The following is a 57,671-nucleotide window of genomic DNA, read 5'->3' on the forward strand; positions in this document are numbered from 1 at the left end:
TTTTGCCGAATCATGTTCGGTATCAATTTTCAAAATTCCTAGAAAAACCGTTGCCTTTTCCAAATTCGGAGAAAACCTTTCTCAGTAGAACGACTGTTCTACTCAAATAAAAAGAAAGGCGGACTGTGAATGTCTTCTTTAGATATTTCCCCAATCTTTCGCCCGATAGAGATCGGAGCCGAAACAATTCCAAATCGCATTATCATGGGATCCATGCACTTGGGTTTAGAAGGAATGCCCAAAACTGCAGATAGAATGGCTGCATTCTACGGTAAAAGATTCGAAGGAGGAGTTGGTCTTATTACTACCGGAGGTATTTCGGTTAATGCGGAAGGAAAAGGTTCTAATATATTTTTCGATTTCCAGAAGGAAGAAGACTGCCAAGAACTCGAGAAAGTCGCGTCCGTTCTCAAACCAATGGGTATTTTTTGTGCACAATTATTCCATGCTGGAAGATATGCCTACCATAGAGAACTCGTGGGACCATCGGCATTACGCGCACCTATCAATCGTTTTATACCAAAAGAACTTTCTACGGAAGATGCTTGGAGGACTATCCGAGATTTCGGGTCTTCCGCATTACGTGCTAAACAAGTAGGTTTTAGAGCAGTAGAAGTGATGGCTTCCGAGGGATATTTGGTAAACCAGTTCTTCTCAGAAGTTACAAACAAAAGATCGGACGAATTCGGCGGCTCACCTGAAAACCGCAGAAGATTTGCGATCGAAACAATGAAAGAAGTCCGCAAACAAGTAGGGCCAGGTTACCCTGTAATCGTTAGAATGTCGGGGATAGATTTGATTCCGGGCAACCCAACCTTCGAAGAAGTGATCTCTCTGGCTAAAGAATTAAAAGAAGCAGGAGCAGATGCACTCAATATCGGAATTGGTTGGCATGAGTCTCGCATTCCCACCATCTCACAGTTAGTTCCAAGAGGCGCCTGGGCAAAGATCGCAGGTAGAATAAAATCTTCCGTTCCTGGAATTCCGATCATCGCTTCTAACAGGATCAATATGCCGGAAACAATCATCCAAGTATTGAATGCAGGAGAAGCGGACATCGTGAGTATGGCAAGACCATTCTTAGCGGATGCAGAAATCGTAAATAAGATCAAAGAAAACCAAACAGAAAGAGTGAATACATGTGTGGCCTGTAACCAAGCTTGTTTAGATCATACTTTTAAAGAAGAAATGGTTTCTTGTTTAGTAAACCCTTCTGCGAACAGAGAGCTTGAATGGAAATCTTTGCCTCAGGCAAAAAGACAGAGAGTGGTAGTAGTAGGTTCTGGTCCCGGAGGACTGGAATCTGCAAGAGTTGCTGCTTTACGCGGTCATGAAGTAATTTTATTAGAAGCGTCTGGAAAATTAGGAGGCCAATTAAATCTGGCTGCCGCTATTCCTGGTAAATTCGAATTTTTTGAAACAATTCGCTATTTCAAAAACGAGCTTCCTCGTTTAAAAGTAGATATTCGACTGAACACAAAAGCGGATCTCAAACTATTAGATGAACTAAAACCGGATGCAGTGATCTTTGCAACAGGAGTTCTTCCTAGAAACCCGAATCTTCCAGGTTTAGAGAAAAAACCGCATGCAAGTTATGTGGAGTTTCTAAATGGAACATTCAAACCTGGTTCCAATGTTGCCATAATCGGCGGCGGTGGGATTGGCGTTGATGTAGCTCATAAGCTTACAGAAGAGAAGGATCCAGATATCCCAACCTACTTCGAAAAGTACAATGTAAACTCTTATACACAAGCTGTGATCCAACCTGAAACTGCTCATCGAAAAGTTTCTATACTCAGAAGAAATGGAAAAGTAGGAGCAGGTCTTGGAGCCACAACATCATGGGCGCTTCTGCAAGAATTACAATCGAAAGGAGTGGATTTCCTATCTTCTCTCACATATAAAGAAGTAACGGATAAAGGCCTTGTGATAGAGACCAAAAAGGAAGGAGCAAAAACATTAGAATGTGATTCTATTATTCTTTGCGCCGGACAAACAAGTGATTCTGCTTTATATGAGACTTTTAGTAAAGAAAGAAGTAATATTCCTTCTTATCTAATTGGTGGAGCAAAAGATGCTTCCGGTATAGACGCTAAACGAGCTATGTTAGAGGGTTATTTAGCCGCTTCTAAAATCGGAATAGAACAAAACTAAAAAAATACAATCAATCTAATAGATTTCATACCCGTCTTTTTGGAGGCAGGTATGAAATCAAAATTGGGAATCTGCATATTTTCCGTTCTGCTCAGCATCGGAACGAATACATTCTTTCATTCTCTGGAATATGGAGAATGGATTTATTCAAATTTATTTCCCTCAAATAAACAAAATGATCCATGTAAATCTTCTATCTTCTTAGAATCTGGGTGGGAAGTTACTGAACTATCAGGGAAGAAGATCGGCATCTTTTCTTTGCCTAAAAATCTTTCCGACTTAGGCCATTCTACTCTTTTACTTTCTAAGTCCATTTCCTTTTCGAAAATTCCCGATTGTGAACTTTCACTTCTACTTGGAAAAACTTCAGAAGTAGCGAATGTATTTTGGAATGGTATACGTATTTCAGAAAGAGCTGAATCAAATGATCGATTTGATCTCAACTATGATAAGAAAAAGATTTACAATGCAATTCCTGTCTTAACGGAAAACAAGATCGAAATCTTAGTTTCTGAATATTTCGAAAATGAATTAGGAATTTTAGAAGGGATAATCAGTCTCGGAAATTCTAAGAACATTTTACAAAAACATTATCAATTTCAGATTTATTCCTTAATATTGATCTCCGTATTCCTGTTGCTTGGGCTCTATTTAGTGTTCCTTTCTTTTCAGGAAAGGAAATTAGAAAGTCACTTTTATTTTGGAATATTTCTCATTTCATTCTTTATATTTTCCTTTTTTAGCTCCGAATGGAAATACGAATTGGATTTAGACTTTCTGATTTGCAAAAAATTAGAGTATATTTCGCTCAGCCTTCTATTTCCATTTTTCACATTTTTCTTTTCAAAATTTTGTAGAGATAGACATCATCCACTTGAACTTCCTCTCTTTATATGGGCTGGTTTCGTATCCTTCTTATTTATTTATTCCGCAAACCCGTTAGAACTTGATAAACTAAATCGAACTTTTCTACAACCGTCCTGGATTGTATATCTTTGGATTATAATCAAATGTATTATAGCACGGTTCCCCGAACAAGATGGGGCCGGGTTTTTAGGATCCGTATGTTTTTTAATGTTTTCTATCCTATTGGACATTGCTTCCGCTCGAGCATGGATCGTATTCCCAAGAAGTTCTGAATATTCCGTACTAGGATTTATATTATTCTGCTCTTTTAGAATTTCGGGCAGATTTGTGGAGATGAAAAATGAACTAAAAGTATGGAATCAAAAACTACAGGATGAAGTTACTCTCAAAACGAAAGAGCTCACAGATAGCTTGGCAAATGTGCGCAGCTTAAAGGAAAAGCAAGACGGGGATTATTTTTTAATGAGTATTCTGCAATCTTGCTTTCAAAATAGGATCCCAACATTTGGGGATTTTAAAATTGAAACCTTGGTCTCTCAATTTAAGAAATTTGAATTTAATTCCAAACAAGGAGAAATTGGAGGAGACTTATTATGTTCAGAAGAGATCCGGGTTGGAGGAAAAAAATTCCTAGCCATTCTAAACGCAGATGCAATGGGAAAATCTCTTCAGGGTGCCACAGGAGCCCTACTCGCCTCCTCCATGTTTAAGTCTCATATAGATTCTTCCGTTTCCGAATTAAATACACCTGAGACTTGGATTGTCTCCTTATATAGAAAAATTCACGGGTTATTCCAAAGTTTTGATGGAAATCTGTTCGCGACCGGAATCTTAGCAGTTTTAGATCCGGAAAATTCATGTATATTCTTTTTGAATGCCGGACATCCACCGTCCATTCTTCTTAGAAATAATATTTCAGGGTTTATAGAAAATGAAACTTCTTACAAGATGGGGATTCCTTTCTTAAGAGAATTTCCGAAAGTATATTGTATTTCCCTGAACGAGAATGATTCAATCATTTTCGGTTCGGATGGCAGAGAAGATTTAAGAACAAAAACAGAAACCCGTGAGATTAACTCATTCTCTGATTCATTTTTGTTAGAAGTATCCGATACAAAGGCAGATCTTTCTCTTCTAAAAAACAAAATGAATAGATACGGGGATTACATAGATGATCTAAGTTTACTTCGAATTTTTAGAAATGTAAATCCTCAGAAAAAAGCCAGGGATACTTGGAGAGAAACATCTAAAACGAAAAATCTTCAGAAAGGAATTCTCCTCTGGAAGAAGGGAGATAAAAAAATTGCATGCTCCTTTTTCTCCAAACTTTGTATAGAAGATCCAAAAGATAAGGATCTAGCTTATATCACCGCTTGGGCATTTTGGAAAACTGGAGAATTGGAAAAGGCTAAAACATATTCCGAAAAACTGTTGTATAGAGATCCTAAAAACCATCAGAATCTCATACTATTAGCAAAAATTTATTTTCAACTAGGGATTAAGGATGTTATACTTTTAGGTTTGCTCGAGAGTAGCGGATTGGACGTGCAAAGAATGTTCCGTCCAACAGATAATTTTAGAAAGGTTTCCTAAAACATTCTCTAAACTAAGGTTTGTTTTGTGGCGAAGAAATGCCAAAACTATTCTTTCCCGTTGACTTTTTGCGGGTATGTTTCTTAATGGAAACCACATTTTCCTCTGGTTTCTAGAGGAGTTATCCATAATGAAAGTATACTCAGCCGACAGAGTGCCGAACTCAGCAGATTATAATTTGTACGTAACCGAAGGGAGCGCAAAGACTAGGCTCAGTTTATTCGAGCCTGATCTTCCTGGGTACTTAGAATTAGCTGAAAATGATAAAGTTCTAAAGTCTTTGGCATATACAGTTCTTCTAAACTACACCCAGGATAGGGAATTTGCTCTTAGGAATACAAATCGATTCCTGAATTTTCTAAGTGATATTGTTCATCGTGATTCTTGGTTCTTTTTAGCCAATCGAGTTGAACAGTTTATTAAGGATGTAGAGAATTTCGGAGTCGAAATTTCCTACGACTTTTGACTTAGTCTCAAAAATCTGATTGTCCTAGGATCTTCCAAGAATATACTAACTTAAATCACGTGCCGGAACTTCCCTCCCTTACCCGTCAAGGGCCTTCCCGGTTGGAGCAATAAATGAACCCTAGAGTAGTGACTTTTCACTATAAATTAACAGATAAAGAAGGAAACGAAATCGATTCTTCTCAAGGAAGCCACCCTCTTTCTTATCTGGAAGGAACCGGGCAGATCATTGCCGGTCTTGAAGACGAAATTAAAAGTATGATTGCTGGAGACAAAAAAGTAATCTCCGTAAATGCAGATAAGGCTTATGGCCAAAAAAATCCTGAATTAGTTTTTGATGTGCCTAAAAGCCAATTCCCTGAAGGGGAAGAATTAAGTGTTGGAATGATGTTCCAGACTGACGAGCCGGATACTGTTTATACGATTACCGATATCAAGGGAGAATCAGTGATTGTAGACGGAAACCATCCTTTAGCGGGAGTAGATCTGATTTTTGATGTTCAAATCGTTAATATCAGAATAGCAACCGACGAGGAAGTGAGTCATGGACATGTTCATGGTGAGGGGGGACATCACCACCACTAATCTCACTAATGGCGTCCTTAGAGTCACTTAACGAAAAACAAAAGGAAGCTATCGAGACCCTAAACGGCCCGGTTTTAGTAATCGCCGGTGCCGGAACGGGGAAAACAAAAACGATCGTCCACAGACTTTCTAATCTAGTCGAATCTGGCATCCCTGCCGAAAACATCCTACTTCTAACATTTACCAGAAAAGCTTCCAAAGAAATGCTCTCAAGAGCCGTTTCCCTCTTGGACAAACGTTGCGCCCGAGTTCATGGAGGAACATTTCACTCTTTCGGCAGCCATATTCTCAGAAAATATGCACCTGTGCTTGGATTCTCTTCTCAATTTTCTGTTTTAGATGAATCAGATACTTCTGATATATTTCAACTTTTAAGAACAGAAGGAGAATATGCAAAGCAGAAGTCCAGGTTCCCTTCCAATGATACATTAATTTCTCTACATTCATCTATTATCAATCGAGGAAAATCTTTAGAAGAATTACTTGAAGCAGAATATCCAAAGTTTTTGGACCAAGAATCTGCTATTCGTAAAATTTTCCAAGAGTATGCAGAGTATAAGAAGCGGAGATCCTTATTAGATTATGATGATCTGCTGACCTATACAAGAGACCTTCTAAACAAAAATGAGACCGTCCGTAAAAAAGTCTCAGAACAATATAAATACATCATGGTGGACGAGTTCCAGGATACAAATCAGATCCAAGCTCATATCGCTTGCCTGCTCGCTTTAGACCATGAAAATATTTTAGTCGTTGGAGACGATGCACAGAGTGTATACTCCTTCCGAGGGGCCGATGTAAACGGAATATTCAATTTTCCGAAACTATTTCCTAAAACCAAAACGATTTATCTAGAAAGAAATTATAGAAGTACTCCATCTATCTTAAATTTAGCAAACGTAGTTCTGGCTAATTTCAGGGAAAAATACGAAAAGTATTTATATACGAAAAATGATGACTTCCAAAAACCTGCATTGATTGGTTTTGCCGATGAATTAGAAGAGGCAGAAGGAATCGCCGACCTGATCTTAGAAAGGAGAGAAGACGGAGTTCCCTTAAAGGACATCGCGGTTCTTTTTAGATCTGGATGGAATTCAAATCAGTTAGAATTAGTATTGTCTCAGAGAAATATCCCTTTTTTAAAATTTGGAGGCAAAAAATTCGTAGAAAGTGCGCATGCAAAGGACTATCTTTCTCTTCTAAAAATTAAGGAGAATAAAACAGATTCGGTCTCCTGGTTGAGAGTATTGCTACTTCTTCCTGGAATTGGAGCCGCAAAAGCAAGATCCATTTTGACTGATCTCGAAAGATCCGGTGGAAATCTGGAAAGGATCGTTTCAGAATCCAAAGGTTCTACTGCTTCCCACTTAAAAGATTTAAATCATCTAATTAACGATTCTGAAAAAGACTTAAAAAAACTTTTAGGAAACTTCATAGACTACTATTCTCCGCTACTTGAAAAGAAGTATGATGATTTTAAAAGAAGATTAGAAGATCTGAATGCGTTTTTGACTCTTTCCCAAAAATATGAAACATTACACGAATTTTTAGTCGATATGAGTTTAGAAGGTCCTAACAGAAGCCTAGATAAAATTTCTCCGGAGGAAGAAGACGAAAGATTAGTTCTATCTACGGTTCATTCTTCCAAAGGATTAGAATTTGATACTGTTATTCTATTAAATGTATCTGAAGGTTCTTTTCCTTCCGGAAGAGGAGAAAAGAACATAGAGGAAGAAAGAAGATTATTCTATGTGGGAGTTACAAGAGCAAAAAAGAAATTGGTGCTCACCTACCCTCAAATTTCCCAGCAGAAAAATTCTCAATACTTTAATCGGGTTTCCAGATTCATAGAAGAGATCAGGGAACCTGAAAAAGTATTAGATAAAAGTTTTATTAATAAAAAGGAAGAAGCTTCCAATCCTTCTTCTTCCCAAAACATTCAAAGCCAGAATGATTCAGATGCCAGAAAGAGAATTAGAGAGTTTTTCGGTTCCTGAGCCTATTCTAGATAGAAACTGGGAAGAATATCTGGTTTCTATTTGGGATACTTTAAAGATTAGATCTAGGCGTTTTAAAGAAAGCCAAGTCCGATCCGTGGAGCTCAAATTCTATCCTTACAGAAATGGAAATCATTCTATTTCCTTTTATAATGGGGTTCTATCTGCAAAGTTTCACACATCCTTAACCGAGGCAAGAGAAGAGATCATCTTCTCCTTTATTTCGTTACTCATTTCTAAATTGTTAGGACTAAAACCAAAGCAGGTATGGAAAGAAGAAGTTGCAGAATTCCTAAATTCACTTCCAGAATCGAGAACGGCAAATTCTAAAAAATTAAAAGAAACCGGTGTCACTTACGATTTAAAGGTAATTTTGGAAGAAATATCTTCTTTCTATTTTCCTAAAATGGATACAAAACTACTATCCATCGGCTGGGCGGATCGCCTCGGAAAGAGGAGATTGGGTAGTTACGAAAAACGGAATATGAATATACGTATAAGCCCTATACTCGACCATAATGAAGTCCCACTTTACGTTCTGGAACATGTGGTTCATCACGAAATTCTACATCATATTCTCCCAACCAGGATCAAAAACGGCCATAACTCGATCCATAGCCCTGAATTCAAACGTAAGGAAAAAGAATACGTTAGATACAGAGAGGCAATAAATTGGTTGAAAATGGAATATCCTAAGTTTCTAATAAAACACCAAAGAGAAATCGGCCATAGGCTTAGATCAGAATTTTACGGATAAACTTTATGCATCCGAACCATTTCGAAACAGTATATATTCGCAAAAATATTATAGAAGAAGAACTTTCCAAACTTCTAAAAGAATTCTCCGGGTTAAATTATAAGTCTATGTCTGATTATGACAAAGGTGTCTTTGATGGATATACCCAAGCAGTTACAGAAGTATTAAGGAAAGTGCAAAACAAAAGATAATACAGATCCGCATTCTCAAAATCTTTGGATAATTAATTTGGATTTTGGATCTTTTGCTTATTACTAAATCCAAGGAGTTCATTGCTTTTTGTCATTTCCCTTAAATAATGATTTCCTTTTCTAGGATCTGTTTTATAGATCGGATATGCCTTTCGCAAAGAAAGTATTCGCGATTCTATTTTTTCTTTTCTGCACAACCGGAATGCTCCATTCTTCCCCCTACGTTTATAATGATTTTTCTGGATGGTCAGAAGTAAATCCTCTCACTCCCGATTACTCCAGATACTCACCCAGATTTTATAACCAGATTAGTACTCCAATAACTGGTGGTGAATCAAAGGATTTGCAAAAAGAACGGGAAAGAGTGGAACTACGTCGTTCTCTTTTAGACTGGCACCAAGGTTTAGGTCTTTTGACCTGGGGTTTTTGGTTAGCCACGAACATAGTCGGAGAACAAGCACTCTCTAATCTTAAAAGAGAATATGAACCCTACGCAAATTATTTACTCATCTCTGACCCTCAAAAGAATTTACCTTTATATACAGCACTCATGAAATCTTCTCCTTGGGATTCAGAATCTTCAGGTAGTTCTCATGCGGCACTTGCAGGGACAACTTTTACTCTTTATGCAATTACTGCTGGTCTCGCTTTCTTCTCCCCTTCTAAAAGTTTAGAAAGAGAACCGGGACTTAACACAATATTCACGCATAAAGCGATGATATGGATCCATTTACCAGCTATGCTGGCGCTTCCATTTATAGGAGAAAGGATTTCTAAAGAAGGCCCAAGTGCAGCAAATGAAATGAGAGCAGTCGGCTGGGCGGGTTTCAGTGCATTTAGTGTTTCTATCGCAGTTTTTTATTTTTAAGGAGTAGCTACGTGTCTCATATTTTTCGTTTTTTAATCTTGTTATTATTAAGTGTTTCTTCGGTTTTTTCGGAAGAATTAAAACTACAAGAATCCAATATCAATTTTATTGCCATCCACCCATTTAAAACAGTGAATGGAAAATGTTTCGGAACTACAGTCAGTCCAATGACATTGACGCTGGGTCAAAACGGTTTACAAATACCAAAACTCATAAAAATTGAGATCCCAATTTCACAAATAAAATCTGGGGATGAGAACAGAGACGAACATATTATAGAATCTCTGGGCTATCCTACAATAACCAATATTAGTTTTATAAGCACCTCCATTACTGCAAAAGATAATGAATGGACAATTTCAGGAAACTTGACTGTAAAAGGAAAAACGAAAACAGTTAAATCCGTGGCGACTATTCAAAAAGAAGGACAAGAAACCATTCTTTCCGGAAAATTCCAAGTTTTAATGAGTGATTTTGATGTGGAAAGACCAAGTCTATTATTTGCGACCGCAAAGGACGAGGTAAGTATAGAATATAAATTTATAGTCCGGCCTTAAAAATCTGAGTTAACTATAAATGATCGATCCCGGGCTTCAGGAGCGAAGCGACTATTCTAAAACCTTAATTATCTTTTTCCAAGGAGTTCTCGGATTCCGTCTTCTAATCCATCTACACTCAGAAAAAACATTGGAAATACTTTTTTGATTTCGTAGATGGTAGGAGCATCCCAATATCTTTTTGGTTCAGGATTCATCCAGATTGTGTCAGCAAAATGAGATTTGATCCTTTTAAAGCTGTCTAGTCCAGATTCAGGATGTTCCGGGAGTTTGGATTCTTGTCTGAATCTGGAATGATAAAATCCGTAAGCAGGATCTAAAAGTTCATAAGGAGCCATATATGCGTCTCCTACAATGATTAACTTGGTATCATCCTTGTGCTTTCTAAAAAGATTTTTTAAGGGTATTGGATATCTAAGATCTCCCTTGGGATATACAGAATCATAAATAGAGTTATGAAAATAATAATGTCCGAATTCCTTAAAATGATTCATTTGGTGAGCAGCAGAAAATAGTTTACTCACCCTTTCCGCATAAGGAGTCATACTCCCACCTGTATCCATTAAAAGTAATACTTTAATCCCATTCTTTCGAGTACGATCAAATACAAGTTCAGGATCTCCCGCGTTTTTGCAAGTGGCGTCTACTGTTTTAGGAAGATGGAATTCCGGGATACCTTCCTTTCTTAGATTCCTAAGTTTTTTAAGCGCTATCTTAATCTGTCGAACATCTAACTGTTCGTCTGTTCTATAATCCTTATACTTTCTTTCCATCGCTTGGAAGATCGCGGATTTTCCCCCACCTTCTCCACCAATTCGGACTCCTCCCGGATTTACTCCAGAATGACCAAAAGGAGAACTGCCACCTGTGCCGATCCATTTGTTCCCACCGTGATGTTCCCCTTTTTGGTTTTGTAACCTGTCCAAGAACTCTTTCCAAAGTTCTTCTGGTGAGATCATGCCTGGGGGAAGTTTATTCGGATTTTCGAATATTGTAGAAAGCCAATCCATCATTTCCTTGCGGAAAGATTCTTTGAGCACTCCTCTTTCTCCGAATAGCTCGGTAAATACAAGATCGAATGCGTCGTAATATTTAACATCTTTAACTAAGCAAAGCCTGGAAATTCTATAAAATTCATTTAAAGTTAGGAATGTTTTGTCTTTTGTAAGTGCATCAGTTGCTTTCAAAAAATCCAAAAGTTCCACAGTGGAGATTGGAACCCCAGATGACTTCAGCCTGTAGAAAAAGGGAAAAAACAAATTTTTTATCTGAACAATTTCAGATCCTCTTCATTTTTCACAAGTGCACCTATATAAGGGATTTTAGCATCCTCGGTGAGTTTAGCTCCCATATGGATTAGAATTTGGATCCAATCCAGTAGTTCGCTAGTGCCCGGCTTTTTTTTCATATCATCCATGGTTCGGATCACATAGAAAGACTCGAGTGCTCTTTTCAAAAGTGAAGATTCAATCTTAGGAAAATGAGAAGATACAATGTCCGCCATAAATGCCGGTTCAGGAAAATCTATATAATGAAAAATACATCTTCTTAAAAATGCAGCAGGAAGTTCTTTTTCGTTATTGGACGTAATTAAAGTCAAAGGCCTATTGATTGCTTTTATCTTACGGCCAGTTTCTTGGATCACAAATTCCATTCGATCTAACTCTAAAAGTAGATCATTCGGAAATTCTATATCCGCCTTGTCGATCTCATCTATTAATACTACAGAAGGTTCCGTAGCAGAAAATGCTTCTCCAAGAGCGCCCAATCGGATATAATTTTCGATATTACGGACCTTCTCCTTATCTTCCGTAAATCTGGAATCGTTTAGCCTGGAAACAGCATCATAAAAATATAAACCTTCCTTTGCAAGAGAGGTGGACTTTACGTGCCATGAATATAATTTCTTCTTGGTTTTGAAGGAAAGATAATCTGCTAAAAGTGATTTTCCAGTACCTGGTTCCCCCTTAAGCAGCAAAGGTCTTGCTGTAATCTCAGCAACTTGGACTGCTTCTTCTAATTCTTTGGAGAGTAAGTATGTTTCGGGCTTATTTCTTTCTTCCGACATGATCAACCTGCTACGTGAATTTCTGAGATCAAAATATCAGGGACCTTGATAGAAGAATAACTGTCAGAATATTCGTTGGAAATACCTTGGATCTTATGGAGTAGATCGAAATAGTTCGTATTCATAGTAATACGATCCACTGCATGTTCCGGCTTTCCATTTTTATAATAAATCCCTTGGACCCCAATGGAAATTTCTCCGGAAACTGCACTACAACCTGCTCCACCTTCCAACTTAGTCACAAAAATACAATGAGTGTCTGATGATAATAATTCGTCTTTGGTTTTAGTACCAAGTGGAACTATCATATTAGAAAAAGAAGTACCAGCTCTTCCTGAATAAGAACGAACCCCATGGCCAGTCGGCAATACATTGTCCTTTTTGGCGGATTCTAAATTGTAAAGATAGGATTTAAGAACTCCATTCTCTAATACCTTGGTGCGTGCAGATGTAGGAATTCCTTCAGCGTCTACTAAGCGGGAACCTGGATAATCGGGAGTATGCGCTTCACAATAAATACTTAATATAGGAGAAGCAACCTCGTTCCCCATTTTTCCAACTAAACGAGAAGAACCTTTTTGGACCGCATCCGCAAAATAGGGAGATGAGAACATGCCAAATATTTGAGGACTGATACGATTTCCTAAAACGATCGTATACACCCCGCTCGGCAGAGGTTTGGCTCCTAAAAGTTCTGTTCCTCTGTAAGCTGCTTCCTTAGCAATATAAGATGGGTCAAATTGGGAAATATCTCTGCCTGATCGGTAATAACTTCCCATTTTCTTAATATCACCGTCAGCTACGACAAGACCTGTACCTAGATAGGCAACATTGGATTCTTTTTTAACAAATACACCTTTTGAATTTGCGATTAAACTCTGGGTGGAACTTTTTCCCACACCCACATGAGGAACATTCTCGACTCTTTTATCGGATTCCCAGGAAGCTTGATCCAAAGCAAGACCTAGCTCTCTCATCCATGCAAAATCCAATTTGTCCAAAGCAGGATTATAATGTTTTAAATCCACTTCTGCTAATGGTTTTGGCTCAGGAAGTTCCATGTCCAAAGGATCTGTGATCTCTGTTTGGTCCATTGCATCTCTTACCATTTGAGAAAGAGCTTCTTTACTAAAACGTTCGCTATAAGAATATCCAGGACGAGAATTGTTCAGAACTCGAATACCTACTCCTCTAGAGCGAGAAGTTTCTGTGGAAACAATCCTTCCTTTAAATACTTCGATCCCAATATCTTCAGAGTCAGTGGCAATCAGATCGAAAGAATCGATCCCATAACGTTTTCCTTCTTCTAATACGAATCCGGCAGCTTGCTCCAAATCCATTATCTTCCCCCCACTAGGATCTCATCCACTTTAAGGGAAGGTTGTCCTACAGTTACTGGAATAGATCCGGAAGAAGCACCGCAAGTCCCTGCAGCCAATTCCAAGTCTTTTCCAACCATAGATATTTTAGGAAGAATCTCATGACCTTTCCCTATCAGAGTCGCTCCTCTTACAGGTTCCGCAATCTTTCCGTTACGGATCACATAACCTTCTTCGACCGCAAAATTGAATTCCCCAGTTGCTGGGTTCACTGAACCACCACCCATTCTTTTTGCATAAAGTCCAAAATCCACAGAAGCAAACATCTCATCTAAAGAATCATTCCCTGCTTCTATATAGGTGTTTCTCATTCTAGAAACCGGCGCGTATTGATAGGATTCTCTTCTACCACTTCCAGTTCTAGCAGATCCTGTTTCCATAGATCCGATTCTATCAGCAAGATAAGCTTTTAAAATTCCGTTTTCTATCAGGAGAGTTTTTTGTGTAGGCATTCCCTCATCGTCTATCTTTAAAGAACCGTATTGTTCTTCGATGGTTCCGTCGTCATAAGCAGTGAGACAGGATTGCGCGATTGCTTCTCCCATTTTGCCAACAAATGGAGAAGATTTTTTGCGAATTGCTTCAGTTTCCAAAGGATGGCCACAAGCTTCGTGGAAAATCACTCCACCAAAACCGTTTCCCATGACCACAGGCATTTTTTTACCTTCTATATATCCTGCATCCAGCATGAAAAGAGCCCTTTCTCCTGCTTTTCTTGCGATATCTTCCACAGCTAATCCTTCAAAAAACTCGAACCCTTTTAGAGCTCCGGGAGACTCACTCGCCACGAATCTTTCTCCCTTATTCTCTGCGGTTACAGAAAGAAAAAATCTACTTCTGACTCGAAGATCTTCTACCCAGAGTCCTTCCGAGTTTGCGATTAAAACATTTGTTACGATGTCGGATGCGCTTACACCTACTTGTATGATCTTAGAAGATACTTTTCTTGCGATATGATCCGCTGTTTGTAGGAGTTCCAATCTTCTAAATGGAGGAACTTTTCTAGGGTCATGTATATTTTTAGAGAAAGAATATTTAGATACGTCTCCAGGAAGAGTAAATGTTCCGGAATTATTTGTCACTTCTCCGCGCGAATCTGCTAAGAGTTGTATTAAAGAAAGTAAATGTTCTTGGTCATCATTACTTGTATAAGCATATAATACATCGGTTCCGTAGACCAATCGGATACCAATCCCATAATCAGTTGCAGCAAGCGATTGTTCTATTTTTTGGTCTCTGAGTGAGATAGAAGAATTTCTGGATTCTTCTTCATAAATTTCTACAAAGTCCGCTTTTCTTTTTTTACCCGCGTGGATCAGGGTTTCTATATTGGATTGATTCATAACCTTTTACTTTAGACAGAAATTTTTTGATAATAATGGAAGGAAAAAGGATCATTCGAATTTAGGGAATGATATCCCGACCGGAGCCGAGGCCAAACCTTCTAATGCTAATCGAATGTAATCCGGTCCTTTGATCTCTTCGTATCTAGGAACCAAATGAAAATGCATATGAGCTACTTTTTCTGCTACCAAGACTGTATAGATTTTTGGTGGAGAATATTTTTTCTCTATCCAATCAGTTGCAAATTTAAGTGTCTCTCCTAAGTCCTTGAATTCTTTAGGGTCCCAGTCTGAATATTTTTCTCTATGGGAAATTGGTTCTATATACAGATAACCTGGGATTTTTTTATCCTCAGGTGCATGTCGAATGATAAAAGAAGAGTTTTGGTGAATTAAACCCGGTATCTTTGCACCGCGCAACACTGCACAAATAGGGCAATCTGGAGATACTACTAATGTTTTTTGGGCCATTACACCCCGCTGCCCTGAGAAAGATAAGATTTATATTTTTCGTAAACCCTAAAGATATAGTCCTTATCAGAACAAAAACGAATAATACATCGATAGAAATGATACCTTTCCAGTTCCTTTCTTTCTCCGTTCTCATCTACCTTATGTTCTTTTAGCAAAGACTTTAACATCCCCAAAAATAGGGAGCGTTCCTTTTGATTATACCCTTCTTGCGAATAGCGCACACCTTCTAAGATATTCACAAACTTTTCGGCAGATGCCTGGAAAGCATCCGGAGAAGAGAGGAACTCTGATTTTTCCTCAGGAGAAAAAGTAGATAAATAATCATGGAATAGTGTGAGTTGTATTGCCACCACCAAGGATTGGGTTTTGGCCTTCGTTTCGGTATAAAAAGGAGTTTGGATACTATATTCCACGAAGTCTTGCCAGGAAGATTTGGTTGTTTGTATTTTATGCAGTTCTAACAGGCTCATATATTTTTAAAGCTTTTCAGTTTGGGGTTTTCGATTATGGTTTGAGTATTACAGGATAAAAGCCGCCTATGTCAAAGGTTTTCCGATTCTTCTTTTTGCTTTTCTTTCTCTCCTATCCCTTAAGCCTTAGCGCTTCCGAAAAGTCGCCGGAGGAGTTATTCAATTCATTTTTAGAATGGTCCGGACATCCAATTTTAGTGGAAGAAAGGATAGTCCGCAATATAAGTACAGAATATATTACAGAGTTAAAAAAGGACTCCGAACAAAGTTTAGAATTATTTCTAAAAAATGATCTAAAACCTGACAAAAGACAAAACCAAAAGCCAGGACTTGATAAACTAAAAAAGGATCTACAAAGTTTAGAAAGGTTTGAAGGTGTGCAGATCAAATTTGCCGGTAAAGATTGGGAAACTTTATTTAATTCCAAGGGCAATTTCCCTGAGTCATATTACGAATTCGAGACTGGTCCAGTTTCCTTTCGATACATATTTCGTAATCTTCCCTATCGTCCTTTGCCTAAATGGGGAGAATTGAAACTGCAAGGAAGTTTCCTGCTCTTCTCCGAATCCGGGGCGCTTCTATTATACAAAATAATCCCAGACTTTCCTGTAAAGGATTTGGACATCATAGAAGTCCGAACATTCGCAGAAGAGAACAAAAAGAATGGAGGAAATGCAAAAAACTTCTCCGAAAACAAAACGGAACTGTTTTATTTCCCAAATCATAACTTAGTTCCATTCTATATATTACTTCTCTCTAAAATACTTTTGGTATTCGCGTCATTCATTATATTTATATTATATGCTGGAAGGTTCTGGAGATTCCTTTTAGAACAAACTCGTAGAAGCCATAAGGCAGAAATATCGTTTTTGGAAGATAAGAAGAAGTCTGAGAAAGGATTTTTATCCGATTAGGCCTTGTTTTCCAGAGCCGATTATACTACAACCATATTTACTATACAAATATTTGCACTTTTTTCACCTCTAATCTAATTTTTTGGGTGACATAAGAGTGATTTAGCAAGAAACTTTTCCCAGGGAATCGGAAGGTTTTTTAGATCTGACCTGGAATTTGTCCGGGACTAAGAGTATCCTTCCTATTAGAAAAGATTGATTCCCATTAAAAAAGTACACGCAGTTTTATCTGAGGGGGAACCGGGTCTTGGCAAGAGAAGGAGCTAAAGAGTCCATGAAAAAGCAAAAAGAAGAAGCACAGGGTTTGGATGATTCCAAACGCCAGGCCATAGACCAGGCAATGACCCAAATCGAAAAACAGTTCGGTAAGGGCTCCATTATGCGCTTAGGATCTGCTTCCGCAAGCGTAGTCGCCCCTGTTATTCCTACAGGATCCTTGGATCTAGATATCGCATTAGGAATTGGTGGTTATCCATTAGGAAGGATTGTAGAGATCTACGGTCCGGAATCTTCCGGTAAGACTACTCTTACACTTTCAGCAATTGCGGAATGCCAGAAAAGAGGTGGAGTTGCAGCGTTTATAGATGCGGAACACGCACTGGACCCTGCTTATGCTAAAAAGTTAGGAGTTAATTTAGAGGAACTATTAGTTTCTCAACCGGATAACGGAGAGGAAGCATTAGAAATTTGTGAATCTCTAGTCCGAAGTAATGCAATTGATATAGTAGTCTTAGACTCTGTTGCTGCACTAGTTCCTAAAGCAGAGATCGAAGGTGATATGGGAGATTCCCATATGGGTCTGCAAGCAAGACTTATGTCCCAAGCTCTTCGTAAACTGACTGGAACCATTTCTAAGTCAAAAACTGTTGTTATCTTCATCAACCAGATCCGTATGAAGATTGGTGTTATGTTCGGTTCTCCTGAAACTACCACTGGTGGAAACGCATTAAAGTTTTATAGTACGGTTCGTTTAGATATCCGTAAAATAGAAACACTTAAAGAGAAGGAAGAAGCCACTGGGAATAGGGTGCGTGTAAAAGTTGTAAAAAACAAAATGGCCCCACCTTTCCGTCAGGCGGAATTCGACATAATCTTTAATACAGGAATCAGCCGAGAAAGTTCTCTCGTTGACTTAGGGGTAAAACACGACATTATTAGCAAATCCGGAGCCTGGTATTCCTATAATACGGAAAAGATAGGCCAAGGAAAAGAAGCAGCTAAAGAATATCTGAAATCAAATCCAGAGATCGCCTTCCAAGTAGAAAATATGGTAAGGGATCTGAACGGATTGCCCCCTTTAGCACCTGACGGTAAACTACCTCCTGCTCCGCCGTCGGAAGAAGTCCAAAAAGCAGCAGGCTAATTACTACTGGCTTTCTTTTTAGAAACCATTGACCGCCGGATGAAAACTCATCCGGCGTTTTTTTATTCCAAGCTTAATCCCGATTTTTAGGATTGTTTCAAACGCTAGTCAAAAGGAAGAGTCATGTCAGAGATCAGCATCATCGGAGCAGGCGGATTTACAGGAAAAGAATTATTAGGATTACTTGCCCGCCATCCAAAATACAAAGCTGTGCATGTTACTAGCGATAAACTTGCAGGCAAATCTCTTTCAGAAGTTTTTCCAGATCTACTCTCTCCTAAAGATTTAGTTTTTAAAAAACATGAGGATGAGGTTCCAAAAGGTTCACTTGTAGTTCTCGCAGTTCCAAACGATGCTTCCTTAGAGTTGGCTCCTAAGTTTTTGGATAAAGGTCATAAGGTAATCGATCTTTCCGGAGTATATCGTCTTCATAACCAAGAAAAATTCGAAACGAATTATAAATTAAAACATACTAGCTTCTCCTTAACAGCAAAAGCGGTATTCGGTATTCCAGAAATATTCAGAGAGAAACTGAAAGGCGCTGACTTTGTTTCCAATCCTGGCTGCTTCTCTACTTCAGTTATACTAGCTCTTTATCTTTTAGGAAATCTCAGAAAGGAGATAAAACCAAGGATTGTAGCTGATTGTAAATCAGGGATTAGTGGCGCCGGAGGGAGAGTAGAAGACGGTGGATTTTCCTTCAATGGTGTGTATGAAAATTTCAGAGCTTATAAAATTTTAAGCCACCAGCATGAACCTGAGATCCAAGAGTATTGTTTCGAAGGAGCCGGGCTATCTGAACCTGAAATTTTATTTGTGCCTCATTTACTTCCAGTATACAGAGGGATTTTATCCACGATCTATTTAGAAGCGAATTCTGAAAATTTACCTTTTTTTGAGACTCTTATCGAAAATTCTAAATCAGAACCTTTTATTCGGATCAGAAAAACTCCTGAAGAGATTGATCTTGCAAAAGTGCAACGTACCAACTTCTTAGATATAAGCCTGAGACAAAGAGGAAAGAATATCACAATCGTTTCTGCCCTGGATAATCTTATGAAGGGGGCGGCAAGTCAGGCATTACAAAATATAAATTTAATGTTGAACGAGTCGGAAACTCTGGGCTTACTTTCCTAATCTGCATGGAAAAAAGAAGTATCTATCATCTTGTCAGGGACTCTTGTATCCATTACAAGGATAGACCCTTCCAATGGATATGGGATGAAAAATTAAAATCCTTCTCAGGAATTTCTTATTCTGAATGGTTTTTGAATCTGGAAAATCTTTCTGGGTTTTTCAGACAGAAGAATTTAAACAAGGGCGATAAGGTAGGCTTATTCTGTGATAATAGGACAGAATGGGCATTATGCTCCTTCTCCGTAATGTGCTCTGGTGGAGCTGATGTTCCAAGAGGATGTGATGCAAGTGAAGAAGAAATATTTTATATCTTAGATCATACTGAATCCAAGATCACATTTATAGAAAAAGAACAGGTACTCAGTAAACTTGGCAATATTTTAAGTAGACTAAAACATCTAGAAACTGTAATACTAATAGAGTCCGAAGAAAACTTTGCTTCTTTGGCGAAATTAAAAACAGCCTACCCTAAAATCGAATTTATAGATTTGGAAACTGCTATCGCTCAGGGACGGACCTGGGTTGAGAAGAAAGGAAAGTCACATCTTCAGTCAATTGGTGAATCTTTAACCGAAAACGATATTGCAACGATTATCTATACTTCTGGAACTACTGGAGTTCCCAAAGGTGTGGTATTAAAGCATAGATCCTTTACTTGGACCATTAACCAGCTGCAACAATTTGTGCCTGCTAATTATTCAGATAGAGTTGTGGTATTCCTTCCTCCTTGGCATATCGCGGAAAGAATTTTAGAAACAGCACTTCTTTCTTGGGGGGCATCACTCGCCTGCTCCAATGTTTCTCAGCTTACTCGTGACTTTGAGATCATCAAACCTACTGTTCTTGTTTCTGTACCCAGAGTTTGGGAAGCATTGTATCGTAGGATCTGGGATAAGGTTTCTAAATCTTCTCCTGCTAAACTTGCAATTTTTAAAATAGCGGTTAGGATCGCAGAAACTTATAATTCTCTTTTAGATACCGTTACGGGAAACTATTCGGAAACGGAAGATTTGAATAAAGAGGAGAAGTTGACCGACACAGTAGTTTCTATCCTCTTTCTTCCAGTATTCTATTTTTTGAATATTTTAGCTCAGAAAATACTCGCACCTGTAAGGGCTCTATTCGGTGGACAACTTAAGTTTGCATTTTGTGGCGCAGGAGCTATGCCTCCTAAGATCCAATTTTTCTTTCGTTCCATGGGAGTTCCTATCATAGAAACATATGGAATGACTGAAACTACAGGGATGGGAGCATTAGGAAGTTTTCCAATTCCAAAAACAGGATCAATAGGGCCCGTATTTCCTGGAGCACATATCAAACTAGTTAATGAGCAGAATATAGTGGTTTCAAAACCTGGAGACAAAGGGATCGCTTGGCATAAGGGTCCACATGTAACCGCAGGCTATTATAAAAATTTGGAACTCAGCCAGACTAATTTTTCGGATGGCTGGTTTAATTCAGGTGATTTATTTGTTTGGACTAAAACAGGAGAGTTAAAATTTGCAGGGAGGGCAAAGGATACAATCGTTCTTTCATCCGGAGAAAATGTGGAGCCTGAACCAATCGAAGGAAAAATTTTAGAAACCGGTTGGGCATTAACTGCAGTAGTTATAGGCCAAGACCAAAAGTTTTTGGCCGTTTTAATCGTTCCAGATTTTGCAAAAATCAGAGATCATTTTTCATCCCAGGGTATTAGCCTGGCTACTGACAATCATGCCCTGGTCCAAGATCCAAAAGTTTTGAAGTTTTATAAGGACCTGATCAAGAATACTGTATCTGAAAAGAACGGATTTAAAAATTTCGAAAAAATCGTTGAGTTTCGCCTTTTAGACAAGGAATTCGAAAAAGGAAAAGAACTCACGGAAACCATGAAAGTGAAAAGAAATAAGGTTGCAGAACTCTATGAGCATCTGATAAAAACGATCTTTCTTTAATCAGATGAGCGACCTTAAAATCCAGGATATCCTTTTCTGCGCGGCTTTCGCGGGAGAAATCGACAAACTTAAATCGAATCCAAGTATCCACACCTTCGAAGCAGGCATCGGAGAATTGGAAGCTGCAATCAATCTCCAAAAATATCTTTTAGATCCTTCCACCTGGAAACCTAAAGCGATTTTCGGGATAGGCTCTGCAGGAGTTTATAACTGGATCCCCAGAAAGGATTGGGAAGGTAAATTCGGAATTTCGAAAGTGTTCGCAAATTACCAGATCGCATTTTTGGACAAAAAGATCAGACTTCCTGAAAGTATGACATTTAAATATGAATTCCCGGATTTAAAATTCCCATTCGAAGGAAACGACTTCGTAGAATCCGCAACCAACGGAACAGGCTCAGTCACCCTAGAAGATCTAAGCCCAAGGGCTTTAGAAAGGATCAAGGGAGAAAGTTTAGGTTTCGAGAATATGGAAGCATTCGGTCTTGCAAAAGTATGTAATCTATTTAATATTCCTTTCGGAACAATATTTGCACTTACAAACAAAGTAGGACCAAAAGGAAGCGAAGAGTGGAAACTTTCCTGGAGAAAACATTCAGATAGACTCCAGGAAAAAATCCTATATTATCTCTGACTATTTTTCAGTGGGAAAGAATAGTTTACGAATATCACCAATCGCAGCTTCCGTTTCTAACTCTCCCTTCTTAATAATTTCTTTATATTTTCCGAAATCCGTAAAAGCGAATTCTTCTATATGTAAATTGATAAAAAGATCCATTTTTTCTTTTCTCAATTTAGTGATCTCTCTTCCTTCTAATGTGATCGCTCTTGCCATGATCTTTAGAATAGGAGGATACGTAATATCTTCCCAAAGATTTTTGAAAAATGACTTTCCTGTTACCTTTCTATCTTCTAAAAGCCTAACGATCCCCTCGTCTCTTAGCGGAGAAACGTTCACCGATAGAATCACATCTGCACCTTTTCTTCGGATCAGGTTTTCCGGAACATTATTGATCACTCCACCATCTATCAAAAGATGATCCCCTTTGAATACAGGGGGGAACATCCCGGGCAAACTCATTGCTGCAGCCAGCGCTTCCCAGACAGGTCCCTGGTCCATTACATATTCTTGTCCGCTATGAAGATCCACTGCGGAAGTTGCAAATGGGATCTTTAGATCTTCTATCAACTGTGTACCGAATGCATCTTTTAACATTCGGAGCATTCTTTTACCTTTGAAGAAGGAGATAAGCGGAATAGTAGGATCGAAAGGTTTTTCTATCCCACCAAAAAACTTCCCGATCATTTTGAAGATTGAATCTGTGCTTTCTCCCCTGGCATATAAAGCACCGATCACTGCGCCGAAAGAAGAACCACTTACAAAATCAAAACGGATCCCTTCTCTTTCTAAAACTTTTAAAAGGCCCACATGAGCAAGAGCTCTTGCTCCCCCTCCCCCAAGCGCAAGTCCTCTGGTCCTTGAGACCAAATATCTCGCAAAGGTTTCTCCCTTATAAAATATCTTTTGGTTTGCAGATTCTTCATGCTTTCTTAATCCATTTTCAGAAACAATGATCCGAGAAGTCCTTCCTGAAAAATTTCGAATCCTGGGTTCCCAATAACCTAAAATCTCATTTTTTTGTTTTAGATTCCTTTCCGGTTTTTCCTCCCAGAAAACAATCTGATCACATTGTTGCACAAGTTTATCCAATTCAGGCTGGATCCCTGGATTTTTAAAATAGAGATGTAGTATGGAAGACTTCTTTCTGAGCCCCGCAATCGTACGGATCATTTCGGAAACAGATTTTCCTTTGAACGTATCCATTCTCAAAAGAGAAACATGGCCTTCGTGGGACTTCCTACCATTATCCACTATCGATTCTAGATGTACTTTAAAATCTTCTACTTCTTCGATTGGAATATGACATACTAGTCTCCGAGGAGAATGCATTGGAGCAGAGGAATCTTCCATTACCTCCCTCATTCTCATTCCCATCAGTCTCATTAAGTTTTGAGAAAGGACTCTTTCTTTTGCGGCGAGTTTTAAAAAATATTCCCCATCCAAAACATATAATAATGTATCCAGGATCGCGGTTGCGGAGCCAGTATGAGCAGTTCTTGTCAGAACACTATTCTCAGCGAATACGTCACCTTCTCCCAAGTAACGAACCGTTTTTCCTGCTTCTCCCAAAGTCATCATTACCTCTCCGTGCCGGATTATGTAAAGTTCCTTGGAGATCTCACCTTTATAGTAAATAACAGTATGATTGTGAACGTGCCGCTCTTCGATATGACCGTAAAGTAAGACTAGTAATTTTCTCGGGAGACCCTTGAATAAGGGGATAGACGCTAAAAATTGCAACGCTTCCGGAGGTACTATTTTTTTCATGCGGGCAAAATCCTAACCTGGGAAATTTATTTTGTAAAGCGGAACTAGAATCTTCTGGTATTACCCGACGGACCGATTAGAAGGAAATCCTCTTGATTTTTGGTCTATCGCGTAAATTCTAGCTCCGATGAAGTTAGAATCGGCCAAAGTGGTTGAGATATTCAAAAATTCCGTCATGGACTGGCATAAAGAGGAAACAATTTCTCCGAATCCATTCCCCGGATCCTCACTTGAGTTCCTATTTTACCAAAAAAACCAGATAGATACTATCCAATGGCATGTAGAAGACGAGATCAGAAGGCCTGACCTTCCAGACAAAGAACTTGTCCAGTTCAAAAGAAAAATAGATGCTTTGAACCAAGAAAGAACAGATCTCGTAGAGCAGATTGATGATCAAATCTCAGCAATGTACAAGTCTGTGGAAAGAAAGCCGAATGCCAGAATGAACTCTGAAACGCCTGCTTGGCTGATAGACAGGATGAGCATTCTGGAACTCAAAATTTATCATATGAAAGAACAAACGGAAAGAAAGGATGTGAGTCCTGAACATATCCAAACCTGCCAAAACAAGCTGAATGTTTTATTGGAGCAGAGAACTGATCTTTCCAAATGTCTGGATGAACTTCTGGACGATTTATCTAAAGGAGATAAATTCTATAAGGTGTATAGGCAGATGAAAATGTATAACGACAAAAATCTGAACCCATCCTTATATACAAAACAAGCATGAATCTTTTGGTGCTAAGATTCTCAGCGATGGGAGATGTTGCCTTAATGGCTCCGGCGTTGATCGCCGTGGCCGCGAAGTATACAAATATACAACTCACTGTTGTTACCAGAGGGAATTATGCTCCCTTCTTTTATAATATCCCCAATGTTCATGTGATCGGGATCAATCTTAAAAAATATAAAGGCTTTTCCGGCTTATATCGTCTATTCAAAGAATTGAACAAATTAGGTCCTTACGAAAAGATTGTGGACCTGCATTCTAGCGTTAGATCTCGCTTTATCAGTTTTTTCTTTTGGATCAGAGGGGTTTCCGTTTTTAGGATCATTAAGGGAAGAAGAGAGAAAATGCGCCAAATACGCAAGACTCGAAAAGTTCTGCGTAAACTTCCCCACACTGTGGATAGATATCTTAAAGTTTTCGAAAAAGCGGGATTTCCTGCAACTGTTCGTAAAGGTCCTTGGATCAATGTAGATCCAGAATCTAAAATTTACGCCAAAGACTTCCTTCTTGCGAGAAAGATAGACAAAAAAGAAGGACTTTGGGTGGGTTATGCACCTTTTGCTGGCCATAAATTGAAAGAATGGCCATTAGAAAAAAGTTTAGAATTACTTAGGTTACTAAAAGAAGAGTTTCCGAATATTAGAATTTTCTTATTCGGTTCCTCCCAAGAAGCAGTTCAAATGGAAGAATGGAGAAATGGGGACCAATCCATGACGATCGTTTCCGGTGGTAAACTTGGAATACGAGGTGAATTAGGCATCATGGAAAGAATGGATGTGATTATAGGAATGGATTCTTCCAATATTCATATTGCAGCACTTTTAAAACGCCCTGTGATCGCTCTATTCGGGACAACTCATCCGCTTTCTGGATTTGCGCCTTTTGGTCAGGAAGACACTGGAGTTTTACAAATAGACGATCTACCTTGCAGGCCTTGCAGTATTTACGGAAATACCACTTGTTACCGAAAAGACTTTGCCTGTATGGAAAGAATTACTCCAGAAGACGTGATCAAACGGATCAACGTCATCAAGAACATAAATACACTTTTTTGATCAGCCTAAGATCCCAAAAGGATCCAAAGAGAAGATCGTATTTAATATAGATCTTTTCTTCTTCTTATGCTTTTGTTCTGCGACTGATTTATATACTTCTTCCATTCTATCTACACAAGCCTTCATTTCATGGCTTTGTGAAATTTTTAGTGATTCCTTGGAGAAGGCAGCATACATCGCAGGATCTTCTAAAATACGAACTGTCTTTTCTGCGATATCTTTTACATCAAATGGTTTTGCGATAAATCCGTTTACACCATCATGAACTAATTCTGGGATTGCAAATGAATCAACACCAACTGCAGGAAGACCGCAAGCTACAGATTCCAAAATTACAAGTCCTTGGGTTTCCATAGTAGAAGCGGTTAGGAAAAGATCGTAATTCGGATAATGTTTAGGAAGTTCTGCTCTGTCTATAAAACCTGTAAAAGTAATCGCATGGTCTATTCCAAGCTTTTGCGCCTGAACCTTAAGGGAGGCCAAAGCGGGTCCGTCCCCAATGATTGTTAAAGTAGCCGATGGGATTTTCTCAATGATCAGTTTGAACGAATTTATGATCACATCACAATTTTTCTCGTAGGAGATCCTACCTACATGCAGAAGTTTAGGACTTTCAGAAAGAGTTTTAGGACTTCCTTTAAATTGTGAAAGATCCAACCCATTCGAGATAACAGCGACAGGTTTCTTTAATCCAAACTCTTCTAACTGCTTTTTGATCAAATGAGAAGGAGATATGATCAAATCACATCGATCATATAAATTATTCGTAATTTTAAGAATGATCTTCTTGCGGATATTGAACTTATCGAGCTTTTCAAACTTCACTAAGTCTTTTATCTTGATCTTTTTATTCAACTTTCCAATTCTCATGAAAAGTTTGTCTAGTTTAAGGAGGCGATAAAAAGAAAGATACATGTCCTGCTCGGACATTAAAGTATGATACGTTCCTATGCTTGGGATCCCGTATTTTTCTGTTGCGTTGATCCCATAGACTCCCATAAGCCCAGGGGTATGGATATGCACCAGGTCAGGTTGGAATTCCTTGATGGCTCTTTTAATTTTAGAAGGAGAAGGTAAAACTACTTTGATATCAGGGTAACTTGGAAGGTATCCGCTTCTAAATCTTTCTAATCGAATATGATCTCCCATTCGATCGAAATCCCCTTCTCCATAACGTGGACAACAAATCAAAAATTCATGTCCTCTTTCGGCGAGGGCTTCCGCAAAATTTTTCATTGAGATAGCGACCCCGTCAATTTTGGGTAAAAAGGTGTCCGAAAAATAAAGAATCTTCATCTAGGTTCCTAATGCGGAACCAATCTCCCCCATAATATGTATTTTACCACTCCATTCCAGAAATCTATGTGAAAAATAATCGAATTTACAAAGAATAGATCAGTAAGATTATTTCCAGAAACCAGATGAACGAGTTTTTAAAAAAAGCACATCTATTCTGTTTACTTGCGACCCTTCCTTCCATAGGAATTTCGGTCAGCCTTAGCCAGGGTTTTCTCGTACTTTCCTTTTTTTTCGGATTAGCAGACCAACTAAAATCAGGAAATTGGAAGGAGATACTACCGAATCATCCTGTTTCTAAAATTTCCATTTCTCTTTTTGTATGGTATGGGATTGTATTTTTGATCCATCTGGTTTTCGATAATTCCAGTCCAGGATATGCGAAAGCAGCTTGGAATGGTGAACTCAAAGACTTCTTTCTATTTTTCGGATTTCTTTCTATAGGATTTACTACAAAGGACGATTTGCCCAAAGTATATAGAGCACTCGTATGGCTTTTTTTACTCCTGGTAATTTCAGGAGTTGCTGGCGGCTTTAGTTCGGTCCGACTTTCCAGACTTATCAGCGATCTATACAAAACTTCCAGTAGTTATAGATTCACTCATCCCTTAGGCTCTATTTCTTCAATTCCTCTTTATATTTCTATAGGTTTGATGAACACTCATTTAACCTTCGGAGGATTGCTTCAATTTTTCTCAGCATTTGCAGTATTCGGTTTTTTAAGAACTCTGATCCAAGGGGATAAGAAAAAAATACTTATAGCCGGGCTTCTACTCTTTCTATATTGTTTAGTGTTCTTACTCAACCAAGCTAGATCCAGCATGATAGGTGCAGGAGTGAGTATCTTCTTTGCCGGGATTCATTTATTATTCATCAGAAAAGAATTTTCAAAATCCTTTTTAATCAAGGGGGCTTCCATCTTTTTAGGACTCCTATTTTTAATAGGACTGGTGCTTGCATTTAGTCCTGCGGGAAAGAAGGTGATCGGACCTCTTTTCGGAAAGGAAAAACATACAGACTCCGGAAGAACATTTATTTGGGATTCCAGTTTTCCATTAATCCAAGAACATCCTATTATAGGAGTTGGTCCCGGGAATTATAATAAAGAGATCGAAAAGGTTCGGATTTCTCATTCGGAAGAATATTCTGAACTCTCTTATTTTTATGAAGTAACACAAAGAGGACATGCTCATAATGACTATTTCCATCTGGCATCCGTGTTTGGAATTCCCGCTGTATTGATCTATTTGGGACTTGGAGCAATTTTAATCGGATATTTATTTCAATCCAAACAAGACTTTCAAAGGATATTATTCTTTTATGGACTGATTGGATTTTTTGTTTCCGGGCTATTCCAATGTTATTTCCAGGACGACGAAGTGGTCATCCTTTTCTGGATCTTACTAGGTCTTTTTGTTAAGGGAGAAATTCTTTTATCAAAGAGAGATAACGCATAAGTTTTTTCTTCTTTGATTGGGAAAGCCTTGCTCAGCAAAAAATTCCAAGTTTGATTTATAATATTCTTTGGAAACACTGAGAGTTTCTCGGAAATTGAATGCTGCAAATAAGATCTGCTCTGGCCAGTTTAGATTATAATTGATAGCCTTATAACAGAAATACAGCCCGAAGTTCTCATATTCAAGTATTATCACACCTGAGTTGGATACCACACTCTCAGAAAGATAATATACTCCTTCTTCAACGGAAACTCCTAATTTCTTTGGAAGTTTACCTCGTTCCAAAATCCAAACTTGGTTTGGAGAACTTTCAAAGAGAAGTCCAGCGAGTTCAGATTCATTCTGAAAAATCCAGGCCCCTTCCGTTCCTAGAAAATAAGAAGGTCTCAAGAAAACAGAAGGTTTTAAAATCGCAGAATAAAACGCAGCCATCGACCCAGATTTTGGTATGGAAAATTCCAGTTTTCCCGATCTGGAGAATGATTGAATTCCTAGGTCTTCCACTCCATCCTTTGGAAATTCACTTTTGCCACCAAAATTACGAGAACTAATTGATTCATATTCTGAGATAGATTTACAGGTTTCTTCCTTCCATCTATAAAGATTATTCCAACGAAACCAAACAAATCCGATCTCTAAAAATAGATCCTCAGGCTGAATCTGAGATTTACAAATCTGTTCACTCTCAGTATCGAAGTTATATTCATTACTCGTACTAACCTGCAAATTCGACGGATAGACTTCTATAGGTTTGGCTTTATTTCGAATATTCTTCCATTCTTCCTTAAATTTGCTGGCAACTCTAGAATCATTCATTCGGACAAGAATCTCACGATTGGAATCTCTTGCGCTTAGAGAATAATTATAAGATCCGGTGAGCACTTCTAGATCATCTAAGATCATGGTTTTGTGGTGAAGAAGTCCTCCTTTTCCAATTGTGGGATCATCTAAAATATCTTCATTTCCATCTTCTGAGATTTCTATTCTATGCATGCTGGATAGAATATTTCCTTCCGGATCTATAGGCCGATTATAAATACCGCTAATCGAAGCATGATTTATTCGTGTAAATCCTGAACTCAAAATCGGATCATAGTGGTCAAAGATCAGATATTGAATGGAATGAGCGGAAGATACAACAGAATCCATAAGCCGGCTCTGGATTAAATTTCCTTCCAGTGGAGAATTCCAAAATTCTAATCCACCAATTTTCAAAACAGGAAAAGGATATTCTTCCCGTAAGAAAGAGTGAAAATTTTCCCACTCTTTCTGATTCAGTTTGAATTCCAAATATCCGTTATGATCTTGTTCCAAACCATAATAAGTAAAATTCCCGGTTCCAAGAAAGACCAAGGATTGATCTGAAACCAAAACCTTGGTATGTTGTAATCCTGTTCCTTTCCAATATCCTATAAATGGTAGAATAGAATTTGGATATGTTTTTCCCCATTCTCCCATAAGTTCCAAACGAACTCCCCTTTTATCTGCTAATAAGAGTTCGGATTCAATTTCAGGATCATCGAATGAATAGATATGCATATAAATGGATCTTTCTGTTTCTCGAATGATACGTAGGATCTCATCTCGGACATTTCTCTTTTTACCAAGCGGAACAAATCGACCCGGATATGAAAAGAAAACCTTAGGATATAATTCATCTTCCCAAAAAATCGAAACGTCTTCTTCAGTTCTTTCACACGAATAGAAACAAAGAATTATCGATAAGAATAAACCAAACCTCCTCATTTCCAAACTCCTCCGATCCGAAAGAGCATGTACCATTGTTTTAATCCTGTTTGTTCGTCAGATTCAAAACCCCCGAGATCTAATTCGATCTTTGAGGAGTCATCTTCTAATGGAGACCAAGCAATACTTAGGCCTCCCTCTCTCAAAAATCTATCTTGTAGATTTTTGGCAGAAATAGTCCAAAGACCGGAGGAAGAATTTTCCTCATTCAAAAATGCGATATAGGTAAAATGGATCCCTGGAGAAATTCCAAAAAACTTTCCTTCTGCCTTCCACCCAAATAGATTTGCAGGTCGTTTCCCAGGAAAATTGGATTCTTCTCTTTCTAACCCATTGTCTGTGATCCATGCTGAAGGATAAAATCCCCAAACCTGTTGCAAGATTGGGTTTGAAATAGGAGAAGCTCCCATTCCTATAAAACCCATTTCTAAAACTTCACCTTGAGAAGATCTTTTTTCTCTATCCGGCAAAAATCCAAAGACAGATATTTTTCCGTAAGAATTATAAAAACCTAAATCAAATCTAAGAGCCTCTCCGCTGATCGGTATGGATCTTTCAGAACGAGAAGGATGGTATCCGGTTTTGTCTAATCCTCTGGAAAGGAAAAAGTCGCCGGAAATATAAAAACAGTTCCAAAGAAATCCGAGTCCAAATCTCCATTCTACAAGATAATCTCTGTCTCCTTCTATTGTTTCTGTTTTGGATTCTTTTGTATCTGAGCCAAATCTGCCCCAGTTTCCTAAAGAGAGATAACGCACCCTGAATCTATATACTAAACGATCTTCTTTGTTTCCGGTCAGACTTATCCCAGCTCTATATCTAGATTGAGAGGAAAGTGCAGGTTCCTTATCAGAAACTAATTCATCTCTTGCCTGTTTCGGAAGAAAATATTCTCTTCCTTGCAATTTTAACCATTGGTTCTCTAATAAAGGAAATCCTCTGTATAAATCCAAAAAATCGAATCTGATCTTAATCCGATCCAAATCAGTTTCCGCAAATAGACCTTCAACCCCATCTTTCCAAGAGGACCAGGCTGGAAATTCTTCCAAATCCGATTTTCTACCGGCTCCCCATAAAAACCCTTTGTAAAGAATTCCGAAATATGAGTTTTTTCCAGGTAAAAAGAATGTTCCAGAATTTGCTGTAGTAACCAGATTCCATTCTAAGTTTGTTCTAAACTTCTCCGTAGACTTCTCAAAATTAAAACCGAATACAGCAGGCGAAGTTAATGCTGAAATCCTGGACAACTCCTTCTCTTCCGAGATCCGTCCTTGTGTCCTAAACAAGATCCATTGGAAATAGATTTGCAAAGACGGATTCTGAATTTCCTCTGAAGATAAAATTTGAGCATATAAAAATAGAACTAAGAAGAAGAGTCTTTTCATGATCCACCTTCTTATTCCAGAAAACCAGGATGGGCATCTGTAAGCAGGCAATTAGGATCTCTATTAGGCCTTCCGGCGTAAGAACTTACTGACCAAACCCTTTGCCCCGATTCCATTTTAGAATATGCAGATTTTCGAATTTTGTTTCGAGTATCATTTACTCCAGGGCCCGAAGAGCTGTAGCTAAACTCATCCCAATATTCTCCTGTATATGGATCATAGACTTTCAACCGATTCGATCCGGAAGAAGGTAGGCTAAAATTTGAATCCTTCCAAAAATCTGTATCAGGAAAACAAGTCGACTTTCCGGAAGAAAGTAAACTTAAACCTCCTTTCTCTAATGGCAGAAGAATAGAAACTATAGTTCCATTCCCTTGAATGATCTCTAAATATGCAGAATCAGGAGAGTTTTCAGTGTCAGATACAAATTCTAAAAATCTATCCTTGGAAACCGGATCGGCTCCAAGATAGGAACCCATCCACGAAATTTCTGAAAATCTCGCTCTACCAATAGTTTCTGATCTGAAACAAAATATTCTAGCAGGGGAAGTCCTGGAATTTTCGGCAGGTATAGATGATTGTAAAAAAGGAATCTGCGAATCTGTATTTGTATGGGATTCCGGAGTCAAATCTGGATGAAGAAATGCCTGACCATTCTCAAAACAAATGCTCACAGTTTCTCCATTTGTTTTTTGGAGGATGACTCGAGTAGGAATACCTTTAGATGTTCTAAAGAGTCCGTCCCAGAGAACCTTCTCCTTTCCATTACTATTTGAAAGGGAAACTATATCACTCGAGGTAACAGATTTAAAAGACGCAATAGAATAAGAAGGATCCCCTAACAGAAAAGGCAAATTACCAATACTTATAATTTCTCCTTGTGAGATCTTTTTAGAAAGCTTGATCGGAAAAAGATTTTTTCCCCACGAAATTTTTAAAGAAGAAGGATCACAAACCTTAGTACCTAGATATACAAGATCTAAGTATTTCCAACCTTCTTGTAAAACTCCCTTATGCTTCAATCCATTCGGGTTCAGCTCTTCTAATATAAAATCCTTTGGATCACAGGTTAGCTCACTTTCAAGATTCGAATTTCGATTCTCTCCCGGATCCATACAAAACAGAGATATTATTTCACAATTAGAGAACGATTTTCCCTTCCAGGAATAATAAGCGTCTTCAAATAAATATCCCGTTCCAGGAAGATTGAACTCGAAAGATTTATCAGGGATGCCTATTGAAATTTTACCTGCCTTCTTCAAATCCCCCCATTTCATTCCTGAAATAGAGATACTTTCTAAAGAAGCGGATTCTTCTGAATATATGCGAGTTTCATTAGGAGAAATAAAACCGGTAGTTTTAGGAATTAAGGCTTTGTTACCAAATAAATTAAACTCTAATCCCTCTTCACAAATCGGAATTGTATTTGGATTATAGATCTCAATCCATCTTCCTATACCTGAAGGTTCACCAAAAATTTCTGTGACAATAGGAAGGGAAGATGTGCAGTTTTCTAATCCAATTTGATTTTTAGCTCTGATAAGATTTTGGATCTCTTTTTCAAATCTTGGAGCCTTGAAAGAAAGTCCAAGATATACTTCTGATTTTTCAATAGCAGAATGAACTAAAAGAACAGTTCCATTTGAAAATGTGAATATACTAAAAGTTTTAAGATGATTTCTAAGATTAAAATTAGTTCGATCCCAGACTTGAGCTCCAATGCGTAGAGACTTTAATTCTTTATCACCAATCAGTGCAAATCCAGAACCTTCGATCATCCTCTTAATCTCAGAAGATGGATAAGTTCCAATTTTATAATCAGAATCGTCCGATAGCCTGGAACTGAATTCAGGGACCAAGGCCCCTTCTTTCCAGGCAGAAAAAACTTCTGAGAATTGCGAAATTCCTGTTTCCTCAATGCAGATCCGAATTTTAAAATTTGGATCTTCTCCCGAAATGAAACATGCTTGGCCGTTCTCTTGGACTAGATCTGAAACAAGCCTCGGAACTTTTGCGAAGATTGGATCGTATTGAAAATGGACTGACTTTTCAGTTTCATTCCAGACTAGTTCAGTGCCAGAGTCTTGCTTACAAGAAGCGGAAATGAAAAGTATAATGAAAGCGATAGCATATAAGATTGTTTGCATTTTTCCCTCCAGAGCTACTTGTCTGGGGGAAAACTTTCCACTTGCGATTTTTAGGAATTAGAGTCGGAGTTTTCTGGAATTTTGGTTCCGTCTGGAATTGCCGGACTTGAGGCGGAGTGAAAATAATTATAAATTTTCTCAGCTAATGCTTCTCCAATACCTGGGACCTTCATGAGCTCAACAATATTTGCCTCTTCAATCTTTTTCTGACCGGAGAAGGATTGGAGTAATAGTTTACTTCTTTTTAGACCAATATCAGGAACTTCTCTGATAAGACCAGTAAGAGCTTCTCGATTTCGTCTAGATCGATGATGTTCTACTCCGAATCTATGCGCCTCATCTCTGAGATGACGAAGTAATCGCATCCCAGGAGAATTCATATCAAAACTATAAGGAGAACTTTCTCCAGGGAAATAGATCTCTTCTCTTTTTTTGGCAAGCCCCACCATAGGAAGATTTGCAGCGCCCGCCTCCACTGCTGCCTCACATGCTTTTCCAAGTTGTGTAGGACCTCCATCAATCACGATCAGATCAGGCATCACTCCATCTTCATTAATGATTCTTTGCAGCCTTCTGGAAATGACCTCATGCATCATTCCTGGATCGTTAATACCTTCATAACCTCTGATATTATATTTTCGATATCCTTGTTTGAATGGTTTTCCTTCTACAAACATAACGCCACTTGCGACAGGAAAAGATCCCTGGAAATGGGAAATATCATAACATTCTATAATATGAGGAGGTTCCTTGAGTTGGAACATATCTTGGATCTCTTTTAATGCGACTGTTTGGTCCTTATAATGAGTAGCAAGAAGTCTTTCTGTAAGTCCAAGTTCCGCGTTCTTTTCTGCAATCTTTAAAAGAGACTTTTTCTCTCCTGCTTTAGGAAATCTTAATTTAGGTCTAAATCCAGTCTTCTCTTGTAGAAAATCCAATACAGTCTCCCCTTCTTCTTTTAAGCCGAAAGGAACGACTATACTTGCGGGAATCAGCCCGGCTCCCATATAATAATCTCGGAAGAAGGAGGATAATATTTCTTCTTCTGTGGAATTCTGCACACCTTGCAACGGAAAAGATTTCTTATTATCTAAAAGTCCACCACGGACTTCCATGAGAACTACTTGTCCTTCATCTTCTTTACGAGCAAAAGCGATTACATCCTCATCTCCACCGTCCATACTCACAACAGTTTGTTTTTGTCGGAAGATCTGTAATCTTCCTAACATATCCCGATATCTGGCGGCGATCTCGAATTCCATTTTGCCGGAATACTCATCCATACGTTTGGTGAGCTCGGTCGCGAGGATCTCTTTTTTACCTTCTAAAAATTGAATGATCTGGTTTACAATAACGGCGTATTCATCTTCAGGAACTGTTCCTTGGCAAGGCCCCAAACATCTTCCCATTTGAAAATTCAAACAAGGTCGTTTAGGCTTAGGAAGTGGAAGTTTTTGTCTAACCTTTCGAATGGGGAAAATACGAAGTATTACATCTAAAATTTCACGAGTAGTTCTTACATCTGTAAAAGGACCAAAATATCGATCGCCGTTATCCTTTATTTTGCGAGTGATAGACACCATTGGATAAGGTTCAGAAAGTGAAACACAGATGTACGGATATTTTTTATCGTCCTTTAGACGAACATTATATCTCGGATTATGTTTTTTGATCAGAGTTGCTTCTAAAATTAAAGCTTCTTTTTCTGTAGAAGTTGCAAACCAATCCAGATCAAAAATTTCTCTCTGCAGGTATCTGGTTTTTAGATCAGTTTGTTTTTCTTTTAGATAATTACGGATCCTCTTATCTAAATTTTTAGCCTTACCTACATAGATCACCTCACCTTCTGAATTCTTCCAGAGATAACATCCAGGAGAACCAGTTAGGTTTTTGAGTTTTTCTACAATCAGAGTATGATTGACTACTTCAGGCATGTTTCAATATTCTTCGTTCCAATCCTCTGGACCGGTTTTTCTTTTTAGACTTGCCACGACCTTTGATGCAGCCTTTCTTTTTGCTTTTCTGGCTTTGTCCGCTTTAGCCTTTCTGATCTTTGTAAGTTTAGGATCTTCAATTTTGGAAGCTTCTAAAATTTCAGCCTCTATTTTATCACAAAGAAGCATTCTTGCTTTATATCTGTTTAAACCTTGGGTGCGATGAATGGAACATTTAATTTCGATGTCTTTCTTTTTATAATATAGTCGGACAGCAGTCGAAACCTTGTTTACATTCTGTCCTCCTTTGCCTCCACTTCTTACAAAAGTTTCCTCTATATCGGATTCTTGTATCCCTAACTTTCTCATTCTGGAAAGAAGAAGATTCGCTTTTTCGGGAGAGACAGGGAATAGAACGGCCATATTATTTTTTTAGGAATTCATCCGGATCAAATTGACTGAAATAAGGGAATGGTTTTCCGGAATCATCCAAACAGACGTATGTTACCCTACAATCTATGATCTCTCTTATTTCTTTTTTCATCTGATTTTTTGCAATGGCCGCACTTCGGATGGTGATGGAACTCTTTCCAACTTTTTCTATTTTTGAAAAAATTTGAATGATCTCTCCGAGCAAACCTGGGCTTTTAAAGATCACGTTATCCATTGTTACTGTAACAAGATTAGAATATCCAATTTTTTCGATAACGAACATTGCACAACCTTCGTCGATCCAGGCAAGCATCTGTCCTCCGAAGAGAAAACCATGCTGGTTTAAATCCCTGGACATGACTATATGTTGAGTGCTTAATTCCATTCCTTGGATTTTTTCATCTAAAAAGACTTCTACGCTCATTTTGGCCTCTCTAATCTTTGGGTGAAGTGGAAGAAGGACATTCTTTTCTGAGAATACAAGTCTCACAGAATGTCTTATGTGCCTTACAGTATTTTCTTCCTAAAAATATAAAATACAAGGACAGATCCATCCAGTATTCAGATTGCACATTTTGCATTAGGTCCTTCTCCACTTTTACTGGATCTGTTTGTTTGGTAAGACCTAACTTTTTAGAAACTCTTTTAACATGAGTGTCTACCACGAATCCTTCGGAAATATGGTGGATCTCATTTAATACAACATTTGCTGTTTTTCTTCCGATACCCGGAAGTTTGATCAGTTCTTTGATACTTTTAGGCAATTTGCCATTGTATTCATTTAGAAGAAGGTTCGCAAAACCAGAAACTGACTTTGCCTTATTCTTATAAAAACCAGTAGAATAAATTAACTTTTCTATCTTCTTCAAAGGAGCAGAAGCAATAGATTCCAATGTAGGAAGCTCTGAGAAAAGAATAGGAGTAACCTGGTTCACTCTTTCGTCAGTACACTGAGCGGAAAGAATTACCGAGATCGCAAATTCGTAGTCTTTGGAATATTGGAGAGGAGAATTTACGTCCCCGAATTCCTTCCTAAGTAGGAAGTAAATTCGAGAAACATATTCAGGGGTCGCGGAAAAAGAAGGACTAGATTGCCTTTTTTTGGATTCCGACGTGCTTTTTCGGGGCAAGTGCTTTTAGTGATTCGCCGTTATCTTTGATCGCAGCTTTGATCCCTTTCTTTTTAAGGGTTCTTAAAGCGCGGGTAGAGATACGAACGGTTACCCAACGATTCTCATCTTCCAAGAAGATACGTTTTTTGATTAGGTTGATTTTCCAGGTTCTACGGGTTTTAAGGTGAGAGTGGGAAACATTGTTTCCTGCTATCGTACCTTTCCCTGTCACAACACATTTTCTGGCCATACTGCGACCATAGTTTTCTATAAGTTGCTTATGTCAAGGAAACCAAAAAGATTTGGGAAAAATCCTAGAATTTCTCCCATTTTTGGGTCTTAGTCCAAATCGAGCGGAACTTTCTTCTTTAATGTTTCCAGAACATCTTCCGGTGTATCGCAATAGGTCATTAAATCCAGGTCTTCTGGATCAATAAGTCCATAATCTATCATACTTTCTAGATGGAATATTTCTCTCCAGAACTTAGTACCATAAAGTATCACTGGGATCTTTCGGTTATTACGACCAGTTTGGATCAGGGTCAAGGTCTCGAATAATTCATCTACAGTGCCAAAGCCGCCAGGAAATGCTACTACTCCCATGGACAATCGGAGAAACCAAAGTTTCCTCATGAAGAAATAATGGAATTCAACGCTAATATCAGGATCTACATAAGGATTTACGAATTGTTCGAAAGGAAGTCTGATATTCAAGCCTAAGCTTGGGCCGCCTGCTTCTTTAGCACCTCTGTTGGCAGCCTCCATAATTCCTGGGCCTCCACCCGTGCAGACAGCCATTCTTCTGGTTTCTTTTGAAATTTCCTTTCCCCAAGAAGTGATTAATGCTGCAGTCTTGCGAGCGTCCTCATAATAAACGGACATCTCTTTTTGTTTTTGGAATAATTTCTTTTCTGATTCAGAGAGATTTTTAGTTTCCTTCTCTCTACATTCTTCGGGGCTTAAGATCCGAGCAGATCCAAAAATGCAGATCGTATCCTGGATCTTTCCGTCTCTGAATAAGGACTGAGGATAATCAATCTCCGCAAGAACCCTTAGATGGAACGCATCTATGGATTTTAAAAACTCTTCATGTTCTAAGGACGTTCTTCCCATATTTCTTTCCTTTTTTTAGGGGAAGTTAGGCTTGCCTTTCCCAACTCTGTCTATTAACGTATCTCCAAGAATGATCGGACTAAAAAGTTTAAAAGAAAAAATTTTCTCCTGGTTCCGGTCCTCCTTTTTCCACCTTTCCATTAAATGGGAAGCGGGAAAGATCAGACTCCAAAAAAGAGTGGATCCTTACGTTACTGCAGAGTCCCACTCCAGTAATTTTCGCAATTTAAACGGAAAGGAATCTGGCACGACCGAAGACTGGTCTGAGAACCTGCCACCCTTCTCCTTTACTGAAACCGAAACAGAGGAAATTTTTCCAAACGCAAAAAGAAAATTCCACAGAGTCCGAAAACATAAGGTTTCTCTTTGGTCCTTACTATTTTTTCTACCCTGGAAATCCAAAATCCAAGAATCAGAACCTTCTTTCAAAGCATTTCATCCCGGAGAAAATTTATTCCAAGAACCAAAGAAGAAGGTCCGCAAAAAGGAAAATTTCCACCTTCGAAACAAACCATATTTCTGGGAAATTTGGTTTCCTCAAACAAGCACTCTTACTCTTTCTCCATTCGTAATTTGGGAGACCTCAGTTCCTTCGGATCTGTTCCAAGATTGTTTGCCTGAATCTGTTCTTCCCGTGGGAGAACCTGGAAAATGGAAGGTTCGTATCCAATCTATGAGGGTTCTATCCCACCAATTGGGAAATTTCTACGAGGATACATTCCCTAGTCCAAATAGAGTTTATAGAACAGAAGTCTGGGTATACGGGCATACAAAGGAAGAAGAGATAGATCCAGAAAGACCTATGCTATTTCCACTTGGAGTTTGGATTTCCCCTGAACTATTAAAAGAAGAAGAGCCAAGACTTAGACAGGGATTACCTTTTAGAAGCGGAGAAACCTATTGGAAAATCCAAGGGGAAAACTTAAAAATTGGTATCAGAGGATTGGAATGGAACTGGAAACCTGCCAGAGAAAATTCTAGATTCGAAAGTATATTAGAAAGTCCGCATGTATTTTTAGGAAAATCTTATTTCACACTGGAATCTCAATCTTTTTCAAGAGACAGACAGATCGCTTATTTATTCAAAAGAGCGATCACGTCCGATCCTAAAGTGCTCCAGCGTTCCAGACCTAAACGAAATCTTTCTTCTGTTTCTCCAAATCCTAATCGGATATAACCTTCCGTTTCAAAATCAGCGGAAGGCAAAACGAATACTCCTGCTTTCTTATACAGAAGATCTGCAAATTTTCTGGTTTCTAAGCCTGATTGTAATTTTGCAAAACCTACTACTCCACCCCTTGGTTCTTTAAAACTTTCGATTCCAGGAAGTGTCTTAGCCTCTGCCGCATGGGCGAAGATTCGGATATTTTTCCGCAGTGTTTCTCTGATCTTACTCTGTAATGTTTTACGATTCTGTAAAAGTTTTAAAGTCAGAAATTCAGAGATAGGAGAAACAGTATGAGTCAGATAATCCTTCATGGATCTCGCTTTGACGATCCAATCTTTTGGACCAATAAGCCAACCAATCCTAAGTCCCATCACTCCAAAACATTTCGTGATAGAACCTGTAGAAACTGAATTTTCACAAATCCCAAAACCGCTCCATCCCAAATCCTCTTCTTCCGAAAGAAATCTATAATGTTCATCAAATATGATCCAGTTCGGGAAATTTTTGGAGAGTCTTTGTAATTCCTTCTTATCTTCTTCTTCCGCTATGATCCCGGTTGGATTATGAGGATGATTAAATACGATTAGCCTAGGAGAATTTAGGAATAGATTGTTTAGATTTCCCTTTCCAAATCCCAATTCTTTAGTTTCTAATCTGGGAAGAAGGTCCACTTTTTGCAGATTGGCACCCAGTGATCTTGGGACTTCGTACAATGCCTGAAAAGCAGGCCAAAATAAAGAGGTTGTATCCCCTTTTTGTAAAAGTAAATGAAATGCGATGAAGAGCGCTTCTCCGGTTCCGGTCGTAACCAAAACCTGATCAGGAGAAACATTATTATATAGTTTTGAAATTTCTTCTCTTAGATCTTTTCTGCCTGAATTGGGAGAATCTGCTAAGGAAAGTTTTCCCAATTCTCTCAGATCTAAATTTAGGTATTCTGCAAGCTGGTCCAGGTTCAGATTTCGGATCCCGCTTTCTCCCAAATTGCAGGGAGCTTCCGTCCTAAATTTTTCTAGGCGATCTTCTATGAAAAATTCTCTTAAATCCACTTCCAGAGCACAGTTTACTCACTTAGGAGAGAAGCAATGCAAAAGCTCCGAAAAAGGAGAGTAAAAACAGACCGAGTAATATCCAACCAAGGCCGCTTAAGAAAAATCTAAGATCCTTGAGAGCAAATAAGATCTGCTCTGGGTCCTTCTCCTCTAAGACCAAAGACTTACGAAAGGAAAGAGATGCTCCGTAACCCAAAATTCCCAATATAAAAAATAGGACGGCTGATACGGCTTGGATTACAATCTTTCCGGGAGCTTCCTTCAAAAAGGCCCCGAATGTTAAAATTCCGGAAATTAAAAATAGAAGAAAGGAAATGTTTCGTAAAACTGCTCTAAGAGAGTCCAGTTCCCTATGTTGTTCCCTTGAAATTTCAATAGATTCCATACTATTAGGATCGGCGAAAAAACGTCTTGAACCAGGAAGAACTAGATTTTTTATTCCAAGTATAGGGTGAACTAGAGAAATATATGAACGCAGAATCCCACATAGAATCTTGGACCAAGGCCCCCTTTTCCCCCCAGGTGCAAAAAGAAGCAAATGATATCCTGAGTAGATACAAAAAGGGAGAAACAAATGGCTTAGAGATTGAAGCCTATACAGTGCCTCTCGAATTTGGAACCGGGGGAATGAGAGGAAGAATAGGTAACGGGATCGGTAGAATGAATGAGTTCACCGTTGGAAAGGCCGCTTTAGGTTTTTCCAGATACCTGGTCAAAAAATCAAAAAAACCAATCTTAGTGATCGCTTATGATTCCAGAAGAAGGTCCAGAGAATTTGCAGAAGTGACTGCTGGAGTAGCTGCATCTTTCGGAATTAAAGTTATCTTATTCTCAGAAGTAGCTCCTACACCTTTACTCTCTTACGCAGTTCGTTATTATAAGGCAACTGGAGGAGTTGTTCTAACAGCATCTCATAATCCACCTGAGTATAACGGATTCAAGGCTTATCTTTCTAAGGGAGAACAGCTTGCTCCTCCTGATGATAAAAAGATCATTTCCTTGATAGACACGGTACAGGACTGGAACGAGATCCCTTTTCTTTCCTCCAAGGACCCCAAATATAAAAAGTTAGTACAAAAAGCAGGAGAAGATTGTTTTTCTTCTTATTTGAAAGCTCTCAAAAAATCAGGGATTGTATCCTCAAAGGTCACTCCAAAAGAAAGATCACAAACTAAATTAGTATATTCTCCACTGCATGGGACAGGTGGGAAATATATGAAGAAGCTACTACAAGACTTCGGTTATAAAAATGTGACTCTGGTTCCGGAACAAAAAGATCCGGATGGAGAATTTCCAACAGTCAAATTCCCGAACCCCGAAGAGCCTGAAGCTCTGGAGATGAGCAAGAAACTTTCTGAAAAGATCGGAGCTCATGCTTTTATCGCAACTGATCCAGATGCGGACAGACTAGGTATTGGCGTTAAAAATCCTAAAGGCGGTTATGCACTTCTAAATGGAAACCAAATCGGTTCCATTTTAGCCGCCTATCTAGCGGAAAAGGTTGGATCTAAATCTAAAAAAGGTAAAAAGCCTGTCCTTGTAAAAACAGTAGTAACCACCGATTTACAAGCTGAGATCGCAAAGAAAAACAAGATCGCACTTAAAAATGTTCTAACAGGTTTTAAATTTATCGCAGAAGTGATGGGGAAACTGGATAAGAGTAAAACTCAGTATTTCCTATTCGGAGGAGAAGAATCCTACGGTTATCTTCCTGTGGATTTTGTCCGCGATAAAGACAGTTTATCTTCTGCGCTTCTTCTCATGGAAGTCCTATCGGAAAAAAAAGATCTTCTTTCCTATATGGACGATGTTTATCTTAAATATGGTCTATACCAAGAAAGTCTAAAGTCTTTAACCTTAGAGGGACTTGCTGGTAAAAAGAAAATCCAAGATTCTTTAGAATCGCTACGCAAGAATGATCTGATTGGAAAATCCATAGGCAAAAGAAAGGTCACTGGATTTTTAGATTTTAAGAATAAGATCGCAAAAGGAAGCGCATCTAAATCTGCGTTTTCAGGTCTTCCTTCTTCTGACGTCATCCAATTAGAATTAGAAGATCAGGCAAAGCTAACGATCCGTCCCTCTGGGACTGAACCTAAGATCAAAATTTATTCTTCTTTCAAGAGTAGGACTTCTCCTAAAACTAAAAATGAGATCCCAAAACTCACTGACAGTTTACTAGAAGAATTGAAAGAAACAGAGTCCTTATTTTTACAATTGGCGGGTTTATCATGAACGAAACTGCATCGGTTTTCCAAACTACAAAAGAACTTACAGACAAGTATCTTCTAGACTTATTCAATCGTTACCCTGTAGCATTCCGTTACGGAGTGAACGAATTATTATTCGATCAAAACAATAAACAGTACATCGACTTTTTAGCAGGTGTTGCGGTTACAAATCTGGGCCATAGTGATCCGGATATTATAGAAGCAATTCGCAACCAAATTGATAAACTGATGCATACTTCCAATTGGTTCTATTCGGAAGAGGCGTCTCGTTTAGCGGAACTTCTTATCCTGAACACTTTTCCTGGAAAAGTGTTCTTATGCAATTCCGGAACAGAAGCGATTGAAGCTGCTTTCAAGCTAGCAAGAGCATATGCAGAACAAAAGCAGATCCATGATCCGATTATCATTTCTTTACAGAAAAGTTTCCACGGAAGATCTGTTTCAGGAATAAGTTTAACAGGACAGAAAAAACTTCATACTGGTTTTGGAAAACTTCTGGATGGAATCGAATTTGTTAATCCAAACAGTGAAGAAGAACTTGTGGAAGCTTTCGAAAGATTTGCAGGAAGAGTGGTAGCATTCATCGCAGAACCAATCTTAGGGGAAAGTGGTATCATTCCACTCTCTCATGGATATATGAATCTTGCGAGAGAGTTAACCTTAGAAAACGAGGCGCTCCTTATCCTAGATGAGATCCAAACCGGTTTCGGAAGAACCGGCACAATGTTCGCATTCGAAACTTACGGATTTTCCCCGGATGCAATGGCACTTGCTAAAGGACTCGGTTCAGGATTCCCAATCGGAGCCTTGGTCGTTGCGGAAAAATACCAAAACGTTCTAGCAAAAGGAACTCATGGAACCACTTACGGTGGAAACCATTTGGGCGCAGCGATTGCTTATGAAACGATCCGGATCATGCAAACTAGAGACGTTCTTGCAAACGTAAACTCTTGTTCAGAGATTGCATTTAGCCGTTTGCATCAGATGAAACAAAAAAATAAGCTCATCAAAGAGATTAGAGGGAAAGGTCTCCACATCGGTGTGGAATTAACTGCTTCCTCAAGACCGATCGCGGAACTCTGTTTGGAAAAAGGACTGATCGTAAATGCAACTGGAGACACAGTCATTCGTATCATGCCTCCACTTACAATCTCAGCACAATATTTGAATGAAGGACTTGATATTCTTGAATCAGTCCTAGACGCACAGAAATAAAAAGGAAAACAATATTCTCTATGAAAAAAGTAGCCGTATTAGCAGGGGACGGAATCGGCCCCGAGGTCATGAAGGTGGCGCTCTCTGTTCTGAAAAAAGCGCTCGGCCCCAAAGCCACTGACTTTCAATTTACGGAGGCACTTGTAGGAGGAGCGGCTATCGATAAAACTGGCGGCCCTCTTCCTTCTGAAACATTAAAACTTTGTGAAGAATCAGACGCGATCCTATTCGGATCCGTTGGAGGTCCTAAATGGGAATCTCTTCCTCCGGAAAAACAACCTGAAAGAGGAGCACTTCTTCCTTTACGTAAACATTTCGATCTATTCGCAAATCTTAGACCGGCGATTATCTATCCCGAACTTAGAAATGCCTCTCCAATCAAAGGGGAAATCATCGGAGAAGGTCTGGATATTTTGATTCTAAGAGAATTAACCTCTGGGATCTATTTCGGCCAGCCAAAAGGTAGAGAAGGAAGTGGAGCGGAAGAATTCGCATACGACACAATGAGATATTCTCGTAGAGAGATCGAAAGGGCAGCAAGAGTTGCATTCGAAGCAGCGAGAAAAAGAAATAATAAGGTCACGAGCATTGATAAAGCAAACGTATTAACTACTTCCGTTTTTTGGAAAGAAGTGGTGATCGATCTGCACAAAAAAGAATTTTCTGACGTCCAATTATCTCATCTTTACGTGGATAATGCAGCTATGCAATTGATCGTAAATCCGAAACAATTCGACGTTATACTTTGCGAGAATATGTTCGGGGATATTCTTTCAGACGAGGCCTCTATCATCACAGGGTCCATTGGGATGCTTCCTTCCGCTTCCCTTTCAGAATCCGGTTTCGGTTTATACGAACCTTCCGGCGGATCCGCTCCGGACATCGCAGGCAAAGGAATCGCAAACCCGATCGCCCAGATTTTAAGTGCTGCCCTACTCTTACGTTATTCTTTCTCTATGGAAGAAGAAGCGCAAAAGATAGAAACTGCGGTCCGTAAAGTGATTTCCGCAGGAAAACGTACCAGAGATATCGCCGAGAAAGGCGCCGAAATTTTGGGAACGGAAGAAATCGGAATAGAAATTGAGAAGGTTTTATAAAGCCTGGAATTGAATTCCATGCCTGGAAGTTTCATATTTTTACGTATATAAATACTGAAACTATGAAACTTTCTGGAAATTTCTTGAATTAACAGGGACGGTGACTGGATGAAAGGCGGAGTAGCTCCATCAGGAAGACCTTATCAGGTAATCATTGCGGAAAATTCTAAATTCCAAGCCAAACAATTGGCTCAGATCCTGGAATCCGAAGGTTACGAAGTGGTCGGTTTTGCGGAATCGGGCAAAGAACTCCTAAATATGTATAAGGACAACCGAAAGGTAGACCTGATTACATTAGACCTTCACCTCCCTGTGATAGACGGTTTTGCGGCCTTTTACGAAATGAAAGATATGGGAGTTCTTCCCAGAGTGATCGTAATCACCGACGAAAATACTCCCGCGGTTATCAAAGCTTTAACTGAAGACGGTATCATGGACTATCTAGTAAAACCTATTAAAAGAGAAAAGGTTCTAGAAAAAGCAAACGCTACTGTTCGCAAGACAATTAAGATCTGATCCTAAATTTGAAAGTTTAGGATCTATTCCAACCAGATACAATTTAGATTCCTACCAGTATCTCCCCTTCTATGACTAAAAAATTTAGAATTGGGAGACATGGTGCAAACCCCAGAGGTTTCCAGAAAGGGCTGTATTCCCAGACTCTTTATCCTATGAAGTAAGAAAGTTTTTTGTTCCAAGAGAAACTTTCCGGGTTCTTCTAAAGCCTTGAGAGAATTCGGAACTTCTTTACGGAAGAGAGAAGCAACATCTTCGCCGACTTCGTAATGTTTGCCGGTCGCATATGGCCCCAGATAAAAATGAACAAGTTCCGGATCTACTCCGTATCTTTTTTGCACATGGGCCAGTGTTTTTTCAGTAATGCCTGCAAGAGTTCCTTTCCAACCCGAATGGATAACGCCCACAAGAGCCGGTCTCCCTGTCCAAAAGAAGATAGGCATACAATCTGCAGTTTTTACGACTAGGATCTTTTTAGGTTCCGTAGTAAATAAAGCGTCTCCCGTAGGAATATCTGCGGCGGGAGAACCGTTTGCTTCCAGGATGTTAGTTCCATGCTCCTGGTTCATGAAAAATACTTCAGCGCCCGCAACTCCTGAGGCTTGCAGAACCCTTTCCCGGATAAAATTAGGATCGTTCGGATCTCCTGAGGCTTCTTTATTTCCCAGGATCAAAAGCCTAAGGCTTCTTTTGTCTTCTAGAAAAAATCTGTGATCGATCATACTTGACTTGGGGAAGTCCTGGTCTTGTATAGAAAAGAGAGGAAATATTTCGAGCCGTAAAACGGAGCGGAAAGACAGTCCTGGAAAAAAAATCCCATGCCCCAAACCCCTAAAGTAAAAATCTGCGGAATACGAAAAGTAGACGATCTGAAAGTCTGTGTGGAAGAGGGGGCCGATCTGATCGGGATCAATTTTGTTTCCTCCAGTCCAAGACTTGTTTCTCCGAAAGAAGCGGAAATTCTAATCACCTATTTATACACTTCTGTTCCTGAGTTTTTACGCCCAAAAATCGTATTCCTTTTTTATAAATCTTCAACTCAATATATAGAAGCTCTTTTAAAAAATTTGCAACACGACTATGTCCAATACGTTAGCGATGACTCTTTGGCTCCCGGGGAAACTTCTCCACTCTATCAAACCAGGAATTCCAGAATTCTTTCTTATAGGGTCCGCGGAAACGTAAACGATGATTCATTACATTTCCTAAATTCAGATTTATTGATATTAGATAGTTATAAATCGGATGCGGGCGGCGGCACTGGAGAAAGTTTTCCTTGGGAACAGGTCTCCGAAGTTCGCAGACCTTATCTACTCGCAGGAGGTCTTACTCCGGGAAATGTCGCTAAAGCGCTTTCCCAAACCAAAGCGTATGGAGTCGATGTGGCTAGCGGAGTAGAATCCTCTCCAGGAAATAAAGACCAAGAACTTATTCGGAATTTTATCAGAAATGCAAAACGATTCTCTTACAACGGAAACTAATACTCCGGATCTAAAAGAAGCTCTCGATACTCCTATGATGAGGCAGTATCTGGAGATCAAGGCCAAGTTCCCTGATTCGATCCTATTTTTTAGAATGGGAGATTTTTATGAGATGTTTTTAGAAGATGCAAAAATTGCTTCTGCAATTTTGGACATTGCACTTACTAAAAGGCAAAACTCGGTCCCAATGTGTGGGATCCCATTTCATAGCAAGGACGGATATATTTCCAGGCTTCTTTCTGCGGGGAAAAAGATAGCAGTCTGCGAACAGTCCAGACCGGAAGATGGAAACACAAAACTGATGACCAGGGATGTTGTGAGGATCATCACTCCCGGTACGGTAATCGAAGAACATTTACTTTCCGGATTCCAAAACAATTATCTATGTGTACTCGTACCAAAAGCTGCCTTAATCTTTGTGGGAATGGCTGATGTTTCTACTGGAGAAGTTTTACATTTTGCAGTTCCGATTTCCAGAACCCAAGTATTAGAATCTGAGTTTGTAAAATTCAAGCCTAGCGAGATTTGTGTATTCTCCCAAGACTTAGAAAGGATCAGGACTTGGCAGAACTTCGGAGAAAAAGAATTTACCGTTTTAGACGCGACTAAAGTAGGATCAGAAAATTCAAATGATCCATTCCAAACGGTTACTAAAACATTAGAATATTATATTAGAGAAAATTATAGAGATGGAACTCTTACCTTAAGGGAGCCTCGTATCTTACAAACAGGCTCTTATTTGGAGATGGACAGAGAAACTATCTTGAACCTGGAGCTGATCGAAAACGAAAAAGAAGACAAGGGTCATACCCTATTTTCTGTTTTGAATTTTTGCAGCACCGCTAAGGGAAAAAGAGTTCTAAAGCAGAGGATCTTATTTCCGGAAACAGATCCAGCCATTCTAAAATCTAGATGGGAAAAGCAGGATATTATTAAAAAAATACCTCTTGCTCATTTGACCCAGGCTCTCAAAGATCTGGGAGATTTGGAAAGGATACTGGGTAGATTTAGAGGAAATAAGGCCTATCCTAGAGATTTTAAAACGATCCTTTCTTCTATCCAAACCTTAGATTCTTTGATTGGATTACTTTCTCCTCTTGGCTATCCAATTTCCAAACCTGATAAACTGGATGAACTAAAATTGTATATTGAAGGAAGGATCCATACGGAAGAACTTCCTGTTATATTAGGAAATGGTAAATTCCTCAAAGACGGTTTTGACAAAAATCTGGATCGAGCCAGAGAAGCTGGCTCCAAGGGTGCAGATTGGATCTTAGAATTAGAAACGGAAGAGAAGAAGAAAACAGGACTTTCTACTCTCAAGATCAAGTATAATAAGATTGTTGGCTACTTCATTGAAATCTCCCGTGCGCAAGCGGAGCAGGCTCCTAAAGAATATCTCAAGAAACAAACACTTGTCACCTACGAAAGGTTTACAACTGCAAGACTAGAAGAGATAGAAAGAACTATTTTAGAAGCGGATGAGATCATCCAAAAAGTGGAGAAGGCAGAATTCGAAAAAATGGTCCAAACCGTTTTGGAATATTCTTCTGAATTGCTACTTGTGTCTGAAGAATTCGGAGACCTGGATTTCCAAATTTCTCTCTTAAAAGCAGAGGAGAAATTCGGTTGGATCCGTCCTGAACTGAGCGAAGATTCTAATTTAGAAATGAAATCCTCCAGACACCCAGTAGTGGAAGCAAGCCTACCAGTAGGTTCAAAATTCACTCCGAACGATGTGGGATTGGATGGAAAAGAGAATTCAATTGCGATCTTAACAGGTCCAAATATGGCCGGTAAGTCTACATTCATGAGGCAAATCGCGATCAATCAAATATTATTCCAGATTGGCGGAAGTGTTGCAGCGGATATGGCAAAACTTCCTATCTTGGATAAACTGTTCACTCGTATAGGAGCAGGAGATAATTTGAATGCGGGAGAGTCCACATTCTATGTGGAAATGAAAGAGACTGCAAATATACTCAAAAACTGCACTTCGCAATCTTTATTACTCTTTGATGAAGTAGGAAGAGGAACTTCTACCTACGACGGGATGAGTATTGCTTGGGCAATCTTAGAATCTCTTTCTGAAATGCATCCACGGCCCAAAACTGTTTTTGCCACCCACTACCATGAGCTTACAGAACTTTCCAGGCTTCCGGGAGTCTGGAACCTTCATATGGAAACAGTGGAGAAGGACGACAAGGTCATATTCTTAAGAAAAGTAAAACCTGGTAAGGCTAAAAAATCATTCGGTATCTATGTGGCACAATTAGCAGGTGTTCCCGATTCGGTGGTAAAACGAGCTGCTGAAATTCTCACAGACATGGAATCCAGGAAGAAGGAGATACGTATCCAAACAAGGGAACCTTCTCTATTCCAAGACATGAGTGCACCAAATGGTGAGAATCAATTCTGGCAAGACTTCAAAAAGGAAATCACTGACCTTCCGATCGATTCTATGACTCCCATTGAAGCGCTAAAACTATTGGATGATTGGAAGAAAAGGGTGAGTTCGAGAGGTTAGATTGCGGCACGTTTCCACGTTTTTCTCACGCAGAGACGCGAAGTCGGAGAGAATAAAGGGCATTATTCACTAAATAAATATAAAAGAACGTCCATAGAAGCGAAGTCTATCCAGTTAGAAATTTTGGATTTAAGACCTTCTTTCGCATGAAATCCGATTCCGATACCGGAGGCTTCTAACATGAGTTGGTCGTTTGCGCCATCACCTACGGCGACTATATTCTCGTTGCTCATTTGAAAACGTGACTGAAGTTCCAAAAGAGAATCTCTTTTGATATTTTTATCTACAACTGTTCCGGAGACTGTTCCTAAAAGTTTGTCCCCTGCTCTATCCAGATAATTCGCACGAACTTCGTCGATAGAATACTCTTGCTTAAATCTTTCTAAGATATCTGTAAATCCACCGCTGAATACTGCGGTCTTCGCGTTTTTCTCCTTTAATCCTTGGAATAATTCAGGAACACCATGATTTGGATGTAATTTAAAGTATAATTCATCAAACACAGAAACTGGAAGATCTTTCAGATAAGAACATCTTTTTTGAAGGGCCTCATGAAAGTTAAGATTTCCTTCCATAGCTTCCTTGGTGACATGAGCGACTTCTTCGTAGACACCTGCATATCTTGCCAGTTCGTCGATGACTTCTTCTCGGATTAAAGTAGAATCCATATCAAAGCAGAATAAGGCTCCGTTGCTTAAAAAAGAAGAAATTTGAATAAGATCAATCTTACGGAATCTTTGTAATTCTTGTCTGAGATAAACTAATTCTTCTCTTGGAAGAGAAAGATCCGTTTTCCATACATCACATACGAAGTCTTTGGAAACTTCGGATCTTCTTTCGATAAAGACTGGGTGCTTGAATCGATCTGAAAGTGCTTCAGATAATCTTTGGGGATCCGAATCGTTTTTAGGACTGAAAAATAAGATCACTCAGATTATCTTAGTAGGGATTTAATTTTGCGAAGCCAGATAATATAGGCGTCTCTGTTGATATGGATCGGATCTTTTTTCTCACCGTAAGAGAGCGCTAATTCTTCTCGGAGAAAAGGGATCCCTTTTTGTCGGAACTCTGGCCAAATATCTAAAAATTGAACGTTTTGGTTTTCATTTGCGATCCGTAAAAGCCAAGCATTTACGATTGGAGATACAGAATTTACGTTTCGGCTCAATACAGGAGGAATTCCAAGGATTAGCACCTTTGTATTCGGTAAGCTTGTTCTGATCTTTTGGATCAGAAGCTTATGGATCCCTTCAATATAATCCAGGCATTTCCCATCCCGGATATCATTTCCGCCGATCTCTATAATAATAGTAGAAGGTTTTAGATTCAGGACTGTGGAGTCCAGGCGACCCAAAAGTAATTCCGTCATGTCCCCGGCAATACCGCGATTCACAGAACCCGGAAAATCTGCCTGGATCAGATCAGGAGGAATAGCAGCGATTAGACTGTTTCCTACAAAAACTATATTCGCTTTCTTTAATTTTTCGTTCTCATTTGTATAAAGAAGAACTGCTTCCGAGTATAATTTTTGGTAGGTTTCCCAATCGTCCGAATCTCGGATCCCGACTTTGTCCACACATTTGAAATCTGGATTATAATAATCGTATATTGTTCTTGTTTGGAAAACAGAACACGAAATTAGGGATAGAAGAAAAAAACAAATCCCTAATGTTTTCATTTAATCTAAGTTCCTTTAAAACTCTCAGTTCTCGGAATCTTTCATATGAAATCGTTTATGCCAGTCAGCAATCTGAGCCTGCAGATAATCTTCTGTGTCACAAATACGAAATTCGATTGGGTTGTTGGAAACTGTATCGATCAATTTGGCTTCAATATAGCCGTTTTTTAGTTTATTGATCTCTATTTTATATTTCATCCGACAATCTCCGTTATATCCAGGATTTTCACCCCTACCAGAGTTTCAATCTATTCCGAAATTAATCTTGGAAAACCACCGAGCCTGGGAATCTTCCTATACTCGGTCGGAAAATGCTATACGATTTTCGTTCTCAATTCAAAAAAACTATTTCAAGGATTTTCGATATTTGTAAAGTTCCGGGAAATTTTCAGGAGCATAAGGATGGTCTTTACCAAGAGCGGATTCCCAATCGATTTCTTCTCCCATACCGGATGAGAATTCAGGATAAAATCCAGAGTCCAAAATCATTCTGATCGTGTCTGCTGCGTCCGAACCTTTGACGTTTAAATACCCACTTGCAAATAAGGAATTAGCGGCGTATAAAGCCATTCCTTGCAGTCCTCTTAGATGTCCTTCTCTTCCTGCTGCAATCCGGACCTCAGAGTCAGGATTCACTAAACGAAACGCAATCAGCGTTCTGAGGCAAAATTCAGGGGTTAGACTTTGAGGGTTTTTAATCGCATGTCCTGCGACTGGGATGAAAAAATTCACTGGGATAGAGATAACTTTTAGATTTTTGATCTCGAATATAACATCTGTTAGATCCCAAAGAGACTCTCCCATTCCAACAATCACCCCAGAACACATTCCCACTCCTGCTTTCATCAAATGAGTGATTGTCTCCACTCTTTGCTCGTAGGTATGAGTGTCACAGATTTCTGGATAGTGTGCCTTAGAAGTATTCAGATTATGATTGTATCTATCTAGACCGGCAGCTTTTAAACGTTCTGCTTTCTCTCTGTCTAATAGACCAGCGGACAAACATACTTTCAGTCCCAATTCTTTACTGATCTTTTCGATGGTGAATGCAAGCTTTTCAGTAGCTAAAGAATTAGGTCCAGTTCCAGCAGTAACCATACAAAAACGGTAAGCACCATTCTCCTTGGCTTGGACAGCATCTTGGAAAATCTCTTCAGGAGATTTCATCGAGTATTCCTGGACTCCTGATCCTGCGTTCTTTCTTTGAGCGCAATAACCACAATCTTCCGGACAATGCCCATTCTTAATATTATCTAGAACATGGATTCGGACTGTTTTACCGAAGTATTTCTCACGAACTTTGAACGCCTTGTCCAAAGCCTCTGTCAAAGGGATCTGACCACTTAGAATGGCATGTGTTTCCTCCCGATCAATAATACTTGGCACCTCTGAAAATACTTTTTCTTCAGTGACTGGGGGAGTTTCTAGACTAACTTTCATTCTGCCGATAGTTTCCGAGGCGGTGTTTTCCTTGGCAATCTATAATTAGGCTTAAAAACAGGTGTTCATCAGTCTTGTATTTTGTAAGCGGAAAGACCTTCACGAATCGCTTGGAATACTTTATCCAAAGAAGATTTAGAAATATTATAGGGAGGAGTGATGTATATCACATTGCCAAGTGGCCTTAAGATGACTCCTCTCTCCTGGCAGATCCTGCGGAATTCTCTTGCGAATGGATTCACATAACCTGGACTGGTATTTCCTGTAAAAAGTTCGCCTACACCTACTGAACCGAGCACTCTTGTGTTCTTGATTTTATCAGGAAATTCTGCTCTTAGTTTTGCCCAGCCTTCTTCCAAATAAGACTCCAATTGTTTTACATCTGCGAGTCTATTTTCTTCTTTATAAATTCTTAATGAAGCAAGGGCAGAAGCACAACCTGGAGGATATCCAGTCATAGTATGGCCATGGTAGAATGCTTTCAAAGGTTCAGAGGATAAAAACTCTCTATAAATTTCTTCCCGAACAAGAGTTACAGCTAAAGGAAGAATTCCCGCAGTAAGTCCTTTTGCAAGAGCCACCATATCTGGACGAATACCCGCCTTTTGGTAGGCAAAGTTTGCACCCGTTCTTCCAAAACCAGTAAATACTTCGTCCAAAAGAAGTAGAACATCATGACGTTCTGTAATTTCTCTAAGCCTTGTAAGAACACTTGGCTTATGAAATAACATCCCTCCCGCACCAGCAATCAATGGTTCCATTACTACTCCTACTACTTCTTCGGAGTGAGCTGACAGGTATGCTTCTAATTCATCCAAACAATCTTCTGCGCAGGAATGTGGAGATTTGGAAACTGGACAATCATGACAGGCAGGAGAAGGAAAATTTTTAGTCTGGAACAAAAGACTTTGGAAGACTCTATTGAACACAGAATCTCCTCCAACACTCATTGCACCGATTGTGTCCCCATGATAGGAATAGGAGAAGTTGATAAATACCTTTTTCTTTTCTCGACCTTGGTTCCTAAAATACTGAAGAGCGATCTTCAGCATGATCTCAAGTGCAGTCGAACCGTTATCCGAATAGACTACTTTATGAAAATTCCAATCAGTGAATTCTAAAAGTTCATGAGCGAGTTCCAATGCAGGAGGATGTGTAAAACCTGCGAGGAGCACATGATCCAAGAAGTCTAGCTGATTTTTGACAGCTTCTACAAGTTTTGGATGATTATGGCCGTGAATACTGACCCACCAGGAAGAAATCGCGTCTATATATTCTTTTCCGTTCTCATCATATAGAAATTCTCCCTTTGCTGAAACAATCTTTAAAGGAGGATCAGAATCTAGTTGGATTGTATATGGATGCCAAATCAAGGGAAAAGTATGTCCGGAAGGATCCTATCCGGATCGAATTCCTTTACAACCTTATCTAAGAATTCTTTTCTAGACAACTTTCTTTCCGGAAGAAGAAAGGTTCCTAAAAGTCCGATTTCAGCAGCCTCAATGATTGTCCTAATATTATCCGAACGAAGTGGATTTTCAGGACCTATAAAATAGACTCCTAAAACCTTGATCTCCCTTTTTCTAAGCGTCTCAAGCGACAATAAAGTATGATTGATCGTCCCAAGTTCAGTAGAAGCTACCAATACCAATGGGATTTTTGCCTGCTCCACTAAGTCTATGGTAAAATAATAACGGTTCAGAGGAACATATAGACCTCCGGCACCTTCTACCAATATTTTAGCATACTTAACACTGAATAGATGTCTTGATAATTCGTCAGTATCTACCGTTGTATTTTCCATTTCGGAAGCAAGATGCGGAGAAGCGGGAAGTTCGAATGTATAATAATTTTTTAAGAAGTAAGACTCATTTAAGCCGGTTAGATTCATGATCTTAACTCTATCTGAATCTGTTCCGGTTTGTATTGGCTTCAGATATTTTAGCCCAAGTTCTTCTGCATACTTTGCCATTACAAGTGAGCAAAAAAATGTTTTACCGACATCGGTCCCGGTTCCGGTTACAAAGATGGACAAACTTAATTCTCCCGAACCAATTGAACAAACTTTTCTAGATCTTCTCTAGTAATCTTAGAATTGAGAGACACTCTAATTCTAGAAATATCAACAGTTGGAGGGCGGATTGCCTTAGCTTGGAACCCGCTTCGGTTCAAACGAGAAGAAAGATCCAATGCTTCTTCTTCCGAACCTAAAAGTATGGGAATAATTTGAGTGTTTGAATTGCCTGTCTCTCTTCCGATTTGATGTAAGGATTCACGAAAGAATTCAGAATTTTCTTCTAGTATTTTTCTTTCATAGTCCATGCGCCTTGCTAGACGAATTGCTACCCTGCCCGCATGAGCAATAGCCGGAAGTGGGCCAGTTGAGAACACAAAAGTACGAGCAGAATGAAGTAAAAATTTTCTGGCATCCTTAGTTGTGGAGATAACTGCACCTTCTAATCCTAAGGCCTTTCCTAAAGTGGACATCCTAAAATCAATTTCAGAAGTCCGAGAGATATTTTCTTCTAAAGAAATTCCAGCTCCTTCTTTCCCAAAAAGTCCAATCGCATGAGCCTCATCTAAATAGAGCAACGCTCCATATTTTTCTTTTAGATCTATCAATGCACGTATATCAGTTTTGTCACCGTCCATGCTGAATACAGACTCAGTGACGATCATCTTGTGTTTTGTGCCGGAATATTTCTTTAATAAACTTTCCAAATCGTTTAGATCGGAATGTTTATAATATACTTTTTTAGCTCCGGAGAGTCGAACCCCATCCATTAAAGAAGCATGATTTTTACGGTCGCAAAAGATTACATAAGAAGGATCTGCGACACAGGAAATTGTTCCTAAATTTGCTGAGTATCCATTCGCAAAGAAGAGAGAATCTTCAGAACGGACCCAGTTCGAAAAATCATTTTCTAATTCCTCGAATACTGTTCTATGTCCTCGAACTAAACGGCTCGCAGTAGAACCTGCACCGAAAAAATCGATACCTTCTTTAAGAGCTTGGATAATTTCAGGATGAGTAGAAAGCCCCAAATAATCATTGGAGCAGAGGTCCAGGCCAGAAGGAGGATCCAGAGTCCGGATCCTATTCTGAGATTCTAACCTGGAAAAAAAGGCAGGAAGCTCCGAAAAGAAAGGAAGTTTCGAGGATTGCGTTTCCTGCACAGGTTTTCCGTAGGGATTATAACATCCCTTTTACTTCGTCTCTTTCAGATTTAAGTTCGTCGTGAGTGATATTGAATTTCTCTTTTGCAAAGTCGTTCAATTCTAATCCTTTAACGATCTCAACTTTAGTTCCGTCAGATTTAACAGGGTATCCGAAGATAAGTCCTTTATCCGCACCGTATGATCCGTCAGAAGTCACAGCTACGCTGAACCAATCTCCAGCTGGAGTAGGAGTGATGATTTGACGAACAGTGTCTACAACTCCATTAGCAGCAGATGCTGCAGAAGAAGCTCCCCTTGCTTTGATGATCTCAGCTCCACGTTGTTGAACATTCTTAATGAAATCGCCTTTTAACCAGTCATGATCTTTAATCACGTCAGTCGCAACTTTTCCACCGATCTTAGCATTATAAAAGTCTGGGTATTGAGTAGAAGAGTGGTTTCCCCAGATCGCAACATTGGTTACGTCTTTTACTAAATTTCCAGACTTGATAGCAAGTTGGGATTTCGCACGATTCTCATCTAATTTGGTCATTGCAAACCAACGATCAGTAGGAACTCCTTTAGCATTATTCATAGCAATCAAACAGTTCGTATTACAAGGGTTCCCTACAACAAGAACTCTAACATCGGAAGAAGCGTTCTTTTCGATTGCTTTTCCTTGGTTTACGAAAATCCCACCGTTAATTTTAAGAAGGTCACTTCTTTCCATTCCTGCTTTTCTTGGAACGGAACCTACTAAAAGCGCCCAATTGATATCTTTAAAAGCTACATCCAGATCAGCGGAAACACTTACTTTTTGCAAAAGAGGAAAGGCGCAGTCTTCCAATTCCATGATCACACCTTTAGCCGCAGGCAGAGCCGCCTCAAGTTCCAACATTTGGATCTCTACAGGAGTGTCCGCTCCGAACATTTGACCGGATGCAATCCTAAATAATAACGAATATCCGATCTGCCCAGCGGCACCCGTAACTGCTACCTTAACTGTTTTTGCCATTTGAAACTCCTAACTTTTTATATACTTAGAGCTTAGTTATTTTTCAGCTCTTCGTCGATGATCTTTGTGAAATTTTGGATCGGCATATTGCCTTCCACTAAAATACCGTTAATGAAGAACGCAGGAGTTCCGTTAACACCATAACCTTGTCCTGCCTGCATATCCGCTTCGATCTCGCTTTTGATCTTATCTTCGTCAGCAATACAACGATTGAATGCTCCCATATCTAAACCTGCTTGTTGAGCAAGTCTGATCACATTCCCTTTTTCTAATTTTCTTCCGTTCTCAAAAAGAAGGCTATTGTACTGCCAGTATTTTCCTTGAGGGATCGCACAGTTTGCAGCTACGTGAGCGAACATTGCATTTCGATGGAAATCCATAGGAAAGTCTCTAAAGACCCATTTAATTTTATCTTTATATTGTTCCCTTAGAGCCTTAGTTGTGGTTTGGCTCATTGCGCAATAAGGGCATTCGAAATCTGAAAATTCTACGATAGTAACTTTCGCATCAGCAGGCCCAAGAGTAGGATTCTCGCTGGCATCAATCACAACTCTAGTCGGAGGAGGAAGTTCAGGTCCGATAATCTCTGTATTATATTCTTCTCTCATTCTTCCAAAGAATGATTGTCTTTCTCTATCAGCTTGTACTGCTTTTAAATATTTTACAATCTCACCATGAACAGAAGCGAAAGATTTTCCCTTTAAACCAGGCTCGTTTTTAAATTGATTATAAGCTGCAATCACTTCGTCTTGGACTGGTTCGTATCCCCTTCCAAACTTAGTCAGCTCTTCTACAGGAACTCCTTTAGCAGCTGCTTCTTTTTTGAGAATTTCTTGGGAAGCAAGTTGAGAGAACATTCTGTACATCTGCTGGTTATTTTCCTGCAGATATTTACGATAAGCTCCTGGGTTATCCTTTTTTATATCAGAGATGGTGTAGAATCCAAAAGTTCCAACTCTCATATAATGTTCTGGGAGGGAAAGTTTTACGATAAGCGCGATAGATATTAAAAAATAACCTAAAAAGATCCAAGGAAGCGCCTCCTTGAATTTTGGACCGAAAACTCGATCTAAGAGAGTGGAAGAAGTTTCTTCAGACATAATATCCTTACCAAAGGGAGAAAAGCTCCCCTACCAGCCAATTTAGAAAGCTGAGTATGGGAGGCAAACGAATAATTCGG

The 57,671-nt window shown here is 39.1% G+C and carries 53 protein-coding genes; 24 read left to right on the forward strand and 29 right to left on the reverse strand.

Features of this window, described 5'->3' with window-relative positions; translation table 11 throughout:
- Nucleotides 1–129 precede the first annotated feature (129 nt).
- From B1C82_RS17010 to B1C82_RS17050, 9 genes are all read left to right on the forward strand, one after another.
- Entirely contained in the window at nt 130–2,154 is a 2,025-nt protein-coding gene (locus B1C82_RS17010) for an oxidoreductase (protein ID WP_086448790.1), read from the forward strand.
- A 51-nt stretch (nt 2,155–2,205) separates the two neighbouring features.
- Nucleotides 2,206–4,614, forward strand: a complete 2,409-nt coding sequence (locus B1C82_RS17015) for a PP2C family protein-serine/threonine phosphatase (RefSeq protein ID WP_086448791.1) — start codon at nt 2,206–2,208, stop codon at nt 4,612–4,614.
- Nucleotides 4,615–4,744: 130 nt separating this feature from the next.
- Complete coding sequence (locus tag B1C82_RS17020) at nt 4,745–5,080, forward strand: LIC14007 family protein (protein ID WP_086448792.1); 336 nt, start codon at nt 4,745–4,747, stop codon at nt 5,078–5,080.
- A gap of 113 nt (nt 5,081–5,193) precedes the next feature.
- The gene (locus tag B1C82_RS17025) at nt 5,194–5,664 is read left to right on the forward strand and encodes an FKBP-type peptidyl-prolyl cis-trans isomerase (protein ID WP_086448793.1); all 471 of its coding nucleotides are present in this window, start codon (nt 5,194–5,196) and stop codon (nt 5,662–5,664) included.
- An 8-nt stretch (nt 5,665–5,672) separates the two neighbouring features.
- Nucleotides 5,673–7,661 carry an ATP-dependent helicase gene (locus B1C82_RS17030; protein WP_086448794.1) on the forward strand — a complete coding sequence of 663 codons (1,989 nt, stop codon included), beginning with the start codon at nt 5,673–5,675 and terminating at the stop codon, nt 7,659–7,661.
- On the forward strand, nt 7,624–8,418 hold the full coding sequence (locus tag B1C82_RS17035; protein WP_086448795.1) for a SprT-like domain-containing protein: 795 nt from the start codon (nt 7,624–7,626) through the stop codon (nt 8,416–8,418). The genes B1C82_RS17030 and B1C82_RS17035 overlap by 38 nt, the downstream gene beginning before the upstream one ends.
- 5 nt (nt 8,419–8,423) lie before the next feature.
- Nucleotides 8,424–8,609, forward strand: a complete 186-nt coding sequence (locus B1C82_RS17040) for a hypothetical protein (protein ID WP_086448796.1) — start codon at nt 8,424–8,426, stop codon at nt 8,607–8,609.
- Between the two features lie 145 nt (nt 8,610–8,754).
- Entirely contained in the window at nt 8,755–9,477 is a 723-nt protein-coding gene (locus tag B1C82_RS17045; RefSeq protein WP_086448797.1) for a hypothetical protein, read from the forward strand.
- Between the two features lie 11 nt (nt 9,478–9,488).
- Entirely contained in the window at nt 9,489–10,034 is a 546-nt protein-coding gene (locus B1C82_RS17050; RefSeq protein WP_086448798.1) for a YceI family protein, read from the forward strand.
- Nucleotides 10,035–10,102: 68 nt separating this feature from the next.
- On the opposite strand, the gene B1C82_RS17055 is transcribed toward B1C82_RS17050, so the two are convergent.
- The 6 genes from B1C82_RS17055 to B1C82_RS17080 are packed head-to-tail and all read right to left on the reverse strand — an operon-like array spanning nt 10,103 to nt 15,768.
- On the reverse strand, nt 10,103–11,293 hold the full coding sequence (locus B1C82_RS17055) for a VWA containing CoxE family protein (RefSeq protein WP_086448799.1): 1,191 nt from the start codon (nt 11,291–11,293) through the stop codon (nt 10,103–10,105).
- Nucleotides 11,294–11,298: 5 nt separating this feature from the next.
- Nucleotides 11,299–12,102 carry an AAA family ATPase gene (locus B1C82_RS17060; RefSeq protein ID WP_086448800.1) on the reverse strand — a complete coding sequence of 268 codons (804 nt, stop codon included), beginning with the start codon at nt 12,100–12,102 and terminating at the stop codon, nt 11,299–11,301.
- A gap of 2 nt (nt 12,103–12,104) precedes the next feature.
- Nucleotides 12,105–13,442, reverse strand: coding sequence for a TldD/PmbA family protein (locus tag B1C82_RS17065; RefSeq protein ID WP_086448801.1), 1,338 nt, complete (start codon nt 13,440–13,442; stop codon nt 12,105–12,107).
- Nucleotides 13,442–14,824 carry a TldD/PmbA family protein gene (locus B1C82_RS17070; protein ID WP_086448802.1) on the reverse strand — a complete coding sequence of 461 codons (1,383 nt, stop codon included), beginning with the start codon at nt 14,822–14,824 and terminating at the stop codon, nt 13,442–13,444. Before B1C82_RS17070 ends, B1C82_RS17065 begins: the two co-directional genes overlap by 1 nt.
- A 51-nt stretch (nt 14,825–14,875) precedes the next feature.
- On the reverse strand, nt 14,876–15,295 hold the full coding sequence (locus B1C82_RS17075; RefSeq protein ID WP_086448803.1) for an HIT family protein: 420 nt from the start codon (nt 15,293–15,295) through the stop codon (nt 14,876–14,878).
- Nucleotides 15,295–15,768, reverse strand: a complete 474-nt coding sequence (locus B1C82_RS17080) for a hypothetical protein (protein WP_086448804.1) — start codon at nt 15,766–15,768, stop codon at nt 15,295–15,297. The genes B1C82_RS17075 and B1C82_RS17080 overlap by 1 nt, the downstream gene beginning before the upstream one ends.
- A gap of 68 nt (nt 15,769–15,836) precedes the next feature.
- On the opposite strand from B1C82_RS17080, the gene B1C82_RS17085 reads away from it, so the two are divergent.
- The 5 genes from B1C82_RS17085 (at nt 15,837) to B1C82_RS17105 (ending at nt 21,750) form a co-directional block, all read left to right on the forward strand.
- Complete coding sequence (locus B1C82_RS17085; RefSeq protein WP_086448805.1) at nt 15,837–16,682, forward strand: hypothetical protein; 846 nt, start codon at nt 15,837–15,839, stop codon at nt 16,680–16,682.
- A 274-nt stretch (nt 16,683–16,956) separates the two neighbouring features.
- Nucleotides 16,957–18,045, forward strand: a complete 1,089-nt coding sequence (gene recA / locus B1C82_RS17090; RefSeq protein ID WP_086449342.1) for a recombinase RecA — start codon at nt 16,957–16,959, stop codon at nt 18,043–18,045.
- A gap of 123 nt (nt 18,046–18,168) precedes the next feature.
- Nucleotides 18,169–19,182, forward strand: coding sequence for an N-acetyl-gamma-glutamyl-phosphate reductase (argC, locus tag B1C82_RS17095; RefSeq protein WP_086448806.1), 1,014 nt, complete (start codon nt 18,169–18,171; stop codon nt 19,180–19,182).
- Nucleotides 19,183–19,187: 5 nt separating this feature from the next.
- On the forward strand, nt 19,188–21,116 hold the full coding sequence (locus B1C82_RS17100; protein ID WP_086448807.1) for an AMP-binding protein: 1,929 nt from the start codon (nt 19,188–19,190) through the stop codon (nt 21,114–21,116).
- 4 nt (nt 21,117–21,120) lie between these two features.
- The gene (locus B1C82_RS17105; RefSeq protein ID WP_086448808.1) at nt 21,121–21,750 is read left to right on the forward strand and encodes a phosphorylase; all 630 of its coding nucleotides are present in this window, start codon (nt 21,121–21,123) and stop codon (nt 21,748–21,750) included.
- On the opposite strand, the gene B1C82_RS17110 is transcribed toward B1C82_RS17105, so the two are convergent.
- Nucleotides 21,751–23,505, reverse strand: a complete 1,755-nt coding sequence (locus B1C82_RS17110) for a patatin-like phospholipase family protein (protein ID WP_086448809.1) — start codon at nt 23,503–23,505, stop codon at nt 21,751–21,753.
- 127 nt (nt 23,506–23,632) lie between these two features.
- On the opposite strand from B1C82_RS17110, the gene B1C82_RS17115 reads away from it, so the two are divergent.
- Entirely contained in the window at nt 23,633–24,235 is a 603-nt protein-coding gene (locus B1C82_RS17115) for a DUF4254 domain-containing protein (protein WP_086448810.1), read from the forward strand.
- Nucleotides 24,232–25,290 carry a glycosyltransferase family 9 protein gene (locus B1C82_RS17120; RefSeq protein ID WP_086448811.1) on the forward strand — a complete coding sequence of 353 codons (1,059 nt, stop codon included), beginning with the start codon at nt 24,232–24,234 and terminating at the stop codon, nt 25,288–25,290. Before B1C82_RS17115 ends, B1C82_RS17120 begins: the two co-directional genes overlap by 4 nt.
- Here B1C82_RS17120 and B1C82_RS17125 read toward each other — a convergent pair whose 3' ends face one another.
- Nucleotides 25,291–26,586, reverse strand: a complete 1,296-nt coding sequence (locus B1C82_RS17125; RefSeq protein ID WP_086448812.1) for a glycosyltransferase — start codon at nt 26,584–26,586, stop codon at nt 25,291–25,293.
- A gap of 125 nt (nt 26,587–26,711) precedes the next feature.
- On the opposite strand from B1C82_RS17125, the gene B1C82_RS17130 reads away from it, so the two are divergent.
- Entirely contained in the window at nt 26,712–28,043 is a 1,332-nt protein-coding gene (locus B1C82_RS17130; protein ID WP_086448813.1) for an O-antigen ligase family protein, read from the forward strand.
- Here B1C82_RS17130 and B1C82_RS17135 read toward each other — a convergent pair.
- The 9 genes from B1C82_RS17135 to B1C82_RS17175 all read right to left on the reverse strand — a co-directional run bounded on the left by B1C82_RS17135 (nt 28,023) and on the right by B1C82_RS17175 (nt 37,912).
- The gene (locus B1C82_RS17135) at nt 28,023–29,789 is read right to left on the reverse strand and encodes a phospholipase D-like domain-containing protein (protein ID WP_086448814.1); all 1,767 of its coding nucleotides are present in this window, start codon (nt 29,787–29,789) and stop codon (nt 28,023–28,025) included. The genes B1C82_RS17130 and B1C82_RS17135 overlap by 21 nt on opposite strands.
- Nucleotides 29,786–31,174, reverse strand: a complete 1,389-nt coding sequence (locus tag B1C82_RS17140; protein WP_086448815.1) for an LA_2168 family protein — start codon at nt 31,172–31,174, stop codon at nt 29,786–29,788. The genes B1C82_RS17135 and B1C82_RS17140 overlap by 4 nt, the downstream gene beginning before the upstream one ends.
- A gap of 11 nt (nt 31,175–31,185) precedes the next feature.
- Nucleotides 31,186–33,321, reverse strand: coding sequence for an LIC11755 family lipoprotein (locus B1C82_RS17145; RefSeq protein WP_086448816.1), 2,136 nt, complete (start codon nt 33,319–33,321; stop codon nt 31,186–31,188).
- Nucleotides 33,322–33,371: 50 nt separating this feature from the next.
- Nucleotides 33,372–35,255: an excinuclease ABC subunit UvrC gene (uvrC, locus tag B1C82_RS17150; RefSeq protein WP_086448817.1), complete on the reverse strand. Its 1,884-nt coding sequence runs from the start codon at nt 35,253–35,255 to the stop codon at nt 33,372–33,374.
- Nucleotides 35,256–35,258: 3 nt separating this feature from the next.
- Nucleotides 35,259–35,678 carry a peptide chain release factor family protein gene (locus B1C82_RS17155; RefSeq protein WP_086448818.1) on the reverse strand — a complete coding sequence of 140 codons (420 nt, stop codon included), beginning with the start codon at nt 35,676–35,678 and terminating at the stop codon, nt 35,259–35,261.
- Between the two features lies 1 nt (nt 35,679).
- Nucleotides 35,680–36,111: an acyl-CoA thioesterase gene (locus B1C82_RS17160; RefSeq protein ID WP_086448819.1), complete on the reverse strand. Its 432-nt coding sequence runs from the start codon at nt 36,109–36,111 to the stop codon at nt 35,680–35,682.
- Between the two features lie 10 nt (nt 36,112–36,121).
- Entirely contained in the window at nt 36,122–36,817 is a 696-nt protein-coding gene (locus tag B1C82_RS17165; protein ID WP_086448820.1) for an endonuclease III domain-containing protein, read from the reverse strand.
- Nucleotides 36,774–37,049 (reverse strand): 50S ribosomal protein L28, encoded by a 276-nt coding sequence (rpmB, locus tag B1C82_RS17170; RefSeq protein ID WP_086448821.1) that lies wholly within the window; start codon nt 37,047–37,049, stop codon nt 36,774–36,776. The genes B1C82_RS17165 and rpmB overlap by 44 nt, the downstream gene beginning before the upstream one ends.
- Before the next feature lie 89 nt (nt 37,050–37,138).
- Nucleotides 37,139–37,912: an LOG family protein gene (locus tag B1C82_RS17175; RefSeq protein WP_086448822.1), complete on the reverse strand. Its 774-nt coding sequence runs from the start codon at nt 37,910–37,912 to the stop codon at nt 37,139–37,141.
- Between the two features lie 31 nt (nt 37,913–37,943).
- On the opposite strand from B1C82_RS17175, the gene B1C82_RS17180 reads away from it, so the two are divergent.
- Nucleotides 37,944–39,089: a hypothetical protein gene (locus B1C82_RS17180; protein ID WP_086448823.1), complete on the forward strand. Its 1,146-nt coding sequence runs from the start codon at nt 37,944–37,946 to the stop codon at nt 39,087–39,089.
- On the opposite strand, the gene B1C82_RS17185 is transcribed toward B1C82_RS17180, so the two are convergent.
- Both B1C82_RS17185 and B1C82_RS17190 read right to left on the reverse strand, forming a co-directional pair.
- Nucleotides 38,987–40,129: a pyridoxal phosphate-dependent aminotransferase gene (locus tag B1C82_RS17185; protein ID WP_086448824.1), complete on the reverse strand. Its 1,143-nt coding sequence runs from the start codon at nt 40,127–40,129 to the stop codon at nt 38,987–38,989. The genes B1C82_RS17180 and B1C82_RS17185 overlap by 103 nt on opposite strands.
- A 22-nt stretch (nt 40,130–40,151) precedes the next feature.
- On the reverse strand, nt 40,152–40,517 hold the full coding sequence (locus tag B1C82_RS17190) for a hypothetical protein (protein WP_086448825.1): 366 nt from the start codon (nt 40,515–40,517) through the stop codon (nt 40,152–40,154).
- 83 nt (nt 40,518–40,600) lie between these two features.
- Here B1C82_RS17190 and B1C82_RS17195 point away from each other — a divergent pair, with 83 nt between their 5' ends.
- The 4 genes from B1C82_RS17195 to B1C82_RS17210 all read left to right on the forward strand — a co-directional run bounded on the left by B1C82_RS17195 (nt 40,601) and on the right by B1C82_RS17210 (nt 45,191).
- Nucleotides 40,601–42,367, forward strand: coding sequence for a phospho-sugar mutase (locus B1C82_RS17195; protein WP_086448826.1), 1,767 nt, complete (start codon nt 40,601–40,603; stop codon nt 42,365–42,367).
- On the forward strand, nt 42,364–43,578 hold the full coding sequence (locus tag B1C82_RS17200; protein WP_086448827.1) for an acetylornithine transaminase: 1,215 nt from the start codon (nt 42,364–42,366) through the stop codon (nt 43,576–43,578). The genes B1C82_RS17195 and B1C82_RS17200 overlap by 4 nt, the downstream gene beginning before the upstream one ends.
- 20 nt (nt 43,579–43,598) lie before the next feature.
- Nucleotides 43,599–44,675, forward strand: coding sequence for a 3-isopropylmalate dehydrogenase (gene leuB, locus B1C82_RS17205; protein ID WP_086448828.1), 1,077 nt, complete (start codon nt 43,599–43,601; stop codon nt 44,673–44,675).
- 108 nt (nt 44,676–44,783) lie between these two features.
- On the forward strand, nt 44,784–45,191 hold the full coding sequence (locus B1C82_RS17210) for a response regulator (protein WP_086448829.1): 408 nt from the start codon (nt 44,784–44,786) through the stop codon (nt 45,189–45,191).
- Nucleotides 45,192–45,214: 23 nt separating this feature from the next.
- Here the strand turns inward: B1C82_RS17210 and B1C82_RS17215 are convergent, their stop codons facing one another.
- On the reverse strand, nt 45,215–45,913 hold the full coding sequence (locus B1C82_RS17215) for a purine nucleoside phosphorylase YfiH/LACC1 family protein (RefSeq protein WP_086448830.1): 699 nt from the start codon (nt 45,911–45,913) through the stop codon (nt 45,215–45,217).
- Between the two features lie 96 nt (nt 45,914–46,009).
- Here B1C82_RS17215 and B1C82_RS17220 point away from each other — a divergent pair, with 96 nt between their 5' ends.
- Nucleotides 46,010–46,672 carry a phosphoribosylanthranilate isomerase gene (locus B1C82_RS17220; protein WP_086448831.1) on the forward strand — a complete coding sequence of 221 codons (663 nt, stop codon included), beginning with the start codon at nt 46,010–46,012 and terminating at the stop codon, nt 46,670–46,672.
- Complete coding sequence (gene mutS / locus B1C82_RS17225) at nt 46,641–49,199, forward strand: DNA mismatch repair protein MutS (RefSeq protein ID WP_086448832.1); 2,559 nt, start codon at nt 46,641–46,643, stop codon at nt 49,197–49,199. The genes B1C82_RS17220 and mutS overlap by 32 nt, the downstream gene beginning before the upstream one ends.
- A 62-nt stretch (nt 49,200–49,261) precedes the next feature.
- Here mutS and serB read toward each other — a convergent pair whose 3' ends face one another.
- The 9 genes from serB to B1C82_RS17265 all read right to left on the reverse strand — a co-directional run bounded on the left by serB (nt 49,262) and on the right by B1C82_RS17265 (nt 57,591).
- Nucleotides 49,262–50,041, reverse strand: coding sequence for a phosphoserine phosphatase SerB (gene serB, locus B1C82_RS17230; RefSeq protein ID WP_411550334.1), 780 nt, complete (start codon nt 50,039–50,041; stop codon nt 49,262–49,264).
- Between the two features lie 92 nt (nt 50,042–50,133).
- The gene (locus B1C82_RS17235) at nt 50,134–50,877 is read right to left on the reverse strand and encodes a GDSL-type esterase/lipase family protein (protein ID WP_086448834.1); all 744 of its coding nucleotides are present in this window, start codon (nt 50,875–50,877) and stop codon (nt 50,134–50,136) included.
- Between the two features lie 24 nt (nt 50,878–50,901).
- Nucleotides 50,902–51,075, reverse strand: coding sequence for a hypothetical protein (locus B1C82_RS20705; protein WP_167373772.1), 174 nt, complete (start codon nt 51,073–51,075; stop codon nt 50,902–50,904).
- A gap of 147 nt (nt 51,076–51,222) precedes the next feature.
- Complete coding sequence (bioB, locus tag B1C82_RS17240) at nt 51,223–52,317, reverse strand: biotin synthase BioB (RefSeq protein ID WP_086448835.1); 1,095 nt, start codon at nt 52,315–52,317, stop codon at nt 51,223–51,225.
- Nucleotides 52,318–52,385: 68 nt separating this feature from the next.
- On the reverse strand, nt 52,386–53,690 hold the full coding sequence (gene bioA / locus B1C82_RS17245) for an adenosylmethionine--8-amino-7-oxononanoate transaminase (RefSeq protein ID WP_086448836.1): 1,305 nt from the start codon (nt 53,688–53,690) through the stop codon (nt 52,386–52,388).
- A complete protein-coding gene (gene bioD, locus B1C82_RS17250; protein WP_086448837.1) occupies nt 53,687–54,352 on the reverse strand; it encodes a dethiobiotin synthase in 666 nt (221 codons plus the stop codon). Before bioD ends, bioA begins: the two co-directional genes overlap by 4 nt.
- A 2-nt stretch (nt 54,353–54,354) precedes the next feature.
- The gene (locus tag B1C82_RS17255; RefSeq protein WP_086448838.1) at nt 54,355–55,494 is read right to left on the reverse strand and encodes an aminotransferase class I/II-fold pyridoxal phosphate-dependent enzyme; all 1,140 of its coding nucleotides are present in this window, start codon (nt 55,492–55,494) and stop codon (nt 54,355–54,357) included.
- 16 nt (nt 55,495–55,510) lie between these two features.
- On the reverse strand, nt 55,511–56,491 hold the full coding sequence (locus tag B1C82_RS17260) for a malate dehydrogenase (RefSeq protein WP_086448839.1): 981 nt from the start codon (nt 56,489–56,491) through the stop codon (nt 55,511–55,513).
- Between the two features lie 32 nt (nt 56,492–56,523).
- On the reverse strand, nt 56,524–57,591 hold the full coding sequence (locus B1C82_RS17265) for a DsbA family protein (RefSeq protein ID WP_086448840.1): 1,068 nt from the start codon (nt 57,589–57,591) through the stop codon (nt 56,524–56,526).
- Nucleotides 57,592–57,671 lie beyond the last annotated feature (80 nt).

Source organism: Leptospira venezuelensis, from assembly GCF_002150035.1.
Classification (GTDB): Bacteria; Spirochaetota; Leptospiria; order Leptospirales; family Leptospiraceae; genus Leptospira_B; species Leptospira_B venezuelensis.

Bases quoted from the DNA above. Each gene is read 5' to 3' on its own strand.
- mutS (WP_086448832.1), top strand. From the start codon at position 46,641: ATGCAAAACGATTCTCTTACAACGGAAACTAATACTCCGGATCTAAAA.
- B1C82_RS17195 (WP_086448826.1), top strand. From the start codon at position 40,601: ATGAACGCAGAATCCCACATAGAATCTTGGACCAAGGCCCCCTTTTCC.
- B1C82_RS17045 (WP_086448797.1), top strand. From the start codon at position 8,755: ATGCCTTTCGCAAAGAAAGTATTCGCGATTCTATTTTTTCTTTTCTGC.
- B1C82_RS17200 (WP_086448827.1), top strand. From the start codon at position 42,364: ATGAACGAAACTGCATCGGTTTTCCAAACTACAAAAGAACTTACAGAC.
- B1C82_RS17190 (WP_086448825.1), bottom strand. From the start codon at position 40,517: ATGGAATCTATTGAAATTTCAAGGGAACAACATAGGGAACTGGACTCT.
- B1C82_RS17085 (WP_086448805.1), top strand. From the start codon at position 15,837: ATGTCAAAGGTTTTCCGATTCTTCTTTTTGCTTTTCTTTCTCTCCTAT.
- B1C82_RS17035 (WP_086448795.1), top strand. From the start codon at position 7,624: ATGCCAGAAAGAGAATTAGAGAGTTTTTCGGTTCCTGAGCCTATTCTA.
- uvrC (WP_086448817.1), bottom strand. From the start codon at position 35,255: ATGCCTGAAGTAGTCAATCATACTCTGATTGTAGAAAAACTCAAAAAC.
- B1C82_RS17210 (WP_086448829.1), top strand. From the start codon at position 44,784: ATGAAAGGCGGAGTAGCTCCATCAGGAAGACCTTATCAGGTAATCATT.
- B1C82_RS17040 (WP_086448796.1), top strand. From the start codon at position 8,424: ATGCATCCGAACCATTTCGAAACAGTATATATTCGCAAAAATATTATA.
- B1C82_RS17175 (WP_086448822.1), bottom strand. From the start codon at position 37,912: ATGGGAAGAACGTCCTTAGAACATGAAGAGTTTTTAAAATCCATAGAT.
- B1C82_RS17115 (WP_086448810.1), top strand. From the start codon at position 23,633: ATGAAGTTAGAATCGGCCAAAGTGGTTGAGATATTCAAAAATTCCGTC.
- rpmB (WP_086448821.1), bottom strand. From the start codon at position 37,049: ATGGCCAGAAAATGTGTTGTGACAGGGAAAGGTACGATAGCAGGAAAC.
- B1C82_RS17235 (WP_086448834.1), bottom strand. From the start codon at position 50,877: ATGAAAACATTAGGGATTTGTTTTTTTCTTCTATCCCTAATTTCGTGT.
- argC (WP_086448806.1), top strand. From the start codon at position 18,169: ATGTCAGAGATCAGCATCATCGGAGCAGGCGGATTTACAGGAAAAGAA.
- B1C82_RS17010 (WP_086448790.1), top strand. From the start codon at position 130: ATGTCTTCTTTAGATATTTCCCCAATCTTTCGCCCGATAGAGATCGGA.
- B1C82_RS17100 (WP_086448807.1), top strand. From the start codon at position 19,188: ATGGAAAAAAGAAGTATCTATCATCTTGTCAGGGACTCTTGTATCCAT.
- B1C82_RS17220 (WP_086448831.1), top strand. From the start codon at position 46,010: ATGCCCCAAACCCCTAAAGTAAAAATCTGCGGAATACGAAAAGTAGAC.
- B1C82_RS17065 (WP_086448801.1), bottom strand. From the start codon at position 13,442: ATGGATTTGGAGCAAGCTGCCGGATTCGTATTAGAAGAAGGAAAACGT.
- B1C82_RS17260 (WP_086448839.1), bottom strand. From the start codon at position 56,491: ATGGCAAAAACAGTTAAGGTAGCAGTTACGGGTGCCGCTGGGCAGATC.
- B1C82_RS17265 (WP_086448840.1), bottom strand. From the start codon at position 57,591: ATGTCTGAAGAAACTTCTTCCACTCTCTTAGATCGAGTTTTCGGTCCA.
- B1C82_RS17130 (WP_086448813.1), top strand. From the start codon at position 26,712: ATGAACGAGTTTTTAAAAAAAGCACATCTATTCTGTTTACTTGCGACC.
- recA (WP_086449342.1), top strand. From the start codon at position 16,957: ATGAAAAAGCAAAAAGAAGAAGCACAGGGTTTGGATGATTCCAAACGC.
- B1C82_RS17140 (WP_086448815.1), bottom strand. From the start codon at position 31,174: ATGAAAAGACTCTTCTTCTTAGTTCTATTTTTATATGCTCAAATTTTA.
- B1C82_RS17070 (WP_086448802.1), bottom strand. From the start codon at position 14,824: ATGAATCAATCCAATATAGAAACCCTGATCCACGCGGGTAAAAAAAGA.
- B1C82_RS17020 (WP_086448792.1), top strand. From the start codon at position 4,745: ATGAAAGTATACTCAGCCGACAGAGTGCCGAACTCAGCAGATTATAAT.
- B1C82_RS17025 (WP_086448793.1), top strand. From the start codon at position 5,194: ATGAACCCTAGAGTAGTGACTTTTCACTATAAATTAACAGATAAAGAA.
- B1C82_RS17060 (WP_086448800.1), bottom strand. From the start codon at position 12,102: ATGTCGGAAGAAAGAAATAAGCCCGAAACATACTTACTCTCCAAAGAA.
- B1C82_RS17080 (WP_086448804.1), bottom strand. From the start codon at position 15,768: ATGAGCCTGTTAGAACTGCATAAAATACAAACAACCAAATCTTCCTGG.
- B1C82_RS17015 (WP_086448791.1), top strand. From the start codon at position 2,206: ATGAAATCAAAATTGGGAATCTGCATATTTTCCGTTCTGCTCAGCATC.
- B1C82_RS17075 (WP_086448803.1), bottom strand. From the start codon at position 15,295: ATGGCCCAAAAAACATTAGTAGTATCTCCAGATTGCCCTATTTGTGCA.
- B1C82_RS17120 (WP_086448811.1), top strand. From the start codon at position 24,232: ATGAATCTTTTGGTGCTAAGATTCTCAGCGATGGGAGATGTTGCCTTA.
- B1C82_RS20705 (WP_167373772.1), bottom strand. From the start codon at position 51,075: ATGAAATATAAAATAGAGATCAATAAACTAAAAAACGGCTATATTGAA.
- leuB (WP_086448828.1), top strand. From the start codon at position 43,599: ATGAAAAAAGTAGCCGTATTAGCAGGGGACGGAATCGGCCCCGAGGTC.
- B1C82_RS17105 (WP_086448808.1), top strand. From the start codon at position 21,121: ATGAGCGACCTTAAAATCCAGGATATCCTTTTCTGCGCGGCTTTCGCG.
- B1C82_RS17215 (WP_086448830.1), bottom strand. From the start codon at position 45,913: ATGATCGATCACAGATTTTTTCTAGAAGACAAAAGAAGCCTTAGGCTT.
- B1C82_RS17155 (WP_086448818.1), bottom strand. From the start codon at position 35,678: ATGGCCGTTCTATTCCCTGTCTCTCCCGAAAAAGCGAATCTTCTTCTT.
- B1C82_RS17125 (WP_086448812.1), bottom strand. From the start codon at position 26,586: ATGAAGATTCTTTATTTTTCGGACACCTTTTTACCCAAAATTGACGGG.
- B1C82_RS17160 (WP_086448819.1), bottom strand. From the start codon at position 36,111: ATGAGCGTAGAAGTCTTTTTAGATGAAAAAATCCAAGGAATGGAATTA.
- bioB (WP_086448835.1), bottom strand. From the start codon at position 52,317: ATGAAAGTTAGTCTAGAAACTCCCCCAGTCACTGAAGAAAAAGTATTT.
- B1C82_RS17135 (WP_086448814.1), bottom strand. From the start codon at position 29,789: ATGAGGAGGTTTGGTTTATTCTTATCGATAATTCTTTGTTTCTATTCG.
- B1C82_RS17030 (WP_086448794.1), top strand. From the start codon at position 5,673: ATGGCGTCCTTAGAGTCACTTAACGAAAAACAAAAGGAAGCTATCGAG.
- B1C82_RS17145 (WP_086448816.1), bottom strand. From the start codon at position 33,321: ATGCAAACAATCTTATATGCTATCGCTTTCATTATACTTTTCATTTCC.
- B1C82_RS17110 (WP_086448809.1), bottom strand. From the start codon at position 23,505: ATGAAAAAAATAGTACCTCCGGAAGCGTTGCAATTTTTAGCGTCTATC.